The sequence below is a fragment of the Streptomyces sp. NPDC055632 genome, from assembly GCF_053618675.1.
This window is the reverse complement of the sequence record NZ_JBSHHY010000026.1, coordinates 59,483-102,428: the sequence shown is the minus strand read 5'-3', so window position 1 is coordinate 102,428 and position 42,946 is coordinate 59,483. Positions and strand designations below refer to the sequence as shown.

The 42,946-nt window shown below is 68.5% G+C and carries 23 protein-coding genes, 2 pseudogenes and 3 CRISPR repeat arrays; of the genes and pseudogenes, 6 read left to right on the top strand and 19 right to left on the bottom strand.

All coding sequences use genetic code 11. The features are described 5' to 3' along the window. The 9 genes and pseudogenes from ACWGSR_RS27805 to ACWGSR_RS27765 all read right to left on the bottom strand — a co-directional run. A protein-coding gene (locus tag ACWGSR_RS27805; RefSeq protein WP_453570059.1) for an IS5 family transposase occupies positions 1-775 on the bottom strand; the annotation gives its coding sequence in 2 pieces (ribosomal slippage) (positions 1-421 and positions 421-775; 776 coding nt annotated over the 2 pieces). This gene is flagged as partial in the annotation. 184 nt (positions 776-959) lie between these two features. Next, positions 960-2,390: a glycerophosphodiester phosphodiesterase gene (locus tag ACWGSR_RS27800; RefSeq protein ID WP_453570056.1), complete on the bottom strand. Its 1,431-nt coding sequence runs from the start codon at positions 2,388-2,390 to the stop codon at positions 960-962. 190 nt (positions 2,391-2,580) lie between these two features. Next, positions 2,581-3,566: pseudogene (locus ACWGSR_RS27795) on the bottom strand (IS3 family transposase); the annotation flags it as partial. A gap of 353 nt (positions 3,567-3,919) precedes the next feature. Beyond that, positions 3,920-5,470 (bottom strand): alpha/beta hydrolase, encoded by a 1,551-nt coding sequence (locus ACWGSR_RS27790; protein ID WP_453570053.1) that lies wholly within the window; start codon positions 5,468-5,470, stop codon positions 3,920-3,922. Positions 5,471-5,578: 108 nt separating this feature from the next. After that, positions 5,579-6,325 (bottom strand): annotated as a pseudogene (locus ACWGSR_RS27785) (transposase family protein). A gap of 140 nt (positions 6,326-6,465) precedes the next feature. Next, on the bottom strand, positions 6,466-7,515 hold the full coding sequence (locus ACWGSR_RS27780) for a hypothetical protein (protein ID WP_453570051.1): 1,050 nt from the start codon (positions 7,513-7,515) through the stop codon (positions 6,466-6,468). Between the two features lie 26 nt (positions 7,516-7,541). Then, the gene (locus ACWGSR_RS27775) at positions 7,542-9,311 is read right to left on the bottom strand and encodes a DNA/RNA non-specific endonuclease (protein WP_453570048.1); all 1,770 of its coding nucleotides are present in this window, start codon (positions 9,309-9,311) and stop codon (positions 7,542-7,544) included. Between the two features lie 568 nt (positions 9,312-9,879). Next, the gene (locus ACWGSR_RS27770) at positions 9,880-11,400 is read right to left on the bottom strand and encodes an FG-GAP-like repeat-containing protein (protein WP_453570045.1); all 1,521 of its coding nucleotides are present in this window, start codon (positions 11,398-11,400) and stop codon (positions 9,880-9,882) included. Positions 11,401-12,193: 793 nt separating this feature from the next. Then, entirely contained in the window at positions 12,194-12,688 is a 495-nt protein-coding gene (locus ACWGSR_RS27765; RefSeq protein WP_453570040.1) for a hypothetical protein, read from the bottom strand. Between the two features lie 740 nt (positions 12,689-13,428). Here ACWGSR_RS27765 and ACWGSR_RS27760 point away from each other — a divergent pair. The 5 genes from ACWGSR_RS27760 (at position 13,429) to ACWGSR_RS27740 (ending at position 25,695) form a co-directional block, all read left to right on the top strand. Beyond that, positions 13,429-16,785 carry an ALF repeat-containing protein gene (locus ACWGSR_RS27760; RefSeq protein WP_453570037.1) on the top strand — a complete coding sequence of 1,119 codons (3,357 nt, stop codon included), beginning with the start codon at positions 13,429-13,431 and terminating at the stop codon, positions 16,783-16,785. A 253-nt stretch (positions 16,786-17,038) separates the two neighbouring features. Beyond that, complete coding sequence (locus ACWGSR_RS27755; protein WP_453570035.1) at positions 17,039-18,529, top strand: trypsin-like serine protease; 1,491 nt, start codon at positions 17,039-17,041, stop codon at positions 18,527-18,529. 559 nt (positions 18,530-19,088) lie between these two features. Further along, positions 19,089-19,919 (top strand): hypothetical protein, encoded by an 831-nt coding sequence (locus tag ACWGSR_RS27750; protein ID WP_453570065.1) that lies wholly within the window; start codon positions 19,089-19,091, stop codon positions 19,917-19,919. 554 nt (positions 19,920-20,473) lie between these two features. Then, positions 20,474-21,100, top strand: a complete 627-nt coding sequence (locus ACWGSR_RS27745) for a DNA-binding protein (RefSeq protein ID WP_453570032.1) — start codon at positions 20,474-20,476, stop codon at positions 21,098-21,100. 107 nt (positions 21,101-21,207) lie between these two features. Next, a CRISPR array of direct repeats spans positions 21,208-23,923; the repeat unit is 29 nt; unit sequence GGGTCCATCCCCGCGGGCGCGGGGAGCAG. 705 nt (positions 23,924-24,628) lie between these two features. After that, positions 24,629-25,695, top strand: a protein-coding gene (locus ACWGSR_RS27740) for an IS630 family transposase (protein ID WP_453570029.1) whose coding sequence is annotated in 2 segments (ribosomal slippage) — positions 24,629-25,072 and positions 25,075-25,695 — 1,065 coding nt in all. Because the reading frame shifts where the segments join, the coding sequence is not laid out codon by codon here. Positions 25,696-25,905: 210 nt separating this feature from the next. Here the strand turns inward: ACWGSR_RS27740 and cas2e are convergent. The 10 genes from cas2e to ACWGSR_RS27690 form a co-directional block, all read right to left on the bottom strand. Continuing rightward, a complete protein-coding gene (gene cas2e, locus ACWGSR_RS27735) occupies positions 25,906-26,262 on the bottom strand; it encodes a type I-E CRISPR-associated endoribonuclease Cas2e (protein ID WP_453570026.1) in 357 nt (118 codons plus the stop codon). Then, entirely contained in the window at positions 26,259-27,239 is a 981-nt protein-coding gene (cas1e, locus tag ACWGSR_RS27730) for a type I-E CRISPR-associated endonuclease Cas1e (RefSeq protein WP_453570023.1), read from the bottom strand. The genes cas2e and cas1e overlap by 4 nt, the downstream gene beginning before the upstream one ends. Next, positions 27,236-28,015 carry a type I-E CRISPR-associated protein Cas6/Cse3/CasE gene (gene cas6e / locus ACWGSR_RS27725; RefSeq protein WP_453570020.1) on the bottom strand — a complete coding sequence of 260 codons (780 nt, stop codon included), beginning with the start codon at positions 28,013-28,015 and terminating at the stop codon, positions 27,236-27,238. Before cas6e ends, cas1e begins: the two co-directional genes overlap by 4 nt. Next, positions 28,015-28,728, bottom strand: a complete 714-nt coding sequence (gene cas5e, locus ACWGSR_RS27720) for a type I-E CRISPR-associated protein Cas5/CasD (RefSeq protein ID WP_453570017.1) — start codon at positions 28,726-28,728, stop codon at positions 28,015-28,017. Before cas5e ends, cas6e begins: the two co-directional genes overlap by 1 nt. Continuing rightward, on the bottom strand, positions 28,725-29,921 hold the full coding sequence (gene cas7e, locus ACWGSR_RS27715) for a type I-E CRISPR-associated protein Cas7/Cse4/CasC (protein WP_453570014.1): 1,197 nt from the start codon (positions 29,919-29,921) through the stop codon (positions 28,725-28,727). The genes cas5e and cas7e overlap by 4 nt, the downstream gene beginning before the upstream one ends. Further along, positions 29,918-30,619 (bottom strand): type I-E CRISPR-associated protein Cse2/CasB, encoded by a 702-nt coding sequence (gene casB / locus ACWGSR_RS27710; protein ID WP_453570010.1) that lies wholly within the window; start codon positions 30,617-30,619, stop codon positions 29,918-29,920. Before casB ends, cas7e begins: the two co-directional genes overlap by 4 nt. Beyond that, positions 30,616-32,304: a type I-E CRISPR-associated protein Cse1/CasA gene (casA, locus tag ACWGSR_RS27705; protein ID WP_453570007.1), complete on the bottom strand. Its 1,689-nt coding sequence runs from the start codon at positions 32,302-32,304 to the stop codon at positions 30,616-30,618. Before casA ends, casB begins: the two co-directional genes overlap by 4 nt. Further along, a complete protein-coding gene (gene cas3, locus ACWGSR_RS27700) occupies positions 32,297-35,209 on the bottom strand; it encodes a CRISPR-associated helicase Cas3' (protein WP_453570004.1) in 2,913 nt (970 codons plus the stop codon). The genes casA and cas3 overlap by 8 nt, the downstream gene beginning before the upstream one ends. A gap of 407 nt (positions 35,210-35,616) precedes the next feature. Beyond that, a CRISPR array of direct repeats spans positions 35,617-36,560; the repeat unit is 29 nt; unit sequence GGGTCCATCCCCGCGAGCGCGGGGAGCAG. Positions 36,561-36,651: 91 nt separating this feature from the next. Then, a CRISPR array of direct repeats spans positions 36,652-37,901; the repeat unit is 29 nt; unit sequence GGGTCCATCCCCGCGAGCGCGGGGAGCAG. A 1,179-nt stretch (positions 37,902-39,080) separates the two neighbouring features. After that, on the bottom strand, positions 39,081-39,407 hold the full coding sequence (locus tag ACWGSR_RS27695) for a hypothetical protein (protein WP_453570002.1): 327 nt from the start codon (positions 39,405-39,407) through the stop codon (positions 39,081-39,083). 900 nt (positions 39,408-40,307) lie between these two features. Then, positions 40,308-42,044 (bottom strand): pRL2-11, encoded by a 1,737-nt coding sequence (locus ACWGSR_RS27690; protein ID WP_453569999.1) that lies wholly within the window; start codon positions 42,042-42,044, stop codon positions 40,308-40,310. A 200-nt stretch (positions 42,045-42,244) separates the two neighbouring features. Between ACWGSR_RS27690 and ACWGSR_RS27685 the strand changes: the two genes are divergently transcribed. After that, positions 42,245-42,808 carry a hypothetical protein gene (locus ACWGSR_RS27685; protein WP_453569997.1) on the top strand — a complete coding sequence of 188 codons (564 nt, stop codon included), beginning with the start codon at positions 42,245-42,247 and terminating at the stop codon, positions 42,806-42,808. The last annotated feature ends 138 nt before the right edge of the window (positions 42,809-42,946 follow it).

Here is a 42,946-nt window from a genome sequence, read left to right as displayed (position 1 = left end):
GCGGCTATGCCGACGAAGGCGAGGAAGTGTTCGGCCTTGCGTTCGTAGCGTCGGTGGAGCCTTCGGCAGCCGGCCAGCCAGGAAACGGTTCTCTCCACGACCCAGCGGTGTCGGCCCAGTCGCTGTGAGGACTCGATGCCTTTGCGGGCGATGCGGTGGCGGATGCCGCGCTTGCGCAGCCATCGGCGCAGGTGGTCGTAGTCGTAGCCTTTGTCGGCGTGCAGTTTCGCCGGGCGTCGGCGGCGGGGCCCGCGGCGGGAGCGGATGGGCGGGATGCCGCGGACGAGCGGCTCCAGGCCCTGGCTGTCGTGCATGTTCGCGCCGGAGATCCCCAGGGACAGGGGCAGTCCGTTACGGTCGCAGATCAGATGGATCTTCGATCCGAGTTTGCCGCGATCGGTCGGATTCGGTCCCGTCAAAGGCCCCCTTTTGCCGCCCGCAGACTGACCGAGTCGATCGCACACCGCGACCAGTCCAGCTCACCCCGAGTCCCGAGCTCGTCGAGGATCACGCGGTAGAGCCGGGCCCAGACCCGGTCCCGGCTCCACTGGGCGAACCTGCGGTAGACCGTCTGCCAGGCCGGACCGAACACCGGCGGCAACTGCCGCCACGTGCACCCCGACGTCGCCACGAAGACGATCGCTGCCAGGGCTTCACGGTCACCCGCCCGGCGCCGACCACCTCCCTGCGGACGTATCACCACCGTCGACGGCACCACCCGCCGGAACAATGCCCACAACTCCTCCGGCACCAACCGCTCCACCAGATCCGTCATGCATGGAACAACGAACGATCACGCCATAAGAAACGACGTCTAAAGTCCCGCGCCCCGCCGCAGCCTCCTTCAGACGGCTTTCCCGTGCCCGGAGGTAGGGGCGGCCATCCATACGTTCTGGGTGGCTCCCCTCACTGTGCCAGGGACAGGGCTTCCGCCTTCTCAGGAGAGCTGGAGGCGCGGCTCAGCGGGGGCTGTGGAGCCTGCCCGCGTTCCACCCCGACAGCTCGGCCGGACGATTCGTGATGACCCCGTCGGTCCCGAGGGGTTCCAGCGCACTCCAGTGGGCCGCGTCGTCGACCGTCCAGACCATCACGGCCACGCCTGCGGCGTGCAGGTCCTTCACCACGTCGGGTCGGGCGAGCAGCTCGGTGGCCAGCGGGTTGTAGGCGCTCAGGCCGAGTTCCCGGGCCACGGCGACGGGATCGGGGTCCAGCTTGGCGCGCAGCAGGCCGAGGGGCAGTTCGGGTGCCAGTTCGCGCGTGTGCTTCAGCGCGTCGACGTCGAAGCTCTGTACGACCACGCGGTCGGTCATGCCGTGATCGCGGACCTCCTCCACGATCCGGGCCACCTCGGCGCGGCTGTGCCGCCCCTTGATCTCCAGGAGCATGTTCCCGCCGCGCTTGCGCAGGTCGTCCAGCTGGGCGGCGAGGGTCGGGACGCGCGCACCGGCGTAGGCGGGACCGAACCAGGAACCGGCGTCCAGGGCGTCCACCTCCGCAGCCGTGAGCGACCGGATCAGGCCGGCGCCGTCGGTCGTCCGGTCCACCTCCGGGTCGTGCAGCACGTACGGCACGCCGTCCTTGCTCGGCTGCACGTCGTTCTCGATCCATTCGGCGCCCCCGCGGCGGGCCACCTCGTCGGACATCAGCGTGTTCTCCGGCGCCGCGGAGGAGGCGCCCCGGTGACCGATCACCGCCATCGGCGAGCCGGGCGGGCGGAGCAGGGCATTCTCGGTGACCTTCGCCACCCTGACGTCGTCGAAGGAGACCCGGGCGCCGTCGACGAGCAGGGCCTGGCCGCCGTCGGCGGTCCGGGACACACGGGTGGTACGGAGCGCCTCGCGGCCGTCGAAGAACCAGCGGGCACGGGTCCCGCGCACCTCGACGGCGAGCCGCACGTCCCGGTCGGCGCCGACCGCTGCCGGAAGGACGGACTTGTCGGTGACGTCCCAGGCCTCACGGCCGGGGGTGCGCCGCGCGAACTCCAGGAAGCCCGGGGCCGCGCCACCGCGCAGGAGGCCCGCGGCCCAGGGGGCGGTGCCGCTCGCGGGCACGTCAAGGCCGAGCGCCACCCAGGGTGCCGCTCCTCCCGGTCCGCCCGCCTCCGCGAAGCGGACCGTCGTCTCCAGTCGGAAGTCCGTCAGGTGACGGCCGAAGACGATGCGGTTCGGCCGCCCATCCGCGTCCGGAACGCCGACGAGCCGACCGTCCTCGACCTTCCAGTCGCCTTCGACGGCCTTCCATCCGTCGGGAAGTCCCGCCTCGGAGAAGTCCTCGACGACGACCGATTCACCCCTCGCCGGAGCGGCCGGCACGGGGCGGGGCTCGGCCGACGGCTTCCGGTACACCAGATAGGCGGCGACAAGACCGCACAGGACGGCCAGAACAAGCACAACAAGGGCAAAACGCCCTCCTCGGCCTGTGCTGGTCCTGGCTGTGCGGTGCTTAGTCATGCGCAACACCCTACTGACTTCGGCTTTCCAGGGTGACGCTGGGGCATCCAGGGTCAAGCTGGTGCGGTTATGAAGCCGCCGAGGGTGTCGGGCCAGTATGAGGTTGGTCCCCGGGACCGGACACCGGGTTTCATGCGGCGAATGAGAGACTATGTGACGTGATCAGCCACAGTTCGAACTCGGCCGGTGTGAGGTAGCCGAATGCGGAATGCCGACGGTGCCTGTTGTAGTACGAGAGCCAGCGGAACAGCTCAAGCCGGGTCTATGCCTTCGAGGTCCAGCGGCGTCCGTGAAGTAGTTCTCATTTGAGGCTTTGGAAGAACGATTCGGCCAGGGCGTTGTCGTAGCTCGAGCCGACCCAGCCCATGCTTCGGCGGATTCCGTACCGACGGTAAATGTAGGCGAAAGCGGCCGGGCTGGGCGCCCCTATCGGTGTGGAAAACGAAGCCGCTCATCTGGCCGCCGCGGGCGGCCATGGCTATCTCGATCGCGTCGGTGACCAGCGAGGTCCGCATATGGTCTCCGATCGGCCAGCCCACAAACCTGGCGCGAGCAGATGTCGATCACCGTGGCCAGGTAGAGTCAGGTCGCGCCGACGGCTATGTAGATGATGTCGCTGCATCACCAGGTCCGGCACGGGCGGCGCGGCCTTGTCCGCGATCGTCGTCCGCTTCTTCCTCCGCAGGTGCCGACCGACGATGTGGTGGACCCGCATCAGCCGGGTCACACGCTTGCGGTTGATCCGCCGCCCCCTCGCCCACAGCCCGGCATGGACGCGCGGGGCACCATAGGCGCCATCGTGCTCGGTGTGGATGGCGCGGATCTCGGCCACGATCCGTTTATCCTCGGCCCGGAGCTCGGCACGGGCCCGCCCGGTGGCCAGATGGCGGTAGAAGCCGGCGCGGGACACACCGAGCACCCGGCAGATCCGCCTGACGCCAAATTCGGCGCGGTGGTCGGAGATGAAGTCCCAGCGGCGAGGGCTCACTTCACCTCCCGAGCGAAATACGCGGCCGCCCGACGCAGGATCTCCCGCTCGAGGCTCCACTCTTTCTCAGCCTTCAGCAGCCGGACGTTCTCCGCTCGCAGCCGGGCCAGCTCATCCACCTCGCCGCCCGGGTCACTGCATCCTGGCACGGCCGCGTAGGTCCGCTTCCCGACCGCGGCTCGGTAGAACGCGATTGCGCCCTTCCTGAACTCCTCCGGATAAGGAGACTTGCGTCCCACTGGGCATCCCTTCCTGGATCAGAATCCATTTTCAGGGTGCCCACTCCAAGGGATCAGCCTCATGCACCGATATCCACCTCGGCCTACTCCAACCCACCTACAGCATCATCTGCTTGCGACGCCTACGAACTTCATTCTGAGACGATCAGTAAAACGTATTGCCGAGAACAGGCGGTACACACCCGGAGCCCTTGCGGGTGAGCCGGTGTATTTGAAGGCGGCTCGTCGAGTTTGTGCGGACTTCAGGACATGTTGCCCTGGCATACCGTTCCCACGGCCGGGGTGTGGCCCGTGCGGAGGTATGTGTTGACTGCTTTTGTGACGCAGCGGTTGTAAGGGTATGTGCCATGGCCCTCTTCCTTGGCCGTCAGGAGTATGCCGACACCGTCGCCCAGGGCGCGGGCCATGTGGCGGGCGCCGGGATAGGGCGTAACGGGATCGCCGGTGCCGCCGACCACGAGAACGGGGGCCGCGCCGTCGGCGTTCACCTGAGGGGTGGTGCGCTCGCCGTCGAACGGCCAGCCGTAGCAGAGGTAGACGCTGGTGGACCAGGCTGCGCCGAAGACGGGTGAAGCGGCTTTGACGCGGGCCTCGTCTTTCTCGAGGCGTTCGGTGTCACGCAGGCTGGAGTCCGCGCAGGTGATCGCGGTCTGGGCGGCACGGCTGTTGTCGGGCGAGGTTGCCGCGCGGTCGGCGGAGCCGGTGTCGTCCGCGCCTTCGTTCAGTGGACCGCCGTCGTTGTGGTCCATCAGCGCGGTGAGGGCCTTGGCGAGTGGTGGCCAGCCATCTGTGCCCAGACTGAGATGGTCGCTGACGGCATATGCGAGGTCGTCGGCGTCGAGAGTCCTTCCGTTGCCGGCCGGAGCAGGCTTCTTCTTCAGGCGGTCGGCCAGACGTGCCATGCGTCGTGCGGCTTCCTGGGGCCCTCCGCCGGTGGGACAGGGACGGATATGGGCCGCGCAGTGCGCGGCGAAACGGTCGAACGCCGCCTGAACCGCCTTGACCTGCGAGATCTGCTTCTCGTTGCGATCCATGGTCGGATCGATAGGCGCTTCGAGGACGAGGCGTCCGACGTGTGACGGGTACAGGTGGGCGTAGACCGCGCCGAGTTCCGTTCCGTACGAGACACCGAAGTAGTGCAGCCGTTCGTCGCCGAGGAGATAACGCATCAGGTCGAGGTCGCGTGCCGTGTGCGAGGTTGCGATATACGGAAGGAGCGCCCCGGAGTGCTTGGCGCAGGCGTCGGACCCGTCGTAGCCAGTGTCGTTCGCCGTCTTCCCGCAGCGCACGGGGATGGTCGCGCCGACGCCGCGCGGGTCAAAGGAGACCAGGTCGTAGCGGTCGAGAAGCGGCTCGTACTGACCGAGGAATTCGGGCAATCCGCTTATGCCGGACGCACCGGGGCCGCCGAAATTCAAGACGAGCGAGCCGATCCGCTGGGCGTTCGGGCCAGTGGCTTTGCGGCGGATCAGGGCGATATCGATCGCCCTGCCGTCTGGTTTCCGGTAGTCGAGAGGCGTCTTCATCGTGGCGCAGTCGTAGCCCGTACGCGCGCTGGGCGGCGAGGTGCAAGGGGACCAGTGGAGGCGCTGGCCGGTGGTGAGGGCGGCGGGCAGACCGGCGGGTGGGTTGCTCGCGGTGAACTCCGTGCGCGGCTGAGCACTTCGGCCGGGAGCGTTGTGGTAGTGCCAGGCACCCATGATCCCGAATGCGGCCAGGACAATCCCGATGATGACCCGCGCGCCGACCGAAAGGTCCAGTTTTTTATCTTGTGCCGGATATACGTCGTTCATCGAAACTCCTGCACTCCCACCCCTGGACATCCGCCCCGCAGCCCATGCTCATGTGCGTGATCGTCCGATCGCTGAATGAATGCAGAATACAAGCCGACTGAGCCGTTTTCATCCTGGATAGCTGCAGGTCAGCAGGGTGTGGGTGGCTTGGACGCTGGTGCTGATGCGGCGGGTGGGGCATAGGGCTCGGCGGAGGACGCGCCAGGACTTCAGCTGCGCGAAGACGCGTTCACCGGCAGTTCTCAGAGGGGCGTGGTCGCGGTTGTACTGCTGGTAGTGCTCGGGCTGTTCGCGGTGGTTCTTGTACGGAGTGCGGACGGTGGCGCCGGCGCCCTGATAGGCGCGGTCCGTGAGAACGAGGATCTGCCGGGTCCGGCAGGCCTGGACGATGCCGTGGTCCTGGGCGGCAGTCAGGTCATGGGTTCAGCCGGGTGTCGCACGGGAAGATCACAGCGGTGTGCCGTCGGGACGGGCGATGACCTGCACGTTCACGGCTGCGCTTGCGGTGTTTTTGCGAGTAGTGCGGTTCGTCGGCAGCGATGCGGTCAATAGGAATCAGGGTCCCGTCGACGACGCCATAGTCGCCTCGCCCAGGCCGGTCAGGGCCTCGCGCAAGCCCGGCGCCCATGCCGCGAGAATGTTGAGGGTCTGGTCGACGTAGCGCCAGGCCGTGGCTGTCGAGACGCCGAAACCGGCTGCCGGAATGTGCAGCGTCTCGCTCTTGCGCAGGCGCATCGGCGCAAGCAGGGTCTGCTGGAAGCAGCCCGGCTTCCGCCACCGCGAACGGCGTTCACACCTTCGTGCGTAGATGAGCCAGGAAACATGCTCAACCAGCTCATGCGGGACGTCGACCATGGCACGATACGGGACCGAGCGAGGCTCCTCGGACGATGCGTGGTGCGTAGAGAACACCACCGCAACGCCCAGGATCCTCGCCTCGTCACATACCCCTGCTGACCTGCCATTTCATCCCACAAAGACAGGATGAAAGAGGCTCATTGGATGAGTTCGATGTGTGGGTGGTTCGGGGATGCCGGGCAGGTGTGGAGCTGTAGGTCATAGCCGCTGGCAATGTCGATCATGGTGAAATTCGCTGGAGGAGTGCCGGGGAGGAGCCGAGTGGGGTTGGTCTGTTCTTCTTCAGGGATCCAGCTATCACTGCTGTCCCATTCGGTGGTGGCGATTGTCAACAGGGGTTCAGTATCGCGGCCGCATTCGGGGCAAGGCCGGGGGGTGGGATCGGTGAGACCCCACCGGGTCCAGCCGCCGGTCTTCCAGCCAGGGGCTACGGACAGCATGTCCATATAGCGCTCATGGGGGGCGATCCGGTAGGAGCTGTCCAGAGCCGGGCCGGCGGCAGTCTGCCACTGACTGAGGTCTCCCAGTTGCTCCTGGAGTTCCTGGCTCAGCTCCAAATAGTTGGGGTATTCGGTAACCGTTTCAGGTGTGAGCAGGCACGGTTCTGGTAGGTAGGTCTCGAACCGGACGGCTGGCGGCTCAGGCGGTGTGGTCAGAGGTTTGGTCACAGTGACGGCCGAACGCCAGAACAAGGCCGTCTTGGGGTGCTCAGGATGATCGAAGGGGCACCAGAGCACCTGGAGCAGATCCGCTTCGGACTGCGTGGGACGGGGAAGCAGCGGGACATCGCGTAGGTACAGCTGAGCGATGGGCAGCATGGCGATCGGGCCTTCAGGCCAGGGGCGGCCAGCCAGGATCTGTTTCTCCACGGCTAGTTCCTCGGGCGTGGCCCAGGGGCCTTGCGGGTCAAGACGCCGCCGCTCTTCGCATTCCCTCCGGTGCCGCCGCCACGCCCGGATGTCGTCCGGTGAGAGGAGGGGTCGTCTGGCCCTTCCCCGCTCATGCGGTGCTTCGCAGTGCGGCCAGGGCTCGTCGGCGGGCCAGAGCAACGGCCCGCCGACAGAGCTGTTGTGCGGTGTGGGGGATCCGGGACGGGGATGCAGTCGTGTGGCTGTGCGGGCCAGTGGGGCCAGCTTTGGGAAAAGCGCCGCCACGTCGAATGGTCGTGGCGGTGTGGTGTAAGGCATGCTGGCTCCCGATGGCGCTGTCTTAGTTAGTTTCCGAGGTTGAGTTGCCCAGTATCCTTCTGGCTGTTGGGGACGTAGACGCTGGGGAACAGCTCCTCCGTCGTACCGTTAGCCCGTTGGATGGTAGCGCTCATGGTCACTCCCACCGGAATCGTGCTCGTGTCATCCCGGTAGACAGGATTTACCTGGTAGAGGATCGCATCGTTCTGCCCGAAGCTGCTCTTCTTCACCTCTTCCTGCGCCTCGTACTCGAACGTCCTCATGCTGGGCGTTCCGGTATTCATGCCCACCTGCCAGCAGGGGACGAGGTTGTCCTGCCCACCGTCTTCGATCTGGCCCGGTCCGCCGAGGATGTTGGCGATCAGGTGGCAACGGGCCTGCGAGGTGCCAGGAGAGAAGTCGTCGCGGAACTTCTGGGCATCCAGCCAGCCGGTGATGTTGCCCGAGGCCGGTTTACCCTTCCCAGGCGTCTTGCCGAGGCAGGCCTGAGCCAAGGATGGCCGGGTTCCGGCCGGGCCCTTCGGGGTGATCATCTTGTTCACATGGGCGACCGGCTTCGTGGTGTTCTTGCGCCACCCAGTACCGGAAGGAACTGATCCGGCCGGCCGATTCTGCAGACATGCGGCCTGCGCCGCCTGGGTCGGCGTGCTGATGTCCAGCTTGAACTGCTCCGCGTCGATCACCCGCTGGCTCCGGAAGCCTTCAGCCAGCTTTTGGCCAGCGAACTGTTTGTCAGCTGGCAAGAGGTGGGCCCGCACGCAGGGAGCAGCAGGGTCGAGGTCCAGGCTGTTGCCGAGGACATAGGTGTCCCAGCCGCCGCTGCTGGCATTGGGGACGAGCTCGACACAGCGGGCCCCGTCGACGCCTCCTTCCTTGACTTCAGCAATGGGGAACCCGCCACACGTGTCGTTCTCGACGAGGTCATCCCTGGCGACGAACGTTCCGCAGGTTCGGCTTGAACGGTCGGCGATACCGCTCTTCTGCCGAGTCAGCGGCTTGGTCTTCCCCCAACCATCGTTGAGATTCTGCTGAGCCCACTGGTAGGCGGCGATTGCGCCACCGGCATCCGAACTCTGGGCCTTCATCGGCACGACAGCCATTTCCGATGGGATGACGCAACCGGGCGATGAGGGGGCCCCGGCGTCTCCCACCGCGTCGTCACAGCGAATCTTGCGGGGGTTGTTCCACGAAGCGTTCGGATCGGTGATTGTGGCACCGGGAGCGGTCACATACATCTGGTACGAGGTGTCGAATTCCGCGACGGCGCCAGCGGCGGGGGCCGAAGAGTACGTCACAGAGCCGGTGAGGGACTGTCCCAGCGTCAGGTTGCCGGTGAACCAAGGTGCCGCCTTCGTCACTTTGCAGCCGGCGGTGCAGGCAGCCCGGAACTTGGCACTCAGGGCAATGACGTCACCCCGAGCCTCAGTCATCTTTACAGTGACCTGCTCGCTCCATGTCGTACCGCTGGCAGGCAGTGACGCACTGGTGGCGACCTCCAGCGTGCCTCGTCCGATTTCCACACCGTTGCCGTCACGCAAGATGTAGAGGACATTCAGGCCGCTCACGCAGTACGAGAAGCGCTCGTAGGAATAGTTGCCGACACCGCTGACCGAGCAGCTGGCACCTGCCGTCAGTGTCTGCGCGGCAGCGGTCCGGGGCGCGGCGGCAAACCGGGCCGGGGAGGGACTGAAGCTCACGCAGGCTTCGACCGCTCCTCTTTTGCGCTCCTTCGACCCTGTCTCGACGGGCTCGCAGCGCTCTGCAGATTTCTTCGGAAGGTTGCCGGGCGTGATCACGGACGACGTAGCATCGGCTTGGTCTGTGCTCCCCATTCGCCCGGATGCTGTCGCGGCTGACTGCGCCGAGGCCACCCCGGTTGTGGTGAGTCCCAGTGTTACCGCAGTCAGTACTGCGAGCACGGTTGACCGCGCGCGTAGCCGGATGACGGCTCGCGGACGTGTTCTGTGCATACTTGTCAAATCTCTCTTCTGTTGGGGTAGATGGGTGGGACATCGCGCCGCGTGACCACCCGTAACCTGCCTTAGGCGTCTTGACGGTCACAGCATCCAGGAGCTTGGCGTCCAGACGGATGGGAGTCCGGGTCTTCTGCCTGGTGGAGGTGAGGCGCCCGTACAGGTATGGCCGATCCAGCGGGGAGCCCGATGTGCGCAATCCCTGAATGATCCGTTGTCCGGCACGCTCCACTGGAACGTGGCTCAGCATCCTCCCTAGCGCAACCAGGCTTGCGCGCCGGATTAGGAAGCCGCAGAGCTCCCCTCCCTGGACCTCGTGTGGGTCACCCCCGTTCCCTGCGTGAGGGCAACGGGGGTGAACTGCGAAGCACGAGATGTAAGGCGCTGCTGGCTAGCTGATGGACTGGATGGTGCCCCAGCCGCCGCTGCCAACCTCGATGCTCGGGCCGTCGATCGGGCCGTGGATGTCGGCGCCGCCCTTGTAGAACCTCAGGGTGCCCTCGTTCGTGGTGGTCCAGGTGTCGGCGACGCCGTTGCGGTCGGCGTCGGCGGCACCGGCGATCAGGGGCCGGAAGGAGGTGGTGTAGCCGCGGCCGTACTCGGTGCGCTCGCTGAAGTTCTTTCCGTCGGGCAGTCCGGCGTAGTGGTACAGGATGCCGTCGCGGGTGTCGCGGGCCAGCAGGTCGACGCGGCCGTCCTTGTTGGCGTCGCCGGGCGCGGCGAGGTCCATGACGCCCCAGCCACCGGTGCCGATGGTGATGGGAGCGGAGACGGCCGGCTTGGCGCCGCTGGTGCCGTTGTACAGGTAGAGCTTGTTGTCGTAGGCGGCGACGACGTCGGGGTGCCCGTCCTTGTTGACGTCACCGGGAACGACGATCTGGGCGCTGGTGGGCAGGGTGCCGATCTTGACCGGGGCCGCGAGGGTGCCGTCACCGCGGTTGGGGTAGACCAGCAGCTCGCCGCCGACGATGGCGACGATGTCCTCCATGCCGTCGCCGGTCCAGTCACCGCGGTGCGCCACCGAGGCGCCGCTCCAGCCGCCGGTGCCGATCTGGATCCGGGCGCCGAGCGCGCCGGTGCCGGTGCCGGGGTAGATGAAGAGCTTCCCGGTGTCCTCGACCGCGACGAGGTCGGGCTTGTTGTCACCGGTCATGTCACCGGGGACGAGGTTGGCGGTGTTGGTGATCCAGGTGCGGATGTCGTCGACGCGGGTGGCGACGGCTCCGGTACGGGTCTCGGCGGGGTCGGTGCCCAGGCAGCCGCCCTGCCACGACCGGCTGGCGACGGCGACCAGTTCCTGGGTGGTGCCGTTGGTGCGCAGGACGGGACCGCCGGCGTCGCCCTGGCAGATCGCGGCGTCGCCGGTGGCGGTCAGCGCCACGTCCGCCGAGCTGTCGCCGGTGGCGGTGAACGCGCCGGTGTGCAGCTTGTTGGGGACCCACTCGGTCTTGGTGCGGCCGAAGCCGGCGGTGGTGACGGCCTGGTCGGCGGTCACCGGGGTGGAGGCCAGGGCGACCGGCTTCACACCGGCCACGCCGGTCACGAGCTTGACCAGGACCAGGTCCCGGCCGGCATGCGGGACGAGCTCGGCCGCGGCCCGGGTGGTCCCGACGGTCGTCTGCGCCAGGTCGACGCGGCCGACGGTGACAGTGGTGGCGACGGTGGGCTTGCCCGTGACGGGAATGCCGGCGGCGCTGAAGCAGCTCTTCGCGGTCAGGACCCAGCGGGGCGAGACGAGAGTGCCGGTGCAGGCGGTCTTGTCCCCGACGTTGATCTTCGCGGTGAAGTTCAGCTGCGCCGGGGCGTCGGGGCCGTCGATGGCGCCGGCGGGAAGAACGGTGGCGGCGGTGGCGAGCACGGTGGCGGCACCGACGAGGACTGAGGCTCTGACGCTGTTGTTGAGTGGTGACATGTGTAGTTCTCCGGAAAGGGAAAGTGAGGAAGTCGGGGCACGGTCAGCGGATCAGGGTGAGGGGCGGGTTCCCGGGAGAGATGGGGTGGGTGTGAAACTTCAGGTCGCGTTCGTCCGTGGCCTGGACCCGGGTTACACATGGCGGCTGCCTCATTCCCATCGCACGAGACGATGGTCAACTGCGGGTTTACCTTGGTGTCACAGGCACTGCATTGCGCGGGTTGCGGGGCGGTCGCGCTCCAGCATGTTCAGCCGCCACCCTTCAACCAAGGGCGACAGCCAGCGGTTCATCATGATTCTTTGCCGGGGTGGCTTCGCCCTTAATGCAGGCTTCGGTACCAGGTGATGGCAAACCTGGTAGTCCTCCAGTTCCGGCTGGGGCTCCCGCTCCAACTCCATGGAGTGGGGGCGCTCCGGTGGGAGCGGACACGACCGCGACAGTTAGATGTCGGCCTGGACTGCGGGCGGCTCGGCTGGTATGGCAAGGATGTTTGTGATCGGCCGCAGCAGCGGTTCAGGTCGATGCGAGCCGCCCCCCTGAAGGGCTTTATACCCAATGGGTTGACCACCCGGCTAAAGGTTGTCCCGTAACTCAGGGCGAAGGCTGGTGGGTCACCATAGACAGATCAGCTTGTCTGGTTACGCCCCGACTTGCGGCCTCAATTGGAGCCGGCTAAGCAGGTCGAACCGGACACTGACAGGCGGTATCTGGAGTTACGGGGCAACCTTTAGCGTGGTCGCTTGTCAGGCTCCTCCGGCACGGGGAGGCCTCGGGCCGTCTTGTCCGCGACGGTTACTTAGAGGTCCTGATCTCAACAAGCAGGTGGTCGCGGCCCTGCTCGTCCGCACTCTCGCCCACGGGCGTGAAGATGTCCTTGGCCACATCGAAGGACTTCTCTTCCGTCCCCACCGTCATGTCGACCTTGGCCGTCTGCGTCGTGCTTCCCCGGATGCCATAGACGGCAGGGATCTCCAGAGTCAGCCAGCCGCTGTTGCCGGTGACCTTGAAGCAGATCGTCTCCCTGCTGCGTGCCCAGACCTCCAGGAGACCGGACTCGCTGGCGCAGTCAGCCAAGGTGATGTGGCCGTCTCCACGCTTGAGAGTGATGTTCTTCTCGGCAAGAATCTTATTGGCCAGCGGATACTCATGGGTCTCTACCGCGTACCCCGGGCCCTCGCCTGCAACGGGCACCGCCGCAATATCGCTACCCTTTCCGGCGGTTACCAGAAACGAGGCTACGGCCAATGTCGCGCAGCCTACTGCGAAGGCGCGCAGAGAGTTCTTCACTGAAGCTCCAAAGGGTGCTCTAAAGCATTGCATGAACACAAAGACTGCCCCGATTTCTATTTCTGACGGGTGACTCTATGCGGCGCAATGAGGTACTGATACATGTACAAGCATGCGCTTTTAGCGCGCTACCCAGGGGATTGAACGCATTTCGCTGCGCTCACGGCGAAGATCACCCCCCGCATCGATTACAGCCCTGACCTGGCCAGATGTCCATACGGATAAATTACTCATATAGTCGATATAAGACCAAAACGGGCGCACACGGCCCTGCACGGAAGGTCTTTAGCGAGGGATTCAGTGCACTGAAATCTCAATCTACAAAGGTTGTATCGACAGGGATGACAGATTGATTAAGGTTAGATGTCTGGATGATCACGGCAGGATTCACTGATTCCGAACGATGACCGCTCGGGCAGTATGGGTATTGTGTTTGCTTCGCGGCGACGCGGCGCTAGGATGGCAGTGACCAAGGGGAGGGATTCGCTGGCGTGCCGACTTTTCAAGCACACACAGTGAGTCGGAGAGTTGATCGGAGAGTAAATTATCCGATCCTTTCGTGCAGCTCCCCTGTCCTGTGGTGCTGAATGACGCTGAACCCGCCCTCAGCAGCACCGACAGGACCAACACCCTGGTCTCGCGCCAAGACACCCGAGCCGCACCCGCACTTCTGGCCCAGGCAGCGGGGTGCAAGCAGCCTCGCCAACTCTCCTATCAGCCTGCCTCCTTGAGGAATACCCATGCAGATGACCTTCATGAGCAGACGCCGCCTCCTCGGAGTGCTGGCCGCCGCCACCGCCACCGCGGCCCTGCCTATCCCTCTCTCGAAGCCAGCCCGAGCCGCCACAAGCAACACCCCCATCTCACTGCCCGACACCGACCGCGCCAAGGCCCTGACCGCGTGGCTTTCCGGCGGCAGGGGAACTCGTGCCCTAGCTGCCCAGGCCCTGTCCGGTACGGATGCCGAAGTGACCACGTTCCTTACGGAGAAGCTGGCCAAGGTCACCGCGGAGGACAACCGGGTTACGGCCCTTGCCTACATGGCCAATGCAGGCAAGGGCATGCGGCGTGAGGGGACTGCGGCCCTGCTCGGCGGAGACGCGGCCATTGCAACCTTCATACAGAGCGGCTACAAGCCGGCCGTAACTGAAGACCTGCGGGTGGCCACCGCCGCAGTCATCAATGTCGGTGGCCGGGCCGTCAGGCGTGAAGGTACGGCCGCGATAGACGCGGGTACCGACCAGGCGCTGGAACGCTTCATCATCGAAGGCCGCTGGAAGGCCGATGGCGAGGACATGCGGGTCGAAATCGCGACGATCATGTTCGGAGCGGGCCCGGAGGTGACCAAGTACGCCGACCGCGCTCTGAAGGGCACGGACACCGACCTCGGCTGGTTCCTGGAGATCGGGCAGCACCTCGCCCGTGCCCGTGACCTGGAGAAGGCCACCATCAAGGAGCTCGTCGCAGTCGTCGAGCGTGAGGGCAAGCGGGCCCAGGCGAGCACCGACCTCGCCGTCGAGGCCTCCCAGCGAGCCCAGACCGCTGCCGAACGGGCCAAGGAGGCGGCTCAGAAGGCCGTGGCGGAAGCGGAGGCGGGCAAGAATGACGTGAAGTTGTCCGGTGAGGCGGCTCACAAGGCCGCTGCTGCCGCCCGCGGGGCGGCTGACGCCGCCCGTATCGCCATCCGTGCCTCGAGTACGGCCGTGGAAGCTTCCCGCCGAGCCGCCCGAGCCGCCACGGGCGCCTCCCAGGCTGCGGCAGTGGCCGGGTTCGCCGCCTCTGCGGCCTACAACGCAGCCATCGCCGCATCCAAGGACGCCACCAAGGCCGAAGCAGCGAAGAATGCCGCGGTCGCCGCGCGTAACGCTGCGGCCAAGGCCAAGAGCGCGGCCGCCGCCGCTGACCAGGCCGGCGCCGCCTCCGCCGCTGCCGCTTCGGCAGGCGGCAGTGCCGCGTCCGCCGCGCGTGAGGCCGCCACCGCGGCCAAGGCCTCCGCCCAGGCGGCCACCGCCGCCGGTATTGCCCAGTCGGAAGCAGCTGAAGCGCAGCGGCAGGCCTCCATCGCCAGCACGGCGGCGAACCAGGCCACTAACGCGGCCTCCACCGCCCAAGCCCTCGCCAACGAATCCGCGAAGGCCGCCCGAGATGCACGTGACGCAGCCAACTCCGCAGCACGTCACGCCGAGGAGGCGGCCAAGGCTGCCGAGGACGCTGTCAAATTCGCCGGTCAGTCCATCGACTACGCGAACAAGTCGACCGCACACGCCGCCGAGGCCGTCAAGGCTGCGGACACGGCGACCAAGACTGTCACCCAAGCCGTCACCGTCGCCAATAAGGCACGCGAGGCGGAGTGGGCTTCGCTGGAGGAAGACCGCAAGCAGGCCTTGGAGGAGGCCAAGGAACTGGCCGCTCTCGACAGAGCCCAGCGTGCTGCCGCGCTGAACAAGCGCACCCAGGCCGAGCAGACCAGCCAAGCCACCAAGGACCTGATCAGCAAGGCCGAACAGGCATTGGCCGCACAGGACTACGAGCTCGCCACCACCTACGGGCGCAAGGCAGCGGTCGCTCTGCTGGACTCCAAGGGCACCTGGACCCGTGAGGCGGCCCAGTTCGCGCTCGCGGGCTCCGAGTACGACGTCCTGTCCTGGATCGACCTCGACCGCGCCCTGGCCCAGGCGCAGGACGACCGCGAGACCATCCTGTACCTCGCCCAGGTCTCCAGCCCCGCAGTCGCCGACGGAGCAGCCCAGGTCCTGGCGAGCGGGAGCGACCAGGCCGAAGGCGACTTCACCACCGGCGGCATCATGAAGCGCCGGGCCGAGGAGAACAGGGTCCTCATCTTCCGGCTGCTGAACGAAGGGCCCGGGGCCGCGGTCAAGGAGGCCGCCGACAACGCCCTGAGGATCAACACGCCGGAAGCCCTGCAGAAGTTCTTCGACGAGGACCTCGGACGCGCCATTGAGGAAGACGCCCAGGTCAAGATCGCATCACTCATCCACACCGGAGGGCCCTACACCAAGGCCTTCGGCGAAGTGGCCCTCGCCGGCCCGACCTGGATGAAGCTGCATTTCGTCGAGGTCCTGTGCTTCAAGACCGCTCAGCTCGACTTTGACTCGGCCAGCCACGCCGCGGCAATCCAGGCAGCCATCTCCGCAGCCGCCAAGATCGCCCAGGAAGCGCAGCGCGACGCCGCCCGCGCGTCCAAGGCCGCCGCCGACGCACGCAACGCTGCTACCGAAGCCTCGCAGTGGGCAGATAAGGCCATCAAGGCCCAGGAGAGGGCCTCGGGATACGCCACAGAGGCCAACAACAACGCCAACGCCGCTGAGAAGTCCGCCAACGACGCGCAGGCACAGGCCGACAAGGCCAGGGCTGCAGCGAACGTTGCCCAGGGAGCAGCCAGGGCCGCCAACTACTCCGCCAACAAGGCCCTCGATGCTGCCCGCAGCGCCTTGACCTCAGCCCGCTCGGCACGGGCCTCGTCCGCCGCCGCGCACAGCTCGGCACTCAGCGCTGGGAAGAGCGCCAGTGAGGCAGCTGCAGCAGCCTCACAGGCCCGCCGCATCGCCGTGGTCAAGCGACAGCAAGAGCTGATCGAAATGGCCCGTAAGGCTGCGGAAGAGGCACTCGAGAACAAGGAGAAGCAGCACAACCCCGCCGACACTCCGCAGAACAACAAGGTCAACCCCAACGGTACGGGTGGCGAGGAAGACTGGTGGACAGACGCTGGCTGGTGGGCTGACGCTTTCGAGGTCAGCAGCGGCCTGGCGGCCATCGGCTCGGTCGGCTGTCTGGTAGGCATGGTCTTCTTCCCGGCAGCCCCGGCCCTGGCCACCGTGTCCACCGTGCTCAGCGGCATTTCCATCGCCGCCTCCGGGCTCAGCACGGTCTTCAACGGCATCGAATACGGCTGGACGAGCAAGGAGTTCATCGGATCTACCGGCCGCTTCGCTCTCAGTCTGCTCTCGCGTGGCCGGGGCGGATTCTCCGCTGCACGCCTGCCAGTGAAGGCTGAAAGTGTACTGGTCCCCGTGGCCAAGACCACCGTGGACGTAGGTTCCAAGATCATGAAGGAGTTCTACGACCTCGTCTCCTGAGCCACGCACCATGACCGCCACCAGCACGGCTAACGGTCAGTAGGCCGTCATCAAGGCCGAGTCTAACGACTACGAGCCCTTCGGCGAGTCGCTCGGTGGGGCGCGATCCACGGTTGTCGACCTCCGCGTCACCAACTGCCCCCGCCTTTTCGTCTCCGTCCACAGCAGCGGGAAATGAGCGTGCAGCGCCACATGTCCCGCCCTTCTAAGGAACAGATAGTTGTCTGCAAGACGCCCGCGTACCGTCGCGGCAATGAGCCTCATGGCCTTCACCATGGCGGCCACCACTCTGGCCACGCCCGCCACCGCCCTGACCGGAACCGACGCCCCGGCACAGCTGAACTTCACCGCGAAAATCGTCGTCGGGGAGAAGTCCTCCTGCACTGGTGCGCTCGTCGACCCCCAGTGGGTTCTGACCGCGAAGAGCTGCTTCACCGCCGCCGGGATCTCCACAGCTGGCAAGCCTGCTGTCGCCACCACCGTCACCGTCGGCCGTAATGACCTGACCGAAACCGGCGGCAGTGTCCAGCAAGCTCTCACGCTCGTGTCCCACCCCGACCGGGACCTGACTCTGGTCAGGCTCAGCACCAAGGTCGGTTCGAACGTCACTCCCGTCCGGATCGCCACCACCCCCGCCGCTGCCGGGGAGCAGTTGACGAAGGCCGGGTTCGGCCGGACGAAGACGGAGTGGGTGCCCAACAAGCTGCACACCGGTACCTTCACCGTCGCCTCCACCACCGGCACGGACGTAAACCTCAATGGTTCCGAGACCGCGACGGTGTGTCAGGGCGATGCCGGCGGCCCGGCCCTGCGGATGGTCAACGGCACGCCCGAGCTCGTCGCCGTGGGTTCCCGCTCCTGGCAGGGCGGCTGCCTGGGCACCGATCCGGCCGAGACCCGCACCAATGCCGTCGACACCCGGGTCGACGACGTCGCTGGCTGGATCCAGCAGATCCGCCTGGCCGCTGTCATCCCGGACATGACCGAGGTCATGACGACGGGTGACTTCAACAAGGACGGCCGGTCCGACATCGCCGTCGTCACCGCCGACGGCAACCTCCACGCCGCCTACGGCCGCGCCGACGGCACCTTCGAGTACGGCCGCCCGCTGTGGAAGCTCGACGGCAGCTGGAAGACCTTCACCGACATTGTCGCCGGCGACTACAACGGCGACGGCAACACGGACATCGCCGCCGTCTGGGGCGGCGGCAGCCTCCAGCTCTACGCCGGCAACGCCGACGGCACCCTGGCGCCCGCCAAGAAGATGTGGCCCGACGGCTTCGACTGGCGCAGCATGCTCCAGATCGCCCGCTACAAGGTCGACAACTCCGGCCGTGACGGCCTCCTCGCCGTCTGGAGCGGCGGCAGCCTCTACGGCTACCACACCGACGCCAACGGTCTGCTCACCGAACAGAAGCGCCAGATGTGGCCCGACACCTCGTGGAAGAGCATGAAGATCCTCACCACGGGCGACATCAACACCGACACCCGCGACGACGTCGTCGCCGTCTCCCCCAACGGCTACCTCGTGCGTTACGACGGCAACGCGAGCGGCACCCTCAACAGCGGCGTCGACATCTGGCCCGACAACGGCTGGGGCGGCATCAAGATCTACGCCGGCGACTACAACGGCGACAAGAAGACCGACCTCCTCGGCCGGTGGGGCACCAACCTCAACTTCTACAAGGGCGACGGCAAGGGCACCTTCGGCACCAGCACCAAGGCCTGGCCCACCCTCCCCTAAGCCGACACAACGGCTGCTTGAACGACCGATCCCCAAGCAAAGCCGCCGGGCCCCGGGAAACTCGTTTCCCGGGGCCCGACCCACACTCGTACAACAAACGACTACGGCATCGTCGCCGAGACCGGCTTGGCGGGCGCCCAGGCCCTGCCCCGCGAACAGGACAGGGAGTCCCGTACGTGAGCACACACGACGAGGAGGACCCCGCCCTGATGCCGGGCAGGCGCAGAACCCGTGTGCCGAACGGGCCGTGCGCATACTGTGCTGCCTCCTGGGCGGGCTGTGAGCACCAGGCGCAGTGCGATGACGGTGGGCAGCTGCTACACCGCGACGACCAGGATGCGATCCAGGGCGCGCAGCTCGGCTTCGCTGACAATCGCGTCCAGCCGCTCAGGATCTGTCCGGTCGATCATGAAGCTACCGGGTCGTGAAGCGTACTGAAGCGGTCCCGCAGCCGGATCGCCCGAGGATGTGACTGAGCGTCGTACTTGGCCCGTCCGGCCAGATACACGCTCAGTACTCGGTGGAGCCCGTTAACGGCGTCCCGTACGGTCGACCCGTGATGATCAAAACGGGCGACCCCCGCAGTCTCGGTATCCCAGCCTCCGAGGCGCGGCTGAACTTCGATACGGAACTGCAGGAACTCGGCGGCGGACCGCGGCGCCGCTTGCTCACGGTCGACGACGAGCCTGCCTTCGAGCTCAGCTTCTACTGCGGCACGTGCCCGCTCCTGTTCCGCCGGCTGGAGACCGCGCGGGAGAAGCTGTCCCTGGAGAGCATGCAGGAACGGCTCAGCGGAACGCTGGATGATCCGGACGACGGCAGCCTGATCGATGCGTTCAGCACGTTGTTGCCGAAGGGCGAGTACCTTCCGCTGCTCTTGGAGGTGGAACCCCGGCTGGTCATCCCCGGCAGAGAAGGCGACTACTTCAGCGGCGAACAGGTCACGACGTGGGGGATCGATCAGTTCTGGGGCCTTCCGGAGTACCCGCACACCCCTTACTACCGGACATTCGAGACCGCGGTCGACTCGGACGCCCACCTGTACGAATTCGTCGTACCCATGGTTCCCCCGACGTGGAACGAGCGGGAGCGTGTCGAGGAATACATCGCGCTCATGGAGCAGGGAACGGTCCCCACGGCGGTGGCGATCTCCACCCTGGACGTGTGCCAGCCCGCCATCGACCGAGGAGAGGACTACTTCGTGCACTGGGGCTTGACCCACTTCCTCCTGGACGGACACCACAAACTGGAGGCCGCCGCCACCGCCGGTCGGCCGGTGCGGCTCCTCTCGCTGCTGACCTTGGACGAAAGCCTGTCCGGAGCGGAAGACACCGCCCGGCTGCCTGCCTTGCGCACGCAATCCCGCACGGCCCGCCAGATCGGGCGGTAGACATCGGTACGTGACTCCGGCCAACTACAACACTCAGTGGCCAACCGGTTGCTCAGCTGCAAGTCAGTGGAACCAGACGACAAGGCGTACGTTCTTGGCCCCGTGGACTTCGCTGAGGATGCGCATGACGCTCCAGCCCCGGCCCCAGTCGGTGTGTCATCCCCCTGCGGCTGAGGCGCGGGTTCGTGTACCTGAGGAGTTGGTCTCCTGCCAGTCTGTGGTGTCCAGCTCGGCCCAGGTCAGCCAGGTTAGTCCCGTGCACATCGTGGGGGCCGCCGTAGCCGGCGAACTCAGCTCGCAGCCCATCCGAGGCGTCGACCGGGAAGCCACGATCTTCCGCCAGGGGCCTGGCCAGCACCAGCAGATCCGGGGTAATGCGAGGTTGAAAGTGTCGCCCTGTCGGGCGGGCGCCGGTACATGAGTGAAGCCGGCGGAGGGCCGCCCGAAAGCGGCCCGGCACACCGCCGGCTTCTCGCAAAGTCCGGACCCGAACAGGACCCGTTCTCGTGCCGCCATCATACGGCCGTACCCGGCCCCAGACCCCAGGAGACGACGTGATCCCCCGCGGCCGCCCCGTCATCAACGAAGCCGGCATCGCCGCCCGCGCCGGCGTCCCCCTGCCCACCTGGCGCCGCCGTGACGCCCCCGCCTTCCGCGAACGCGTCCCCAGCCTCCTGCCCGGCAGCCACCACCTCCTCTACGACCTCGCCCAGACCGAGGCCTACCTCGCAGGTCGGCCCATCCCCGCCCTCCCCGCCGGCGAACACCCCGACGACCTCCTCACCGCCGAAGAAGCCGCCGCCCTGCTCGGCATCACCACCGCCACCCCCCGCTCCTACGCCGCCCACGGCCACCTCTCCCCCGGCACCACCCTCCACGGATCCCGCCTCTGGCCCCGCCACGAAATCCACCACCGCCGCGACAACGCCCCCGGCCGCGGCAAAGGCAGCGGCCGCCGCCCCGGCGAACCCCAAGGACCGCGCAAAGCCCACGCCTACGAAAACGACCCCCGCCTCACCATCGCCGCCCAGGCCCTCACCACCGCGGTCCCCGGCACCCCCAAGGGCCGCATCGCCGCCGAACTCGCAGACCTCCACGGCCACACTTCCCGCACCTGGGAACGCCTCCTCACCACCGCCGCAACCCACCGCACCGGCGGCGAAGGCCAGGCCCGACTGTGAACAGGCACACCCACGGCAGACGGCGTCCCACGGCCAGAGCTGCTAGCGGGTCCACCCCGCAGGCGCAGGGAATAGTTCCGAACGCTGCCGGTAGCCGGATCAAACAGAGGACCATCCCCGCGAGCGCAGGGAGCAGACGCCGGCTGGCTTCTGGGCGGCGCAGGCGATGGGTCCATCCCTGCAGACGCGGGGAGCAGCAGGGGACTCGTACCCCGCCCCTCCGGCTGGTGGGTCCATCCCCACGGGCGCGGGGAGCAGGACGGCACCGCGTCCCTGTCCGGTCTCGCGCAGGGTCCATCCCCGCGGGCGCGGGGAGCAGAGCCGGGCCATGGCCTCGGAGGCCCGGAGCAGGGGTCCATCCCCGCGGGCGCGGGGAGCAGACCATGGACAAGAGCGTCTTCGGGTTCATCCCGGGTCCATCCCCGCGGGCGCGGGGAGCAGCGAGCTGCCTTGAGACGGCATTTCATGCACGGGGGTCCATCCCCGCGGGCGCGGGGAGCAGTGTCCCGAGGTCAGGGCGCTCTGCGCCGTGATGGGTCCATCCCCGCGGGCGCGGGGAGCAGGGACGAGGGCCAGAAGGTCCAAACAGACCCCTGGGTCCATCCCCGCGGGCGCGGGGAGCAGTCGCCGGCACCCAGCAGCGCGCGGATCCGGCAGGGTCCATCCCCGCGGGCGCGGGCAGCAGCCAGACCTATGCCGGTCGCGCAGTGTCCGCCTGGGTCCATCCCCGCGGGCGCGGGGAGCAGATCTGATGTCGGGCGCCGCGTGGTCCCGGCTGGGGTCCATCCCCGCGGGCGCGGGGAGCAGGCCGCCGCCCTCGTCATCCTCGCCAAGATCGCGGGTCCATCCCCGCGGGCGCGGGGAGCAGGGTCTCGGGCGGCTCCGCCGTGGTGAGGTCGGAGGTCCATCCCCGCGGGCGCGGGGAGCAGTCCGCCCCGGGCCGTCATCGGGCCCGGGGCGGGGGTCCATCCCCGCGGGCGCGGGGAGCAGGACGGGGAGGACGGTGGCGGGGGCGCTCCCCCGGGTCCATCCCCGCGGGCGCGGGGAGCAGCCTCCACGCCGGGATCGACATGATCCGCGACGGGGTCCATCCCCGCGGGCGCGGGGAGCAGTCCCCCGCCACCGCCGAACTGGTGCGCCGCCTGGGTCCATCCCTGCGGGCGCGGGGAGCAGCAGTCGTGGATGACGGGCGTCGGGTCGAGGACGGGTCCATCCCCGCGGGCGCGGGGAGCAGGGCATGAAGAGCGCCAGCGTCTACGGCAAGACGGGTCCATCCCCGCGGGCGCGGGGAGCAGCGGGTCGGGCAGTGCGCGGGCGATCAGGCGATGGGTCCATCCCCGCGGGCGCGGGGAGCAGGGCGCTGCCTGCGCCTGCGTCATCACCGGCCTGGGTCCATCCCCGCGGGCGCGGGGAGCAGGAAAGGCCACGCTCACCGACACGATTTCGGCCGGGTCCATCCCCGCGGGCGCGGGGAGCAGCTAGATATCGAACGGGAGCGGGTTACGGGCTTCGGTCCATCCCCGCGGGCGCGGGGAGCAGTCGGCGATGAGCCGCCTGGGCAACCCGATCACGGGTCCATCCCCGCGGGCGCGGGGAGCAGGCCGAACGACAGCCGCTCGAAGTGGCGCAGCGTGGGTCCATCCCCGCGGGCGCGGGGAGCAGGCCTGCCGGAAGGCGTAGTTCGGGGCGGCGCCGGGTCCATCCCCGCGGGCGCGGGGAGCAGACCAGGTCCCGGTACTCGGCCGGCACGGACGCGGGTCCATCCCCGCGGGCGCGGGGAGCAGTCGACCATCTTCAGGTCGATGATGACGAGCACGGGTCCATCCCCGCGGGCGCGGGGAGCAGGCCGCCCTCGCCGTGTACCGCGAGGTGAAGGCGGGTCCATCCCTGCGGGCGCGGGGAGCAGACGAGAGAGTGCGACGGGTCGAACGTGATGGGGGGGGTCCATCCCCGCGGGCGCGGGGAGCAGTCCGGGGTGTGGGTGGAGGACTTCACCCATGAGGGTCCATCCCCGCGGGCGCGGGGAGCAGACGAGGCGGCGGCGAACCACGCGGCCGTTGCGGGGTCCATCCCCGCGGGCGCGGGGAGCAGTAGCCCGAGATCGGGCCGACGACGTTGGCGCCGGGTCCATCCCCGCGGGCGCGAGGAGCAGGTGTGGTGCTCATGAGCGGAGTCTCCCGCGATGGGTCCATCCCCGCGGGCGCGGGGAGCAGATGAACGTCCTCGGTCACGCCTCGGTGCTGTCGGGTCCATCCCCGCGGGCGCGGGGAGCAGACCTCCACGCTGCGGCACTTCGAGCGGATGCCGGGTCCATCCCCGCGGGCGCGGGGAGCAGCTTCACGTACGGAATGTCTCTGACCTGGGTTGAGGTCCATCCCCGCGGGCGCGGGGAGCAGATCGGCAGCTCGCTGTGGATGCGGTGGCCGGAGGGTCCATCCCCGCGGGCGCGGGGAGCAGCTGCCGTCGTCGCCGGGGTTCTGACGGTCCGGGGGTCCATCCCCGCGGGCGCGGGGAGCAGGACTGCCCCCGCTGCGCCGGGCCGCTCGCCCAGGGTCCATCCCCGCGGGCGCGGGGAGCAGAGCAACGGTCCGTACTGGATGTCGCCGGAGTCGGGTCCATCCCCGCGGGCGCGGGGAGCAGGGGGACTCCGTCTACAGATCGGATACGGGTTCGGGTCCATCCCCGCGGGCGCGGGGAGCAGTGATCGCGGTGGACGTAGCAGGAGTGCGGGCCGGGTCCATCCCCGCGGGCGCGGGGAGCAGGACCGGACCATGCCGCGCATCGCGACGTACCCGGGTCCATCCCCGCGGGCGCGGGGAGCAGCCTTCCTGACCTGCAGTTCTACCCCAACAACCACTCCCCTGGAACCACTTTCACCGAAACGGACAAAATAGCCAAACACGCTCTGTCACCCACCAGACGATAGGTCACTTCCACAAGCACGGAAGGCAGTCGGTCAGGGTGACGGTCACTGCGTTCATCCGGTCCTATCCCTGCAAGGAAGTAAACCAGCGTTCTGGCGCCCAGCACCTGGGGCAGGTCCCCTCCCTACGAGCTCGGAGAGATGGCGATGAGCGCAACGGTCTACCCCGAGTCGAGGGGTCACTCCTGCAGGCACAGGGAGCGCAGAGGCACGGAGAAGGTAGATCTCGCATCTGCCCCTACAGCTCGGGAACAGTCAGCGCTCCCCACAGGGGGTCATCAGAACTACGGCATGGAGCGTTCATCGTTTAAGGAGATGGAGAACAACAGGAACGAGGACACCGAGCACACCTAGGCCGACTTGCCACCATTCCGGCTGCGTCCACCATTCCATGAAAGGGAACTCCTATTCGAGAGTGGGCCATTAATCCGTAGCTCACCTTTCCATTAAGACGTGAAGGAACAACACAAAGAAAGTGAAGACTTGAGCTGTTGTTTGAGTCCCCCGGGAACGACACGCGCAACCGGATACGTGGGGTTACTGAGGTTGAACTCGTGGTGTCGTAGAGGCTGACGGCTGGCCGTCCTCTGCGGTATCACCGGGGCATGCGGTATCCACAAGGGGGCGGGCTGACCGCCGAACGGCAGCAGTTCCGCGAGAGGTTACGACTCCAGGCCGCGGAACGGTTCGCCCTGGGTGAGGCAAGCGCGGCGATTGCCAAAGACCTGCGGGTCAGCGTCCGGTCGGTGCAGCGGTGGCGGCAGACGTGGAACGAGGGCGGCCCGCGGGCTCTGGAGTCGCAAGGGCCGGCGTCGCTTCCGAGGCTGAGCCAGAAGCAGTTCGCCCAGCTGGAGACCGAACTGGCCAAGGGGCCGGCCGCGCATGGCTGGGAGGACCAGCGGTGGACGCTGGCGCGGATCAAGACGGTGATCGGCCGGCGCTTCCACCTGACCTACACGATTCAGGGCGTGCGGAAGCTGCTGGTCCGTAACGGCTGGTCCTGCCAGGTCCCGGCCCGACGCGCGATGGAGCGGGACGACGAGGCGGTGGCCGGGTGGGCCAAGGAGGTGTGGCCCTGCGCGGAAGGCTCGCGGCGGCCCGTGGAGCCTGGCTCGTCTTCGAGGACGAAGCCGGATTCTCCATGACGCCGCCGCAGGCGAAGACCTGGTCCCAGCGAGGCCGGACCCCGGTGGTGAGAGTCCGCGGCCGTTCCCGCAGACGGGTATCCATCGCTGCGCTGACCTGCTACAAACCCGGTCAACGGTCCCGGCTGATCTACCGGCCGCGCCGGGACGACGGCCGGCGCGACGGGCGCAAGAGCTTCTCCTGGCGCGATTACCGGGACCTGCTGATTGCCGCACATCAGCAGCTCGGCGGCCCGATCGTGCTCGTCTGGGACAACCTCAACGTCCACAAAGCCACCGACCTGCGGGAATGGGCGGCAGCCCAGGACTGGCTGACCATCCACTACCTGCCGCCCTACGCACCCGACCTCAACCCCGTCGAAGGAGTCTGGTCCCTCCTGCGACGCGGCTGGCTCTCCAACGTCGCCTTCAGCACCCCCGAACACCTCGTCCAGCGCATACGACGCGGCTTACGGCACATCCAGTACCGCAGCCACCTCATAGACGGCTGCCTCGCCGAAACCGGCCTGACCATCAGACCCGCCTGATCAGCAGCACGACATCACGAGTTCAACCTCAGTAGTCAGCCATTCTGGTGTAGTTGCTAACCTGATCAGACCAGGTTGCCTGCAGGGATGGCCCCAACACGAAGAACGGGCAGAAGATGCTCCCCGCACACCGCGGGGACGGGGCAAGCGTGCTTGGTATCGCCTCTTTACTCCCCGCAGGCTTCCTGGTCTTCCCTGCCCGTCCCAGGTCTACCGGCCCCCGAAACGGCGTCGCTTTGAGGCCTTGCTCCATCCCGGCTTACTGGCGGAGCTGCTCGGTGCTGCGGGTGTGTCGGGTGAGGGGCGGTGGATGAGGGTGATGCCTTCGTGGTCGATGGGGTGCCAGGCGTGGTCGAAAGTGCGGAAGGTGTAGCCCTGCTCGTTGTTGGTGGTGTGGGCGAGGAGGGCTCGGCCTTGTCCGGCGTACTGCTGGACTTCGTGCCAGAGGATGTCGCGGATACGTGCTGAGGGGTTTCCGACGAAGACGCCGGCGGAGATCTCGAGGAGCCAGCGGGTCAGAAATCCTCGTAGGCCGGCCGGGCAGTTGGTGAGGACGATGACGGTCACCAGGTGAGCACCATTTCGTCGTGGCTGGTGTGATCGGCGTCGCCATAGTTGCGGCCCGCCGGGACGTGTTCGTTGCGGTCGCTCTGCAGGGTGACGATGTCCCAGGCGACTTCATCGGCCGAGGTGGTGGTGCCGGGGCCCAGGAGGAGCTGTTTGATGTCGTTGACGCAGCGGTCGAGCAGGGCTGTCTCGTGGATGCGGTCGCGCAGGGCTCTGCGGGTGCGCGAGCCGATGTCCTCTTCGCTTTGTGCGGCGACGTCGAAGGCCAGGGGGATGCCGATGTCGGTCTTGTAGAGGTCGGCGATGTCCAGGACGAAGGAGAGTTCGTGGCCGGAGTGGACGAAGCCGAGGGCTGGGCTGCATCCCAGTGAGGTGACGACGGCGTGGGCGACGCCGTACATGCACTGGGCGGCTGCGGTGATGGCCTGGTTGACGGCGTCGCCGGCGGTGAAGTCGCCGGGGACGTACTTGCGGCCGTGCCAGGGGACTCCGGTGCGTTCGGCCTGGGTTCGGTAGCACTTCTTGACGCGGTCGCCTTCGTGTCCGAGGAGTTCTCGGCGGGTGAGGCCTGCGGGGTCCTCGTCGGGGAAGCGGAGCTGGTACATGGCGCGGGCGACGGCGGGGCGGGAGCGGTTGTTGGCCCATTGGGCGGCTTGGGCTTCGGCGAGTTTGGAGGAGCGGGTCAGGGCGCGGCCGCTGGCGTAGTAGCGCACGCTGTGTTCTCCGACCCAGGTGACGGCGGCGCCGGTCTCGCCGAGGACGCTCATGGCCTGGTGGGTGATGCGGGTGCCGGGGCCCAGGAGGAGGGTGCCGATGGTGGCTGCGGGGATGTGGGTGATGCCGTTGGCGTCGGTGGCGGTGATGGCGTTGGCGTCACGGTGGATCGTGCAGCGTTCGAGGTAGATGAAGGAGAGGCGTTCGCTTGTGCGGGTGAGTTCGCGCGGGGTGTGGGCGCCTCGCCGGGAGACGGTCGTCATGGGGTGGCTCCTTGTGGGAGCGGGGCGAGTGTCATCAGTCCGCATCCGTAGGCCTTGGCCTTGCCGAGGCCCTGGGTGAGGGTGCGGCGCATCAGGTCGGGGTCGGTGATTTCCAGGCGGCCGTCGTAGGTGACGGTGACGAGGGTGACGGGTTTGCCGCGCCGGGTGCCTGTGGGCGGTGTTTTGCCGAAGGTGGAGGTGTGGTGGTCGCGGACGGTGAGCTGGTAGCGGTCTCCGTGGTGTTCGTGGCCCTGGTGGGTGGTGCCTTGGGGCAGTAGCCGCTTGTCCTTGGGTTTTTCGAGTACGCGGAAGCCGCCGCGTTCCTGGCGGGCGGGGTCGAGGAGCCATCCCATCTGGTGGTGCGGGGTCAGGTGGGCGGTGCGTTTGCGTGGCTCGTCGTCGGTGCGGCGGATGTGGTGGACGGGGTTGGCCGTCAGGCGGAAGTCCCAGTGGGTGCCTGTGGTCAGGTTGTCGAGGAAGGGGGTGTAGGAGCGGGTCTGCCATCCGGGGCCGTCGACCAGGGCGGTTGGCCATCCGGCTTGTTCCACCAGGTGGGTGAGGTCGGGGGCGTGGGGGCTGACGAGGTAGAGGAGGATTTCGCCGGGGGCGTTGTGGTCCAGGCGCCACAGGACTCTGGGGGTGTCTGGGGTGGGCTGGTCGGTGGGCAGCAGGGTGGGGAAGGAGGACATGACGGCTGCGTGCAGGACCTGGCGGGAGGCCAGCAGGCGGCGGGTGCCGGTGCGGGCGGTGTTCACCCTGAAGCGGGTCAGGTACATCAGCGGCTCTCTTCTGGCAGCGCGTCGAACGGGTCGTGCCGGGGCGGTGTGGCGGCGGTCGGGAGCTCGACGTCGGTGCGGACGATCGTGCGCAGGGCGTGGCGTCGGTGTTCGGTGGCGAAGCTGACCGGCTGGTCACGCAGGGTGTCGGTGTCCGTGGTGTGGCCGGCTGTCTCGTAGAGGACGGGGAGTTTCACGGCGCTGTGGCCGGTGTGCTTTTTGGTGTGGTGGGGGGAGGCCTGCCAGGGTTCGTGCCGCAGGGCCTGGAGGAGGTCTTTGTCGGGGTGGAGGCCGAGTTCGAGGGGGCGGGCCGGTGGGCAGGAGCGCCGGCCGAGGAAAGGCGGGTAGGCCGGGGTGCGCAGGGCCTGGTGCAGGTCGGCGAGGAGGGCGGGGGGTCCTTCGACGGCGGCGACGAAGACGGCGTCGGCGAGGTAGAAGCGTTCGGACAGCGGCATGGACTTTTCGGTCTCCCAGGCGATGGCTGTCTGGAAGTCACGCAGCCGGGTGCCGGGCTGGTCAATCCGTACGCCGAAGCGCAGTGCGCTCAAGGGGCGCAGTCCCTCGTCGTCGCCGCGCTGGATGCCTTGTGCGGAGGCGAGGAGGCCGACGACTGCGCTTTTGGTGGGTGCTGGTTCGGTGGTGCGGCGGGAGAAGCGGGCCGCGGCCCCCCAGGACTGCAGGGGGCCGGCGAGCAGGAGGGTGAGGGTGTTCATGCGGGCGTGTCCAGGCGTTCGGTGACGGCCTGTCCGACGGCTGTGACGAGTGCGGAGAGATTGTCCGTCTCGGTGCCGATGCCGCTGAGCTTGTGGGTGTTGGGGCCCACGCGCAGGACCCAGGTGAGGGTGGTGGTGTCGTCGCCGTAGGCGCGTTCGATGTCGGGGATGTATTCGGCCAGGCGCTCGGCGGCTGCGCGGACGTGTCCGCTCTGGTCGCCGCGTACGGCTTCTTCGAAGGCGGAGATGAAGCTGATGGGGCGGGTGGTGCGGAGCTTGACGATGACGGCTTCGGGCAGGGTGTGGTTGCCGAAGGTGTTGATCTTTCCCTGGGGCAGGGACTCGACGAAGCTGTGGACGAAGGCCTCGACGGCGCGGCGCACGGGGGTGGTTTTCGACTCGTCTTCGCGCAGGCCCTGGCCGAGGTTGTCGGCCAGCTGGTGGATGCCGAGGGCGGCGTAGCGGTAGAGGGTGGCGGAGTTGAAGTCGACGGTGCCGATCATGCCGGCGCCGGGTTCGTCGTCCTTGTTCTCGTCGTCGACGGCCGTGTAGTAGTCCGACTCGTTGTCGACGCGGTGGACGCTGAGGGCGTGGGCGACCTGGACGGCGGCGTCGACGTTGATGTCGGTGACGTCGGCGACCATGCGGCCGAACAGGGCGATGTCGACGGAGTGGCGGGTGTCGGCGTGGGCCTTGGCGCGGTCCTTGTTCTTCTTGTCCTTGAAGAACGTCTTGCTGTCCGCGGCGGCTTCGCGGGCGAGCTCGGCCAGGTTGTCGAGCTGGCGGGAGCTGAGGAACATCAGGTATTTGGCCTCCGGGAGCGGCTCGGGCTCGCCGTTCTTCTTCGCGGCGTCGGCCTTGCGCTTGGGGACCTCGATCTTCAGGCCGGCGGCCTGGACGACTTCGGCGGCAAGCTGCTCGGCCCGGGCTGCTTCGAGCGAGGGGTCGGCGGCGGTGATCCGGGCGGCGATGACCTCGACGATCTTCTTGGTGCGCACGCCGAGCTCGTGGGGGTCAAGGAGCTGCTCGTCCTTGAAGTAGGCGCGGGTGGCGCGCTTCCATGCCTGGCTGGAGACCCGGGCCCGGGGCACGCCGCCGTAGACGGCGGTCTTGGGGGCTCCGGTGTCGTCGCGGTTGAGGTTGCTCGGCGGGACGGTCTGCAGGGCGTGCACGTCGAGGTAGAAGCGGTTCACAGGGTGTCCTTGTCGGTGGCGGCGGGGAGGGCGGCAGAAGGGTCGTCGGCGGGGTTGTCCTGCTCGGGCCCGTGGTTGCGGTGGTCCTGCCAGGCGTGGAAGGAGCGGCCCCAGGCGATGCGGACGCGGTCGGCTCCGCCGGGCCACTGCCACTGGTAGAGCTGTCCGGCGAGCAGGGCGTAGTCGAGGGGGACGTCTTCTCGGCGAAGGAGGGTGACGATGTCGCGCAGGCGCTGGGCGAGGGTGGTCAGGTCGGGTGCGTTTCCGGCGCGGACCAGGCGCTTGCGCAGGGAGTCGTCGATGTCGTTGGCCGGCATCAGGCGGTGGACGGCGGCTCCCAGGCCCCGGGGGCGTTCGCGCCGGTGGGTCTGGTGCATGCCGGTGCCGCGGGACTGCTGGTGCAAGGCCCACAGGGTCAGGGCAGTGTGCAGGGCGTCTTCGGCGCGGGCGAGTTCGTTCTCGCTGAGGGGGCGGCCGTTGCGGCGTGCGGTGTGCAGGGGCTGGGTGTCGATGAGGTCCCACAGGTCGGGGAGCTGGCCGGGGGGCTTGCCCGCTCCGCGGCGCAGGCGGGCCAGGGCGCCGACGGCTTTGGCGTCATCGCTGAGGTAGCCGTGCTGCCAGCGGCCGAGGTGCTCCTGCGCGAGGCGGGTGACCAGGTCGACTACCGAGTCCGTGCTCGTGCTCGTGGTGGTGGTCATGTGTGCACTTTCGGGGAGGGGTCGGTCTCGGTGTCCGGGGCGGAGGGCTGTTCAGCAAAGGCGGGCAGGCCGAGGTTTTTGCGCAGCCGCGCTCTGAACCACTTTTCGGCGAGGGCGGAGTTGAGCCAGAGGCTGCCCTGCTTGGAGGCAACGAGGCGGCCCTGCCAGGCTCCGTCGCCGGCCTCGGTGACCAGCTGCCGCCCGTGCCGGGTCAGGATCGTGTGGACCTGCGCCTTCCATGCCTCGCGCTGCTCGAACGGGTCCTCGGCCTGGCCCAGGTGTGCCAGCCAGGCACGGTAGGGGCCTTCGAGTTCGGCGAAGGCGCGGTCGCGTGCGGTGAGGCGGGGGCTTTCGTTCTCCGAGCCGGCGGCGCGCTCGAGGTCGGTGGCGAGGTCGCCGAGGGTGTTGACCGCGAGTTCGGCGTCCTTGACGGCGTCGATGGCCTGGATGGCGTAGTCGCGGTCCTGCTCGTGCAGCAGGATCACGTCCATGGTCAGGTGGTCGTCGACGACCTCGTCGACGACCGACTGCTGGGTTCCGTAAACCGTGCCGATGATGCGGGCCTTGATGAGGAATCCGCGCTTGAGTTTGCGGCGTGTGACCAGGCGGGCGGTCCAGTCGAGGATTCCGGGGCGCAGGTGGGAGGGCGGGCCTGAGCCCTCGGGCCGGTTCTGTTCGCGGTCGGCGACCAGGGAGGCCAGCCCGCGCCAGGCCGAGCGCTCCGGGGCGTGCTCGCGCGGCAGGTAGACGAGAGGTTCACCGTGCTTCTTCTCCTGCGCCGGGCTGCGGCGCCAGGCGGTCATCGGCTCGCGGGTGTGCATGTTGCGGGCGCTGAGGGGATCGCCGTAGCCGAGGACCACTGCGGTGACCCCGTCGGCGTCGGCGTGCAGGCGCAGGCGGCGGCTCTGCCAGGTGTACAGATCGCGCAGGCCCGCCGGAGGGCGCTCGGCCCCCTGGGGGCCGAGCTCGCGCCTCCAGGCCGGCAGGTCTGGCAGGCCCTTGGTGTCGAAGTCCACCGCGTCGGCTGCCACCAGGTTGAGCAGCAGCGTCTCGCGCAGGTTCCGCCCCTCGGCGAACACTCCTCCCAGGCTGCCGGCCCAGCCCACTCCCAGGGGGTAGACCTTCCCGCCCCTGGCACGCCGGTCGCCCACCATGCCGCTTTTGATGCCGGAGGTGTCGTAGGCGTGGGCGTGGACCACCCACCGTGCGGCCTCGGCGAAGCCGAGCCGACCGACCCCGGGCAGCCGGGCGGAGAAGAACGGCTCGCCGTTGGGCACGTCCGCGACGATGCGGTTGAGCGAGGCCACCTCGTTCTTCTCGGTGCGCAGACCGGCCGTCTGGAAGAAAGGCGCCTGGCCATCGAGGAGATCGAATCTGCCGCGGTGCTCGTCGAGGTATCCGCTAAGGGCGTCGAAGCAGTGCGGGTCGTCCCACAGCCGGGCCCAGTGCTCGATGTCCCTCGGCCCGTCGAAGGCGTCGTGGGCCATGGCCAGCAGGAGCCGCAGTAGGGCGAACTCCTGGGTGGGCAGGTCGCCGGTGAGCCGTCTGAGGCCTGCGGCCTGCGCGAACACATCGCGCAGCGACAACTCCTCCTGGGTGCCGTCGCAGCGCAGCACGCCGATCCACGGCTGCCGTGTCAGGTCGAACGTCAATGGCTTCTGGTCCGCCTCGTGCGTTTCAGGCACGGGTCACCTCAAGTCCGTCGGTCGTGGAATACCGCAGGGCGAAGCCTGCCAGGCGGGTCTGACAGTCCTCGTCCAGCGGAAGGATCAGCTCGCCGGCCAGCCAGGAACTCTCCTTGGCCTGCCAGGCGTCGACGACGAGTTGTTCGAGTTCGGCGATGGCCCGGTCCATCACCTCACCGGAGAACTCCTGCGGCAGCCGAAGTGAGCTGGCCGCGGCCGCCCGCGCGGCCAGGGCCACCGGGACCTGGTCCTGCGGCAGGTCCAGCCCGCCGATCCGGCGGCCCCTGCGGTCCTCACCGAGCCACGGAACGGTCGTCAGCCCTCCGTCGGCCCGTCTGCGGACCACGATGACCTCCAGGCTCTCCCGGCTGTCACGGACCTGGGCCCGCCCCGCCGGGGTGTCGTCCATATCCCCGGTCCCTGCGGCGACCCAGCCGAAGAGCGGCTCACCCGGCTTGCCGATGCCACCGAGCCGGAACACGGCCGCTTTCTCCCACTGCCGGGCCCGCTGCGCCTCGTGCTGCAGCCGCGCGCCGTCCAAAGCCTCCTGCCACCCCGCGGGCACCTGCACGGTGTCGGCGTAGGCGCCCTGGACCAGCGCACTGATGTCCTGCGGCAGCCTCACCGGCCTCGCCTCCCCCGCCTCCAGATGCGGCAGCAGTACCGCGGCCGACCGGAGCAGCGGATACTTCTGGTAGACGGCGACCGACCCCCGTACTGGTAGCGGTACGGGCGTGGACCAGTCGGCGCCGGTCACCAGGCAGCGCGGCCGGCGCAGCCGCGCGGGCCGGTCCTGCTGGTCCTTGCCGCGCAGGTGCCGGTGCAGGCGGCCCATCCGCTGCAGCAGCAGGTCCACCGGGCACAGGTCGGTGACCAGCAGGTCGAAGTCCACGTCCAGGGACTGCTCGGCCACCTGGCTGGCCACCACGATGTGCCGGCCCGCCGGGCGGTCGACCGCCGGTGACGGCGGCCCGAACCGGCGCAGCAGCTCCTTGTCGTTCCCTGCACGGTCCACATCGAGGAAACGGGCGTGCGCGACGGTGACGTCGTCTCCGAACCGCTGCCGCAGCACACGCGCCGTCTCCACCACACGCCTGACCGTGTTGCGCACCACCAGCGCGCACCCGCCACCGGCCAGTTCCCTGTCCAAACGGTCCGCCAGAACGACGAGATCGTCCTCCACGCACTCCAGTTGCACCGCCGTCTCCCGCCCCGAGGCGGCCGGGCGCCGCACCAGCGGTGTCCCGCCCGCCGTCACGGCGGTCAGCAGCGGGTAGTTGCCCGCCCTGGCGACCACGCCGAAAGCCGCACCCCCACCACCACCGGCACCGGCGTAGGCCTCGACGAGCTCGCGCCTGCGGGCAGCCGGAAGCGTCGCCGACAAGATCACCACCGGCACCCCGTACGCGCCCAGCCACGCAAGAACACGGTCGAGATACACGCTCATGTAGGTGTCATAGGCATGCGCCTCATCGATGACCACGACCTTCCCCGCCACCGCCAGATGCCGCAGCGCCAGGTGCTTGCTCTTCAACCCGGCGAACAGCAGCTGGTCCACCGTCCCGGCCACGAACGACGACAGCATCGCCTTCTTCCGCCCCCGCAGCCAGGTGTGGGCCACCAGCTCGGCACCGGCCTCACCCCGCCCAAAGGGCCCCTTGCCGCGCCCTGCGGCGTCCACGTCGACGCCGGCCACAGGCCCGGCACCTCGCATCAGGTCGGTGAAGTCATCGTTCAACGCGGCCTTCGAATGCGCCAGGAGCACCGAATGAGGCCGGCCCTCCAGCGAAGGAAGACGATCGAGCCACTTCAGCAGCCGGGGGAACATGGCGTTACCGGTGGCCATCGTCGGCAGGGCGAAAAACACCCCTCCCGCGCCCGAGCGGGCCGCGAAGATCTCCGCCACCGCCAGCGCGGCCTCGGTCTTCCCCTCCCCCATCGGCGCCTCGATCACCATCAGCCCCGGCACCTGCATGGCCCGGGCCAGCTCCACCGCCTCCGCCTGAACAGGACGCACCGACGCCCCGGAAGGAAGATCGAACCTGGACTCGAACAGCTCCTGAACACTGCCCTGCGGCTCCGCGGGCCGCCACGGGCCCGGCAGATCGAGCTTGCGCCACGCGGCAGCAGCACGCGCCGCACCGAAAAGCGGCTCCTCCATCGGATGGTAGGGAAACAGCTCCGGATTACTGGCGATCCAGTCCGCGACGATCACCAGCGCCGTCAGCACAACCTGTACCGGCTGCGGCAGCTTCACCGCCCGCCACGCACCAAGCCGCCCCCGCACCCCGTACTCATCAGCACAGGCCTCCAGCAGCTCCCCCTGCACCCGCCGCCACACCGCCCGGCTCCTGCCCGGCGTCCGCAACAAATACCCGCGGTCCTCCAACGCGTTGATCTGCGCGTCCTCCGGCGGAATCCCGTGATGCCCGCCCACCACCACCGTGAACTGCCAGCACTCCTGCGCATCCCACCCACACGCCTCCTCCAGCCACTGCCCCAGCAGCACCTGGCCGGCCAGCCCGTGCGGCGCCAGCGCCCGGTCCAGGCCCATCGCCTCCCGCGAGCGCATCTCCAAACCCCCGGCCCGCATCCGATCCGCCAAGCCCTCGACCTGACACGCGAACGCCGGAGTCGCCTTACCGATGTCATGCACCGCGGCCAGCCACACCGCCAGCAGCCGCCCGTCCGCCTCACCGCCCGGCAACACCCGCCCGATCAGACGACGCACACTCCACGGCAGCCACCGGTCCCACAACAGCCCCGCCACCGCAGCACTGTCCTCCATGTGCTGCCACAACGGCAGCCACCCCTCCGAGTCCCGGTCATGCTTGCCCCACAGCTCAAGCACCAGCCCCTCAAGACGGCCCCGCAAACCGAAACAACCCTCTCCCCCACCTGCCATGCAAGAGAAATACACCCCACCCCCACACCCGCGAGAGAAGAACCAGAAACAAGCCAGAAACCCCGCCCAGAACCCACAACGAACACCAAAAACAACAAACATGACGTAACATCAGCCAGTTACCCACCACCCAGAACACACCTGCCACCAGCACACCCGACCCAGGAACCACCCCCACAAGCACGAGGACAAATCGACGGGGCGGGTCACCACCGGCCCGACGAGAGACCATCCCCGCAGACGCGGGAAGCAACAGGGAAGGTCATCAGAACGCACACCGGGCCAAGATCCATCCCCGCGAGCGCGGGGAGCAGTGGATTATCCGCTCGACCTCGTGCTTCTTCGGAGGTCCATCCCCGCGGGCGCGGGGAGTAGTCTCCCAGGCGGGCACCCGTGCCCGCGATGTAGGGTTCATCCCCGCGGGTGCGGGGAGCAGGCCGCCACGGGCCCGGATTCCACCATCTTCACGGGTCCATCCCCGCGGGCGCGGGGAGCAGAGGAGCCCCTCGATCACGTCCAGGCCGGAGGAGGGTCCATCCCCTCAAACGCAGGGAGCAGAGCCGCCGCATGTACGCCGGCAACTCCGGATGGGGTCCATCCCCGCGAGGGCGGGGAGCAGACGGGGCCCCGGTACGAGGTCGGCCAGGTGCGAGGTCCATCCCCGCGGGCGCAGGGAGCAGATCCAGATGCCCGGCTCGGACCGCATGAACATGGGTCCATCCCCGCAGGCGCGGGGAGCAGCACGAAGAGATCGGCCGCGCGCAGCCAGTGCGGGGTCCATCCCCGCGAGCGCGGGGAGCAGGGGCGACCACTCCACCCCGGTCACCGTGACCGGGGTCCATCCCCGCGAGCGCGGGGAGCAGTGGGCGGCGTACTGGCGGGGCGGCCAAGGGGTGGGTCCATCCCCGCGAGCGCGGGGAGCAGGATGACGTTCTGGTCCATTTTCAGATCTCCTTGGGTCCATCCCCGCGAGCGCGGGGAGCAGATCTCGACGCGGATGCAGACCATCACGGAACGGGGTCCATCCCCGCGAGCGCGGGGAGCAGCACGGCGGTATCGCCCGCGCCGCAAACGGCCTGGGTCCATCCCCGCGAGCGCGGGGAGCAGGGGCTGGACTGTTCGGGGCTGATCGTCGTCGCGGGTCCATCCCCGCGAGCGCGGGGAGCAGTCCTCGACCTCGATCCACACTGGATTGAGGCCGGGTCGATCCCCGCGAGCGCGGGGAGCAGCGGATCCTGGTGGAGCACGCGTTCGTCGTGAAGGGTCCATCCCCGCGAGCGCGGGGAGCAGAGCATCTGCTTGTGCAGGTCGGCCAGCGCGCCGGGTCCATCCCCGCGAGCGCGGGGAGCAGCGCGTGCCCTCGGTGCTCCAACTCCAGGCCGAGGGTCCATCCCGCGAGCGCGGAGAGCAGAAGCCGAAGCGGTTCTGGGCGGCGGCCGTGAGGGGTCCATCCCCGCGAGCGCGGGGAGCAGTCCGAACCACTACCGCCCCCACCGGGGGACTTGGGTCCATCCCCGCGAGCGCGGGGAGCAGATCGGGTCGTGCGCGGACACCTCGCCGCCCCGGGGTCCATCCCCGCGAGCGCGGGGAGCAGTCCGCCGTGCCAGTGGTCGCGGTGCTCGATGGCGGTCCATCCCCGCGAGCGCGGGGAGCAGTGGTCGTGGCGGGGCTCACCGCCGCCACTCACGGGTCCATCCCCGCGAGCGCGGGGAGCAGGCATCGGACGAAGCCCGGCTGTGGGACTCGAAGGGTCCATCCCCGCGAGCGCGGGGAGCAGGGAAGCGATCATCGTCGCGAAACCCATTCCCCGGGTCCATCCCCGCGAGCGCGGGGAGCAGAACGTGCCGGTCAGGCCCAGCAGCGTGCCGACGGGTCCATCCCCGCGAGCGCGGGGAGCAGCTCCGTCCGTACGCAAGACGGCCCCGGCCAGAGGGTCCATCCCCGCGAGCGCGGGGAGCAGAAGGGCCTGGGCGGCCTGCAGTCGATCGCCGGGGGTCCATCCCCGCGAGCGCGGGGAGCAGGACATCGAGGGCATCCGCGCCGTCACCGGGATGGGTCCATCCCCGCGAGCGCGGGGAGCAGAGTCGGGGCCTCCACCACGTTCAAGGTACGAGGGGTCCATCCCCGCGAGCGCGGGGAGCAGGCGGCGTTGGGGCCCTTGAAGAGGACGGCGCGGGGTCCATCCCCGCGAGCGCGGGGAGCAGTCCGCCGACGGGACGGGGGCCTTCCCGTAGAGGGGTCCATCCCCGCGAGCGCGGGGAGCAGACCAGCTCGCCGTCGTCCTCGGCGGCGCCCCGGGGTCCATCCCCGCGAGCGCGGGGAGCAGCCGGGGACATGGCGTCGTCAATGAGGCGGATCAGGTCCATCCCCGCGAGCGCGGGGAGCAGCGCCACACCTCCAGCGCGGCCCGCTCCGCCTCGGGTCCATCCCCGCGAGCGCGGGGAGCAGACGCTCGGCACGATCGACCAGATCAACACCCGGGGTCCATCCCCGCGAGCGCGGGGAGCAGTGGGACGAGGCCGAGCCGCTGGTGCGCGAAGCGGGTCCATCCCCGCGAGCGCGGGGAGCAGGGGGCCACGGTGACGATCACTCGGATCGGGCAGGGTCCATCCCCGCGAGCGCGGGGAGCAGCGTAGAGGGCGAGGATGACCGCGACGAAAAGCGGGTCCATCCCCGCGAGCGCGGGGAGCAGCCTCCCTGACCTGCAGTTCTACCCCATCAACAGTCCCCTCGGAACCACTTTCACCGAAACACACAAACCACCCAATACACATTTCATCATCCACCAAATGACAGACCACCCCATGTCAGCGAGGGAAAGGTTCCAGTCGAATCCGCTTCCGGTCAGGGACCGCCAGCCCCCCTACGGAGACCGCGGCCGGGCGGGCAGGGCACGGGCAGGGCTGGCATAGAGGCCGGAGCGGGCGTGGAACGGGCGGGATAACCCGGTCCGTGCGGTGGCACAGGGTCCATACCCGCAGGCGCAGGAAGCAGTTTTCAAGGGGCCGCCGTGTGACGCCTGTGTCGGGCCCATCCATGCGGGCGCAGGGATGGTAATCGCTCCGAGCTCGCCGGGCACCTCATTGTCGTCGTAGGGGTCGAGTACTGGCCCTGCAGTGTCATCCTCGCCTTTCGCACGGCCCAGAACTCGCGCCCCGCCGCCGGCGGCCGCCCTAAGGGCGTGGGCGACATGATCCCTCATGAACAGCTCCTGGAACGCACCGCGCTCCTCCTCGACACCGACTCCGCGCTCAGCGCCGCCGGTATCACCGAAATTCTCGGCATGCACACCGCCACAGCCCAGCGCGCCCTTACGCAGCTCCGTGCCCGCCGTATCGCCAACCGCCTGGAGCAGGCCCCCGGGTTGACGCCCGGGCAGGCCGACGCCGAGCTCGGCTACCTCACTGCCCACACCCGCGCCGCGCTCGACCAGGCCGCCTCTGAACTCCGCTCCCGCGCGGCCGGAGCCTACCTAGCGCAAGTCACCGAAGCCCTCCGCGCCGCCCTCCCTCTCGCCGAGGGCGCCCCCGCCGCGGCGCTCGTCCGGGAGGAACAGACTGGATGGCGCACCACCTCACGCCGCTACCACCCCTTCACCGCCCCCTGCTCACCGGAACCACCCAACCCGCCCCACCCGACCTCCTGGTCGCCCTCGGTACTGCCGAGGGCCGTGGCCGCCCTTCGGGTCCGTGACACGCGACGGCACCCTTTCACCTGTGTGAGCGGGCGCCGTTTTTGTTCATGCTCCGGTTTAGCCGGGGTCAGAAAGGGCGCAGGAGCACAAGGGCCAAGACGGCGAGAGTGCCGCCGGAGAGCCAGGTCTGCCGCCAGGTTCACCAGGGCAGTACGCTGCGGCGCCACCGGTGGCCGCTCACGAGACGGTCTGATCGGTGTTCGAGACGATGGTGTGCAGAATGCCGCAGCGCCCGGTCACGGTGTCCTCGACTCCCCGGCCGGGCCAGCGGTGCTCGCGGGGCGCGAAACTCAGCACCGGCTCTCGCCAACCGCTGTCTTGATGGGGGGTGCCCAGGCGTACGCCGTCGTCCTGGAGCCAGGAGATCTCGCGATGGCGGAGGTCGGCTGCGGATTCGGGGGTGATGGCGGTGGGCCAGCGAACCAGGACCGCCTTAACGAGGCTCCGGCCGTAACCGACCGTGATGTCCGCGCGTGCACACGCCGCCTCCAGCAGACGGTCCATGTGCTCCCCCGTACCTGGCAGGGGCCGGCGCCGGGCGGCGGACCGAGCGCCGACGGGCTGCGGTCATCAGGGCCGTCGCCAGCACCAGGACTCCGGCGCCCCCAGGGAGGCCTGCCCCATCCCCTGAGTCACCGTCTCGCCACAGGCCGCTGACCAGGCGAAACGACCATTTACCCGTCGCGAAATGCCCTGATCGGACAATCTGAAATGACAGGGCGGGGACCTAGCAACATTGCCATGTGGTCCGGACGACGAATCAGCAAAGAGGAATCACCATCCATGAATCCTGCAGAGCCCGCGACATTGCTCTGCGCAGATTGCTAGATTGGCGTCATAAGCCAACGCACCAAGTAGTGCGTTGGGGCGGAACCGGACGACAGTTCGACCGAGGATCCGCACAACATGGCGCTGGCGCCCGGTTTAGTAACCGGACGCCAGCAGGGGAGAGCCGTCAGGTCAGCAGACGGATGATCATCTCGACACCATCTAGCGCCAACTGGATGGTTGAGACTACGAGGATCAGACGCTGCCAGCCTGGCGGTTTCTCGTTCTGCGACACACGGACTCCTCCGTACTTCCCGACTGAATGCCGGGGGGGCCGGCCTTCGGCCCCCTGTGAGCCGAAGTAACGGAATGTGTGCTGCAGTTCGTCACTCTAGTAGCCGACGTGAGCCGATCCGGCCCGATTCCTGTAAATGGGGCACGGAGTTGACACGGAGAGCGGGGAAGGTGGCCCTCCGACTACTCGTCGTCATGCCTACTCGGGGGTAAGAGCGCGCGGAGCATCTCCTCCTCGGAGGCAGGCTCGGGCTCCGGCAGCCGCTGCCTCCCGAGGCCTTCGAGGACCGGGCGGTCAGGCCGGAGTCGCACTCGGGTGCGCACTGAAGCTCCCGGCAGGCTTCATCCTGCGGCGCGGGGCCGGTTGCGGGCCCACTGCTCAAGCTCGTCGAGGTGGTAGAGGTGTTCTCTTCCCCGTTTGCCGGTGTGGGCGGGGAAGTCGGGGTCGTTGGCGCGGGCCCAGCGCAGGCCGGCGAGGGTGACGCCGGGCAGTTCGCTCTGGGCCTCGCGCAGCCCGACGCCCTCCTCCTCGCCAGGCCGCACGCGCTCGGGTACAGGACCCGGGTCGTGGTCCGGGGACGGTGCGGGGATTTTCGGGAGGGTGAGGGGGCTCCCGTTGCCGGGGGTGCCGGCCATAGCCCAGGCGCGGGCTTCTGTTTCGGAGAGGTTGAGGACCTGGGTCTCGCGGGCGGTGCCTCCCAGGACGACTTGGACGCGGCCGGGGTGGCGGGTGGGTTTGGGGGCGGGATGGACTTCGGGGACGAGCATCTTCCAGGCGTTGAGGGTGTAGCGGACGAGGATGCGGGTGGAGAAGTTCTCGCGCATCTCCGGTCCGCCGAGGGCGCGGGCGGTGGCGGACTGGGCGACGAGCAGGACGTGAAGGCGGACCTGGCGGCCCATGAAGAGGATCTCGGCGAGCGCGTCGATGGCGGGTGAGGTCTTCGGGTCGCCGGGGCCGCGGATCTTCTCCCAGTAGCGCTTGAGCTGCGCCATGGTGGCGTTGATCTCCTCGAGGAGGATGACGATGCGGGGGCCGACCCGTTCGGGGTTCTCGGCCAGGACGTCGTCGCCGAGTTCTTCGGCGATGCGGATGCGGCGCCGGCCCTCCTCGCCGAGGTGGAGCAGGGCGTCGTGGATGTCGGCGATGTCGCGGCAGTAGTTGACGCCGGGGATGCCGCGGGCCCAGGTGTGGGAGATGCGCTTGAAGTCGAGGATGTGGGCTTGGGCGCCGTTGTGGAGGAACTGGGACGCGATCGTGCGCAGGATGGTGGACTTGCCGCCGCCGGTGCCGGCGGAGATCAGGACGTGCGGGGAGTCGTGGTCGAGGTCGACGGAGACAGTCTTGCCTCCGGCGCCGAGGCCGATGAGCGGGGCGGACTCGGGCATGGAGGCCAGAAGGTCGCGCACGCCGGGGTCGGCCAGGCCGAGCGAGGAGGGCGGGCGGTGCTTCTTCTTGACCAGGACGTGGGTGTCGCGTCCGGCCAGGCGCCAGGAGAAGGCGGCGTTCTCCAGGGCGAGTTTCTGCATGACGAGCTCTGCGATCTCCTCCCGTTTGAAGCGCAGGTTGACCGGCAGGTCGATGCGGATCTGCGCGTCGTCGTCGGTGAAGTCGACCGGGACGTGGAGGTAGGTGCGCGGGTCGGTGTACTCGGAGATGCCCAGCGGGGCGGCGAGCGCCTGGTGCAGGGGCTCGACCCACTCGCGCATCAGCTCGCGCCGCTCGCGGGTCTTCATCCGGTAGGCGATGCTTCCGGTCGCCGTGGCCAGGGCGGCGGCCGGGCTGCCATAGGTGAGAGCCTGGGCGAGCCCGGCGGGGTGCTGGAGGTAGGTGTATCCGCTTCCGGCAGCGGCCGCGAGCACACCGGCGCGGACCGCGAGACGGTGCCAGCCGGCCCGGAATGAAGCGCGGTGCACGGGGGCGTCGACGTCCTTGGTCCGTACCCGGGTGCCCGGGCGCCAGAACGTGGCGTCGGTGCGCTGCACCCCGTCGAGATCCTGTCCGACGAGGAACCGTTCGGCGACCATGGCCAGGTTTTCCAGGGCGTCGTCGAGACCACGCGAAGGCCGGTGGTGAGACACGAGCTGCTCCTCGGAGGCGCGGGGAGGGGACCGGTCCACTCTTCGGCACGCACCTCACCACAACGCTGACCACGGCCACCGGTGAGCCGTCACAAGGGAGTAACTCCTCATGGTGAGTGCCGTGGTGAACGTCTTTTGCGCTGGATGTGGTCCGGAAACTTGATTGAAGTGTCCAGCACTGGACATGTACAGTACTGAACATGTTGAAGACCTATGCGGTGGTCGTCACCCCGCAGGACCGTCCCCCCGCTTTCATCGGCCCGTTCATCGCCGAGACCAACGCCGAGCGCTACGCCGAGCGGATCGAGTCGTTCCTGAACCGATACACGAAGAGCAAGGTCGAAGCCTTCGTCGAAGACGCCAGCCCGAGCCGCGAGCACCTGGACCCGCGACTTCCCACCGACCCCTGGGCCCTGGGCCAGCTCATCGACGAGGAGGAGGGCCAGGAGGTCTTCCCCGGCCTGTACGCCCGTCTGTGCGCTCAGCTCGGAGAGGACGTCGCGGACGAGGTCTGGTCTCGGGCTACCGGGTGGGAGAAAAGCGAGAGCTCCGGCCGCGAGCAGCTCCTCGCCTCGGCCGAGGACTGGCGCACCCAGCGCCTCGGTGCCGCTCACGCCCTCAAGCGCATCGCGGTCGAGCTGTGGAACGACGGCATGGAGAACGTCCAGGACATCCGGCGCGCGACCGGCCTTTCCAGGACCACCGTCTACGAAGTACTCCGCGCCGCCGGTATCGATCCCGCCGCGCGCGATTCCGAGCACTGACCCGAGGAAGGACTTCAGGGCTCTCGGGCATACGAAGAGGGGGCCCGCGCCGATATCGGCGCGGGCCCCCCCCAAGGGGTGTGTGGGGTGAGGCGGGGGGGGGGGAGAGGGGGGAGTTTTATTGGTTGGGGTGGGGGT

Coding starts and splice junctions, on each gene's coding strand:
- ACWGSR_RS27790 (WP_453570053.1), bottom strand. CDS start 5,470: ATGAACGACGTATATCCGGCACAAGATAAAAAACTGGACCTTTCGGTC.
- ACWGSR_RS27780 (WP_453570051.1), bottom strand. CDS start 7,515: ATGCCTTACACCACACCGCCACGACCATTCGACGTGGCGGCGCTTTTC.
- ACWGSR_RS27770 (WP_453570045.1), bottom strand. CDS start 11,400: ATGTCACCACTCAACAACAGCGTCAGAGCCTCAGTCCTCGTCGGTGCC.
- ACWGSR_RS27760 (WP_453570037.1), top strand. CDS start 13,429: ATGCAGATGACCTTCATGAGCAGACGCCGCCTCCTCGGAGTGCTGGCC.
- ACWGSR_RS27755 (WP_453570035.1), top strand. CDS start 17,039: ATGAGCCTCATGGCCTTCACCATGGCGGCCACCACTCTGGCCACGCCC.
- ACWGSR_RS27750 (WP_453570065.1), top strand. CDS start 19,089: ATGATCAAAACGGGCGACCCCCGCAGTCTCGGTATCCCAGCCTCCGAG.
- cas1e (WP_453570023.1), bottom strand. CDS start 27,239: ATGACGACCGTCTCCCGGCGAGGCGCCCACACCCCGCGCGAACTCACC.
- cas6e (WP_453570020.1), bottom strand. CDS start 28,015: ATGTACCTGACCCGCTTCAGGGTGAACACCGCCCGCACCGGCACCCGC.
- cas5e (WP_453570017.1), bottom strand. CDS start 28,728: ATGAACACCCTCACCCTCCTGCTCGCCGGCCCCCTGCAGTCCTGGGGG.
- casB (WP_453570010.1), bottom strand. CDS start 30,619: ATGACCACCACCACGAGCACGAGCACGGACTCGGTAGTCGACCTGGTC.
- cas3 (WP_453570004.1), bottom strand. CDS start 35,209: ATGGCAGGTGGGGGAGAGGGTTGTTTCGGTTTGCGGGGCCGTCTTGAG.
- ACWGSR_RS27695 (WP_453570002.1), bottom strand. CDS start 39,407: ATGGACCGTCTGCTGGAGGCGGCGTGTGCACGCGCGGACATCACGGTC.
- ACWGSR_RS27685 (WP_453569997.1), top strand. CDS start 42,245: ATGTTGAAGACCTATGCGGTGGTCGTCACCCCGCAGGACCGTCCCCCC.